This is a genomic window from Pseudarthrobacter sp. NPDC058329, assembly GCF_042879835.1.
GTDB lineage: Bacteria > Actinomycetota > Actinomycetes > Actinomycetales > Micrococcaceae > Arthrobacter.
The window spans coordinates 1-45420 of record NZ_JBHVZR010000025.1; the positions used below are offsets into that span (position 1 = coordinate 1).

Below are 45420 nucleotides of genomic sequence, written 5' to 3' on the forward strand. Positions count from 1 at the left end.
CAAAACGCTCGGCTGGAAAACCCCAGCCGAGCGTTTACGTGATTTACTACTAACCACCTAACCAGCAGGTGTTGCAACGACCCCTAGAAACCGCCTGGGGTGCCGGACCGTCGTCGTACGTCTTGCGGAAGTGCGGGCGGTTAGCCGCGAAGGCCCGCAAACACATTCTTGGGCCGCTGCATCTCCCCGTGCTTGGCGCCCAGGACCACGACGAGTCCGGCGAACGCGGGGATGGCCCACTGCAGCATCTTGAGCTGCTGCTGGGCGGCCTTCAGTTCATCGGAGGCTTCCGGGCGAGGCTCGGTAGCGCCCTCGGCACCCTCAGCCGCAAGTTTTTCCACCTTCTTGCCGAGGATGCCGGAGTACAGCGTCACGGCTGCGCCGACCACCGTCACCGCCGTCTTGATCACCGTATCCCTGGCCACGCCGTCCTGCTTCGCGATGCGCTCCTTGTTCTCCCACGCGATGGCAAGGTCCGCCACCAGGTGGGAGGCAAATGCCGCCGTCTGGAACGGTGCCCACTTCATCCAGCCGGCGCTGGAGAGGCGGGTGCGCTCGGAGGGGTCCTTGGCCTCCGCTGTTGCCCCGTTCAGGCCGATGGCACCCATCAGGGATCCACCGAACCATGCTGCTGCCGTCAGGTCGTGGACTGACCGGGCAATGAGGTTTCCTGCCATGATGTGCATTCCTAACGTTGATCTGGTCGAGATGCCGCGCCTGCGGACTTCATTTATTGCGTCCCATCAAGGTCATGGTCCGCCTATGGTAAGCACACTTACTAATGTTACGAAAGCCCGTCTTACCCGGGCAGACCGCGTAATATCTTCGGCATGGGAACTACAGGAAGTTTGTTCGGCTGGGCCTTCGGAGACCCCGCGCGTGGAGATGACGACAGCTACGTGGACGGGCTTCAGCGCGAAGCATTCGGGAACGCGCGGGACACCGCAAAAGCCAAGGGTGTGGCAGTGGTGGCAGGCTCCGAGGTCTTTACGGTGTTGAGCGCGGACGATTCCCTGGTGGAGCTGGACAACGCCCCCGGAAAGCTCGTGGTCCGGTGCACCGTTCACGTCGAGGGACCCGGCGCGGAAAAGATACGTGCCGAAGGGCCCATGAACGGCTGACCCGTGTCGGACAGCGAATCCACCATCAGCCAGGCCGCGGACGCCGTCGAGGAAGCCTCCAACCATCCCGCCCTGGACGTCCTCGCCCGGACAGGGTTTGCCGTGATGGCGCTGCTGCATGTCATCATCGGGGCCATTGCCGTCGCAGTGGCTTTCGGGCAGCCCGGAGAGGCGGAACCCACCGGTGCCATTGAACAGCTGGCCGCCAACGCGTGGGGCCCGGCGGTGATGTGGGCTTGTGTCGTGTCCTGCTTCGGCCTGGGATTATGGCAGGCAAGCGAAGCCACCCTGCGAGCCCGCCGCCTGCCCCGCAAGGAACGGGTGTCCAAGCTGATCTCGTCAGGCTTCCTTGCGATCGCCTATAGCAGCGTCGGCTTCAGCTTCGCCGGTTTCGCCGTCGGACTGCGGGGTGATTCCAGCGAGAGCACACGGGACTTCAGCGCCTCGCTCATGGCCACACCCCTGGGTCTGTGGACATTGGTGGCGCTGGGCCTGACCATCATCGGGATCGGCATCTACTTTGTGTTCAAGGGCGTCCGGCGGGGGTTCAAGGAGGAGCTCTTCCACTTTGACGGCACCCGGCGCGGCCGGCTTATCGATACCCTCGGAGTCACAGGCCACGTCTCCAAGGGTGCAGCACTGAACCTCACAGGCCTGCTCTTCGTCATTGCCGCCGCCAAGCACAGCCCGGAGGAATCCACCGGCCTCGACGGCGGGCTCAAAGCGCTCCGAGACCACCCCTTCGGCCCGTATCTGCTGGTGGCCATCGGGGCAGGCTTCATCGCCTACGGAATTTTCGCCCTGGTCCGGTCGAGGTTCGGGCGCATGTAGTTCCACCTTTTGTGGGTAGGAAGGAAGCATGACGCATTTCGTGAGGGAGCAACCAGCCAGCGGCGGAAAGGCGCGGGACGTGATCCCGGGTGTCACGGAGCCAGCGGGCCGGGCCTTTTCTGCCCTGTTCCGGCTCCTCAAGGTAGTCCGCCCCGACCGGCCGATCCACCCCAAAGGCATTGGCCTGGCCGGCGTATTGACCCGGACCGGGAGCTCCGCGGAGCCAAGCGGCCTGGATTGGCTCGACTCCGCAGGCATCGACACGGTCGCAGCACGGTTTTCGCGTTCCGTCGGGTTGCCTGGAGGGCTCCCGGACATCCTGGGGCTGGCACTGCGGGTTACGCCGTCCCGTGGAGTTCCTCCGGGACGGGCGGACGACGCCGGCCCGGCGGATGTGCTGTTTGCCTCCACCGGCTGGCAGGTCCCCGGGAGGTTCCTGCTCCAGCCCCGGCTGGACGTCACCTCAGCCACCTTTACAACGCTGATGCCCTACCGCGGCCGGAAGGGCCCCGTCTTGGTGGGGCTTCGGACCAAGAGCCTGCCGGCGGGGTCCGTCACATCAGGCGATTGGATACTCGGGCTGTACTGGGCCAGGCCTGCCGGGCAGTGGCGGCAGTGCGGGGAGCTGCGGCTGCAGGCTGCACCGGAACCGGCTGACACTCCCCTGCGCTTCAATCCCCTCGAGAACCAGCCGCCGGGCGCAGGGACCTACGCCTGGACCCGCCGCCTGCGGGAGCGCTCCTACCGGGCGGCGCAGCAGCCCGCACCGGCCGACGTCGCGCATTCTGCCGCCGCTCTGTCCCGTGCTGACAACCGCACCAGCCCAGCCACCCCAGGAAGGAACACCATGTCCACCGTGTCCCAGCTGTTCAACACCCCTGCCGCCGACGTCTGGCGGGTCATTGCCGATGGCTGGCTGTACTCCGGCTGGGTGGTGGGAGCCTCCCGGATCCGCGCCGTGGACGACGCATGGCCGCAGGTGGGAACCCGCCTTCATCATTCTGTGGGCGCCTGGCCGCTGGTCATCAACGACAGCACCCGGGTGACCGCCGCCGAACCCGGAAAGTCCCTGGAGCTGGTGGCGCGCGGCTGGCCGATGGGTGAGGCCAAGGTGGTGATCACGCTTCAGGACCAGGGCGGCCAATGCCTTGTAACCATCGCTGAGGACGCCATCCGCGGTCCCGGCAGGAAGGTGCCCAAGATGATGCGCGACCCGATGATCACGGTGCGGAACCGCGAGACGCTCAAGCGCCTGGAGCTGATGGCTGTGGGCGGGGCCGGGAAGTAGCCCCGTCGGGTTAACCAGGACCGCGCTTAAACCAAAGCGGTCCCTGCGCGCCACACCCTTCCGGATGGGCGCACAGGGACCGCGTTTGCAGCAGTGCCTTAGACCTGCGCGGCTACTCCGTCGCGGGAGATTGCCACCATGTCCTCGCGCGGCACCACCTTGACGCGCTCACGCTTGACCTCGACGCCGTTTGAACCGCCGGCCTCCGTGGCAGCTGCCCCGAGGGCGAGCTCGTGGGCGTCCAGCGCCAGCCAGCCTTCCCAGCTGGTGAACTCCACTCCGCGGGCATCGAGGAGGTCCACCACGGCCTCCGCCTCGGGAACGGCTGCGACCGGCAGGTTCTCGCGGTCTTCCAGCAGGTAGGTGACGGTCTCGAGGGCGTCGCCCTTGGTGTGGCCGATCAGGCCCACGGGTCCGCGCTTGATCCAGCCTGTGGCGTAGATGCCCGGCACATGCTGGCCGTCGGCGTCCAGCACGCGGCCGCCGTCGTTCGTCACCACGCCCTTCTTGTGGTCGAACTCAACGTCCGGCAGGGCCGAACCGAAGTAGCCGATGGCGCGGTACACGGCCTGGACCGGGTAGTCCACGAACTCGCCGGTGCCGCGGGCGTTGCCCGTGCCGTCCAGCTCGGTGCGCTCGAACTTGATGCCGGCAACCTTGCCCGGAGCCTCGGCGTCGTCGTAGATCTCCACGGGGCTGTGCAGGAAGTGCAGGTGCAGGCGGCGGGAGGCCTTCAGCTCGGAGACGTCCTCGGGCTGCTCGGCGATCCAGTTGGTGAGGGTGCCCACCATGGTTTTGGTCTGGTTGTTCGTCTGGATCTGGCGGTCGGATTCCTCGTCGAACTCGAAGTCCTCCGGGTACAGGATGATGTCCACGTCCTTGGAGTGGGACAGCTCTCGCAGCTCCAGCGGGGTGAACTTGACCTGGGCCGGGCCGCGGCGGCCGAAGACGTGCACGTCCGTCACCGGCGAAGCCTTCAAGCCTGCGTACACGTTGTCCGGAATCTCGGAGACCAGCAAGTCATCGGCGTGCTTGGACAGGACACGGGCCACGTCCAGGGCCACGTTGCCGTTGCCGAGCACGGCGATTTCCGTGGCTTCCAGGGGCCACTCGCGCGGCACGTCCGGGTGGCCGTCGTACCAGGAGACGAAGTCCGCACCGCCGTAGGAGCCGTCCAGCTCGATGCCGGGGATGTTCAGGTCCGCGTCCTTGATGGCACCGGTGGCAAAGATGACGGCGTCGTAGTGGGTGCGGAGATCCTCGATGGTGAGGTCGGTTCCGTAGTCCACATTGCCGAAGAAGCGGATGTCGCCCCGGTCCAGGACCTTGTGCAGGGCGTTGACGATGCCCTTGATGCGGGGGTGGTCCGGGGCCACGCCGTAGCGGATCAGGCCGTAGGGTGCCGGGTAGCGGTCAAAGAGGTCGATGCTCACGGTCAGCTCGCCGCTTTTGACGGCTTCGCTCTTGGTGAGGATGTCCGCGGCGTAGACGCCTGCCGGGCCGGAGCCCACGACGGCGACGCGCAGCGGACGTTCGGCAGAACCTACGGTGGTGCTTGATGACACGGCTGTGTTCCTTTTCTTCGATCCGTCCCAACCAGGTAGCAGCAGTTGTCGTTTTGAAGGCTCATAACGACAACTATTGCGAGCTAGTTGGGTGGGGGCTAGGTGGTGAGGACGCGGGGCTTGTCCGGGGTGGGGGCTAGGTGGTGAGGACGGTCTTGCGGGGGCTGTTCGGGGTGATGGTGCTGTAGTCAGCGGTTTTGAAGTGCGCCGGCGCGAACGGGCTGACGCGCACCACGTCACCAATGACAATCACTGCGGGATTTGCGACGCCGGCGGCTTCCGCCTGGTCCGCGATGGAACCGAGGGTGCCAATGGTGACGCGCTGGTTCGGCAAATAGCCGTTTTCCACAATACCAACCGGGGTGTCCCCGGGCAGACCGGCTTTGCCCAGGGCGGACGCCGATTCACGCAGCTGGCCGACGCCCATCAGCAGTACAACGGTGTGGTCCGGGCGGGCAGGAACTTCGGACAGTTCCTCGTGCCCGGTCACCACGCTGAAACCTTTGGCGAGGCCGCGGTGCGTGACGGGAATACCGGCTGCGGCGGGAACGGAGATCGCGGATGTGACGCCGGAGACCACTTCAACCTCGACGCCGTGCTGCCGGCAGTACTCGGCTTCCTCGCCGCCGCGGCCCAGGACGTAGGGGTCGCCGCCCTTGAGCCGGACTACGCGGTGGCCGTTGAGGGCCTCCTCGACGAGGATGCGGTTGATCTCTGACTGCGGGACGGGGTGGTGGCCAGGGGTCTTTCCGACCTCGATCACTCGGACGTCGGGGGCCAGTTCGTGAAGGAGTTCGCGGGGGCCAAGCCGGTCTGCGACCACGACGTCGGCCTGGCCCAGGAGCCGGCGGCCGCGGACGGTAATGAGGCCGGTGTCGCCGGGCCCGCCACCCACGAGGGCAACAGTGCCGCGGTGGGCGCGGCGCCGGCGCAATGGCAGGTCGCCTGTTTCGAGTGCGGTGGCAACGGCGTCGCGGACGGCCATGGCGCGGCGCGGGTCTCCCCCGGCGTTCACGGCGATCTTGATGTCGTCCACCTCGGCGACAGCGGGGGTCCAGGCGGCGGAGGCTTCGTGGTCGGAGGCGTTGACGCACCAGATGCGCTGCGCCTCGGCGTCGGCGGAGACCTGGGCGTCCACGGCGGAATGGCCGGTGGCCGTCTGCACGAACCAGACGCCGTCGACGTCGGACGAAGAGTAGGTGCGCGGCTCCCAGGTGAGGAGGCCGGCGTCGGCCAGTTCCTTGAGCGCGTCAGAGGCAGCCGGAGCCACAACGGTGACCTGCGCGCCGGCGTCGAGCAGTCCCCTGGCGCGGCGTGCAGCCACAGGGCCGCCGCCCACCACCAGCACGGGGCGGCCCAATAACCGCAGTGCTGTGGGGTAAATATCCTGAATTGCCATGAATCAACGGTAGGGCCGCGTCACAATGGCCCCCAAAGGCCGAGCAACACCAGTTCACGTAAGGTAACGCTGCGTCACACAAAACCGTTCACTGCAGGCCTGCCGGGACCGGGTCTGCCGTCTTGCCGGCGCCGAACCCCTGACCGGAAGGGGCCCTGCCGGAATGCGTGGCTTTTGAGCCTGGCGGTGGACCTCACCCGCGGAATTCCGGGGCCCCAGCAGAGCCGGCCGCCCATAAGTTACGCATAATGCTCGCCGGGCACAGCAAAGCCCGACGGCGGGAGTCGCCGTCGGGCTGTACTGGGGGTTGTGTGCGGGGCCGGCTTAGGACGTGGCCGGCTTAGCGGGTGCTGCCGGAAAGGAGGCCGCGGCTGCGCAGGAGGCGCTTCTCAATTGGCGCGAACACCAGCAGTTCGATCAGGATGCCAACGGCGAGGATCAGCAGGATCGCCGCCATCACCACCGACATGTCGGACAGCTGCCTGCCCTGGTCCAGCAACGAGCCCAGGCCGAAGCCGATGGTGCCGCCCACGGCGATGATTTCCGCGGCCATCAGGGAGCGCCAGGAGAAGGCCCAGCCCTGCTTGAGACCGCTGAGGTAGCCGGGAAGTGCTGCGGGAAGGATGATCTGCAGCGCCATCTGGAGCCGGTTGGCACCCAGGACCGTGCCCACCCGCCGGTACTGCGGGGGGATCTGGTCCACGCCGGAGATGAGCCCGTTGATGATGGACGGGATGGCGCCCATAAAGATCACGAAGTACACGGTGGCGTCGGTAAGTCCGAACCAGATGATGGCAGCCGGTACCCAGGCCACGGACGGCAGGACCTGCAGGCCGGAGATCAGTGGACCGAATGCCCGGCGGAGCGGAGCCACCTGGGCCAGCAGCAGGCCTACCGGCGTGGCGATGGCCACGCTGATGACGAACCCGACCAGCCCCCGCTGCATGGAGGTCCAGACGGATTCCTGAAGCTTTCCCTCGTTCCAGAGCACACCCATCTGGGCCGCAACGTCCAGGGGGCCGGGCACCAGGTCGCGGCGCTTGACCCCGAGGGAGACGTAGAACTGCCAGATCAGGACCAAAACCACCAGGGCAGCGATGGGCAGGAGCACCCGGCTCCAGTCGACCCGGTGTTTACGGTCGGCGTCGGATTGAAGCGAGTCCAGGCCGGATTCGAGTTCGCGCAGGTCCTCGCGCCCGGTGGACGACCTCGTCAACGCCGCATGGACGTGCTGGGTTTCGACAGGCTCAACCGCCGGATCGGACAGGGACTTACTTGGCATGGCGGCGAATCTCCTCACGCAGCCGGGCGGTAATGACCCCGGTCAGCTGGCCGGCAAGGCCGGCGTCGGTTCGGTGTTCCTCGGTGACTGCCCATTCCTGGACAACTCGGCCGGGACGGGAGGACAGCAGGAGGACACGCTGGCCGAGACGCACTGCCTCGCGGACGTTGTGGGTCACGAAGACAATGGTGCGCCCGGTTTCCTTCCAGATGCGTTCCAGCTCGTCGTGCAGCAGGTCGCGGGTGATGGCGTCCAGGGCGGCAAACGGCTCGTCCATGAGGAGCAGCTGCCGGTCCTGCGCCAGCGACCGGGCCAGCGAGACGCGCTGGCGCATGCCGCCGGACAACTCGTGCGGGCGCTTGTCCCCCGCGGTACCCAGGTGCACCAGCTCGAGGAGCTCCTGCGCCTTTGCCTTGCGCTCAGTTTTGCCCACGCCCCGCAGTTTGAGCGCCAGCTCGATGTTTTCCCGGGCCGTGAGCCAGGGGAACAGGGCGGCGTCCTGGAACATAAAGGCGGCGCCATCGCTGGGCACTTCGAGCGCGCCCGACGTCGGCGCCTCGAGTCCCGCCATGATGTTCAGCAGGGTGGATTTGCCGCAGCCGGAGGCACCGAGGAGGGCAACGAACTCGCCCTGACCGATGTTGGCGTTGACGTCGTCCAGTACCGGGGCGCCGTCGCCGAAGCGCTTGCCCAGGTTTTCCAGTACGACTGGCATGGTGCCGTCCTTACGTAGGTGGGTGGAGGGGATCAGTTTTCGCCGAGGCCGGCGGCTGGGATTGGCTCCGTGCCGCCGCCGTTCTCTGCGAGGACGCTGTTCAGCGCGCGGAGGTCGAAGAGGCCGTTGAGTTCGGCCTGCTTGGTGGTGCCGGCCTCCACTCCGTCCTGCAGCAGCCGGGGGTAGCTTCCGGCGAGCGGGTCAAGGGTGAAAGTGATGTTGGCCAGGGACCGCGCGAGGACGTCATCCGCCAGGGCTGCTCCTGCTGATTCCTGCAGCGCCGAGTTGATGACGGAGGCTTTCTGCCCGGCGGGAGCTTCGTTCAACCAGGCCACCGACTTGGCGTGGCCCGCCAGGAGCGCCTTCACGGTGTCCGGGTGCTCTGCCGCGAACTTCTGGTTCACGATCAGGACGGTGGTGGGGAACTCACCCGGTTTGCCGGTGCCGGTTCCGTCCCACAAGTCCTTTTCATCCACCAGCACCTTCGCCCCGGCCTGGAGTACCAGCCTGGAAGCCCACGGCTCGGGCAGCCACGCGCCGTCGAGCTTGCCGTCCTGGAACAGCTTCAGGGTCTGGGCGTTCTCGGTGGGGTTGATGGCGACGTCGCCGCTGCCGTCAACGTTGGTTTTGTACCCCTGGTCCGAAAGCCAGGAGCGGAGGGCAACGTCCTGCGTGCCGCCGAGCTGCGGCGAGGCGAGGGTGTTGCCCTTGAGGTCGGCTGCGGAGTTGATTTCCGGCTTGACCACCAGCTGGGCGCCGCCGGCAGCAGCCCCGGCCACGATTTTAACGGACTCGCCCTGGCTTTTCACAAAGGAGTTAATGGCCGGGTTGGGGCCGATGTAGGCAGCATCAATAGCGCCGGCGTTCAAAGCCTCGATGGCGGCAGGTCCGGCGTTGAAGGTTTCGGTGCTGAGAGCGGTGCTGCCCAACGCTTCAGCCAGGAAGCCTTCCTTGATGCCCACCAGTGCGGGAGCATGCGTGACGTTGCCGAAATAGCCCAGCTTCAGGTCCGCAGCGGGGGTGGGCTCCACAGCCTGGGCTTCAGTGTTGCGCGAAACAGTGGATGCCACCACGGCGCCCACCACGATCAACAGGACCAGCCCCACGGCCAGGGCAGCCTCGATGGCACGCTTGCGCTTGGGGACCGCGCTTTCGCCTGCCACGATGCGGGTCATCCCGGGCTTGGAACTAGTCATTGTTTCACCATAGGGAGTGGCCCATAGCCGTTCAATGAAGCGGAAACGGGGGGTCACGCGGGTTCATTTGGCGTCATATTCCGACGCTGGCGTCCCACCACTTGGTAGCCGCGGATTCCCTGCCCCGGAGATTCGAGTACTGACTACTCGTGCCTCAGCAACGGCCGGCCCGTAGCGTCCATTAGTAGTCCTGCTGGGAGGGTGACAGGTGTTTTGACCTTCAGGGGCACGTCATGGGTGTGGGGTTTTGCGGGCGGTGGTCACGCCGCTGGCCTGCGCCCCGGCCAGGGGCTTGCCCTGGAGGGGAACGGTGACCCTGGGCGACGGCTACGCGCCCCTCCTGGATCCCGCCGTGCTGGTGAGGTTGCGCGAGGAACTCGACGACGACGAGGGAGTCTGGAAAGTATTCGTGCAGAACTTCATCACGCAGCTGCCCGAACGGAACGAGCGGCTGCGGCAGACCCTGACCACCGGGGACCTCAAAGGAGCGATTGATGCGGTCCTCAGCCTCAAAACCTCCTGCCAGATGGTGGGGGCGGAGCGGCTGGCGTGGCTGGCCATAGGCCTGGAGCAAGCCATTCGCAACGTCGCCGATGACGCTGGCGCGGCTGTCGCACTGCCTCAACTGGCGGCGGCCCACCTTCGGCGGATCAAGCAGTGCAGCCGGCAGACCACTTACCTCCTGCAGGCAGCACTGAGGCAGAAACCTTAGCTCGGCTAACGCGCGCTTGACGCTGGTGCCTGGGTGGCGATGCAGCCCGTCAGTTGCCCTTGACGTTGATCAACTGCCGCAGCTTGTGCCGTACCGCAACGAGGTCCGCGGCGTCCTGCATCACCTGGTCAATCGACTTGTAGGCAGCCGGGATCTCGTCGATAAAAGCCTCTGACGCCCGGAACTCGATGCCCCGCATGGCCTTCTTCAGCTCCTCGAGGGAGAACGTTTTGCGGGCCGCGTTGCGGGAGTACTCCCGGCCTGCCCCGTGCGGCGAAGAGTTCAGGGATGCGGGGTTGCCGCGTCCCACCACCACGTACGACGCCGTCCCCATGGAACCGGGAATGAGTCCGGGATCGCCCGGCGCGGCTTTGATGGCACCCTTGCGCGAAACCCAGAGGGACTTGCCGTAGTGCGTCTCCTGCTGCGTGAAGTTGTGGTGGCAGTTGATCCGCTCCCGTTCGTGCACGGGCCCGCCCACCCAATGGCCGAACTGCGCGCTGACCCGGTCCATCATTTCCTCCCGGTTCAGCAGCGCAAAGTGCTGGGCCCAGCGCAGCTCCGCGATGTACCGGTCGAACTGGGGGGTGCCCTCGTCGAGATAGGCAAGGTCCGGGTGCGGCAGCCGGACCTGGTTCTTCCGTGACACGTGCTGGGCGACGCCGATATGGTGCTGGGCAATCTTGTTACCGACCCCGCGCGAGCCCGAGTGCAGGAACAGCCAGACATCGTCGTTTTCGTCGGCGCAGACCTCGATGAAGTGGTTGCCCGAGCCTAAGGAACCCAGCTGCAGCTCCCATTTCGCCACGTACTGGGCCGGGTTCAAACCTGCCTTTGCCGCCAGTTGCTTCAGCTCTGCGATCCGTGGCTCAGCCGTGGGCAGCACTTTTTTATTGTTGTGCCCGGCGGACAGCGGAACCACGCGTTCGATGTCTTCGCGGAGCCGCTTCCGGTCCTTTGGCAGGTCCTTGAGCGCGTACTGGGTGCGGACGGCAATCATGCCGCAGCCGATGTCCACGCCCACCGCCGCCGGGATGATTGCGTGCAGTGTGGGGATGACGGAGCCAACGGTGGCGCCCTTGCCGAGGTGGGCGTCGGGCATCAGCGCCAGATGCGGGTAGATAAACGGCAACCCGGCAGTCATCACGGCCTGTTCCCGCGTCTGGGGATCCAGGATCGAAGCCCAGTTGAGCAGCTTGCTGTTGATGGTTTCCATGTGCCGCCTCCTGCATGCGGATGAGGAACTTGGCTCCAAGGCTAACCCGCCCCATTGCCAAGAGACGCAACGATGGTAAAGGTTCAGACCGAGATCCTCATCAACACTGGCGCTTAAACAGCCGATTCGACGGTTCCCTGCAAGGGCGACGTTGGGAAACGTCGAACCCGCAGGGAACCGTCGAATCGGGCAGAACGAGGTTCGGGCGGACCTAGATCGAGTAGCGCTCATCCTCGTGGTCGCCCGGGTGGTCCTTGACCAGGCCCGCGGCCAGCGTGTTGCCGTCCAGCGGGTCGATCACCAGGAATGCGCCGGTCCGGCGGTGATGCAGGTAGTTCTCAAGCGGCAGCGGCGCCGCTAGCCGGAGCTGCGCGTGGCCGATGTCATTCAGTTCCAGCGTTGACGCCGGTTCCAGCTTGAACGTGGCCAGGTCCAGCTTGCCGCCGACGTTGCGCACCAGCGCCTGGACGGTACGAGTGCCGTGCTTGACCAGTACCTTGGCGCCCTCGCGCAGCGGCTTCGGGGACAGCCAGCAGAGCGACGCATACAGGTCCGCCGAGGCTTCGCGGACGGTCCCGGCGGCGGCGATGGTGTCACCGCGCGCAACGTCGAATTCCTCGGCCAGGCGGATAGCCACGGACTGCGGCGCGGCGGCTTCCTCCAGCGAGGCGCCGGCAAAGTCGATGCCCACCACAGTGGTGGTGCGGGGGTCCTGGCCGGGGGTCAGGACAGAAACCTTGTCCCCCACCTTGACCGAGCCTTCGGTGATCTGGCCGGCATACGCGCGGTAGTCACGGTAGGCCTCCATGTCCAGGCCGGCGGCGACGGCGTCGGGTGCCAGGGCGCCCTGCGGCCGGATGACCAGCTGCACCGGGAACCGGAAGCTCTCCAGGTGGCTTTCCAGTTCGTCGGCGGCCGGCAGGGTCTCGAGGACCTCCAGCAGCGCGGGGCCGGTGTACCAGGGGGTGCGCTCCGAGCGCTCCACCACGTTGTCGCCGTCGAGCGCAGATACGGGAACGACGAGCAGGTCAGTGATGCCGTCCGAACCCAAGCCCAGCTCGCGGCCCACCTGCTGCACGTCGGCTTCGATTTCACGGAACACGGACTCGCTGAAGTCCACCAGGTCAATCTTGTTGACGGCCACAATCACGTGCGCCACGCGCAGCAGCTGCAGCACGGACAGGTGCCGGCGGGTCTGCTCCAGCACCCCCTTGCGGGCGTCAATGAGTACGACGACGGCATCCGCGGTGGACGCGCCGGTCACCGTGTTCTTGGTGTACTGAACGTGCCCGGGGCAGTCGGCCAGGATGAAGCTGCGGCGGTCGGTGGCGAAGTAGCGGTAGGCAACATCGATGGTGATGCCTTGTTCGCGCTCGGCGCGCAGCCCGTCGGTCAGCAGGGCGAGGTCGATGCCGCCCTTGTCCCCGCCGAAGCCGCGGTCCGCGGAGGTGCGGGCAACGGCGTCGAGCGTGTCAGCCAGGATGGCCTTGGAATCGTGAAGGAGGCGGCCCACCAAAGTGGACTTGCCGTCGTCGACCGATCCTGCGGTGGCGAAGCGGAACAGCGTCCCCACCGGCTCCCTAACCTCGCTTCGCTCGGCCAGGGAACCCTGCCGGCGTGGGCCCGCAGTGGATGCCGTGATTGAAGTGGTCATTAGAAATACCCGTCCTTCTTGCGGTCTTCCATGGCTGCCTCGGAGATGCGGTCATCTGCACGGGTGGCGCCACGTTCGGTCAGGGTGGAGGCAGCGACTTCAACCACGACGTCGGACACGGTGTACGCGTCGGACTCGACGGCGCCGGTGCAGGACATGTCCCCCACGGTGCGGTAGCGGACGGTCTTCGTGATGACGTCTTCATGGGGCAGCGGCTGGGAAACTTCGCCCACCGCGCGCCACATGCCGTCGCGGGCGAAGACTTCGCGTTCGTGGGCGTAGTACAGGCCCGGCAGTTCGATGTTCTCGCGTTCGATGTAGCGCCAGATGTCCAGCTCGGTCCAGTTGCTGATGGGGAACGCACGGACGTGCTGGCCCACGGTGTGGCGGCCGTTGTACAGGTTCCACAGCTCGGGGCGCTGGTTGCGCGGATCCCACTGGCCGAACTCGTCGCGCAGGCTCAGGATGCGCTCCTTGGCGCGGGCCTTGTCCTCGTCGCGGCGGCCGCCGCCGAAGACGGCGTCGAACTTGTTCTGCTGGATGGCGTCCAGCAGCGGGACGGTCTGCAGCGGGTTGCGGGTGCCGTCCGCGCGCTCGGCGAGCTCACCGCGGTCGATGAATTCCTGCACGGAGCCGACCACGAGCTTCAGCCCGAGCCGCTCGACAGTCCGGTCGCGGAAGTCGATGACCTCCGGGAAATTGTGTCCGGTATCCACGTGCAGCACCGGGAACGGAACCTTGCCCGGCCAGAACGCCTTGGTGGCCAGGTGCAGCATCACCACGGAGTCCTTGCCGCCTGAGAACAGCAGCGCGGGCTTCTCGAACTCGGCCACAACTTCGCGGATGATGTGGATCGCCTCGGACTCGAGGGTGTCCAGGCTGGAGAGGCGCGTGGATACGGCAGCTTCGGTCACCTGGCTGGTCTCCTCAGTTAGGAAAGTGCTCATACGTGTAGTCCGCATTCTGTCTTGTCGGAGCCTGCCCAGCGGCCGGCGCGGGGGTCGTCGCCCGGTGCCACCTTCCGGGTGCAGGGCTGGCAGCCAATGGAGGGGTAACCCTGGGAAAGCAGCGGGTTGACGGGCAGGAGGTTGTCGTCGGAGTACTGGACCAGCTGGTCGAACGTCCACGCAGCCACCGGGTTTACCTTGACCAGGCCATTGGCCTCGTCCCAGGTGACCAGCGGGGTGTTGGTGCGGGTGGGGGCCTCATCGCGGCGCACGCCGGTGAACCACACTTCGTAGCCGGAGAGGGTGCGGCGCAGCGGGGCCACCTTGCGGAGGGCGCAGCACTGGGCGGCGTCGCGGGCAAAAAGGTCCTTGCCCAGGAGCCGGTCCTGCTGTTCCACGGTGTTCTCCGGCAGCACGTCCACCACCTTGACGCGGAGGTTCGAGGCCACCTCGTCGCGCGTGGCGTAGGTTTCCGGGAAGTGGTAGCCGGTCTCCAGGAACAGGACGTCGACGCCGGGCAACTGGTCAGCGACCAGGGCCGGCAGGACGGCGTCGGCCATGGAACAGGCGACGGCGACCGCGGGCAGCTCGAAGTTGCGCTCCACCCAGGCGATCACGTCGCGGGCCGGTGCGTCCCAGCCGAGCTCGGCGGCGCCGGATTCGGCGAGGGCCTTGAGTTCGTCGTGCGAGCGGAGAACCGGGCCAGCGGCAGGCGATGCCGCCGCGACCGTCGCGTCCACCGTGGCTGAGGCGACGTCCGGCTCAACCACCGGGTTGATGCCGGCCGCGTGCTTGGGCCCACGGCCGCTGGGGTCCCCGGCCGAGCTTGCGAGGTTGGGGTGCGGCTGGGGACTCACTGGAGGGCCTCCTCGTCTGCTGCGTGGGCCCACTCGGCGAAGGTCTGGCCTTCGGCGCGCTGTGCCACGAAGGTGCGGACGACGCGCTCCACGTAGTCGGGCAGGTCATCGACGTAGACCTTGAGGCCGCGGACGGTGCGTCCCAGGCCTGCTTCCTCGCGTTCGTTGGACGCCAGCCCGCCGCCCAGGTGGACCTGGAAACCCGGGGAGGGGTCGCCGTCGGGCGTTGGCAGCATCATGCCCTTGAGGCCGATGTCCGCGGTCTGGATGCGGGCGCAGGAGTTGGGGCATCCGTTGATGTGCAGGGACAGTGCGTGCGGCAGTTCGCCGGAGGCGGCGAGGTCGCCCAGGCGGCGTTCCAGCTCGGCGACGGCGGTGGCGGCAGTGTGCTTCGTCTCCACAATGGCGAGCTTGCAGTACTCGATGCCGGTGCAGGCGATGGTGCCGCGGCGGAAGACGGACGGGCGTGCGGACAGGCCCAGTGCGTCCAGTTCGGCTACCAGCGGCTCCACTTGGTCCTTTTCGACATCCAGGACTACGAGCTTCTGGTGCGGGGTGGTGCGCAGGCGGTAGGAGCCGCGGGCCTCGAGGGTGTCCGCGAGCTTGACCAGCGCGGCGCCGGACAGGCGGCCGGCCAGCGGGGTGGCGCCGATGAAGAACTTGCCGTCCTTCTGCTCGTGCACGCCGATGTGGTCGCCGGGGGTGGTGGGTTTGGGCGCGGCCGGGCCGTCGGCCAGCTTGTAGCCCAGGTACTCGTCCTCGAGGATCTGGCGGAACTTCTCCGGACCCCAGTCGGCCATCAGGAATTTGAGGCGTGCCTTGGTGCGCATGCGGCGGTAGCCGTAGTCGCGGAAGATGCTGGTGACGCCGAGCCACACGTCCGCAGCTTCCTCGGGCTTCACAAAGGCGCCCAGCCGCTTGCCGAGCATCGGGTTGGTGGACAGCGCGCCGCCTGCCCAGAGGTCGTAGCCGATCCCCAGCTCGGGGTGGCGTACACCCACCAGGGCGAAGTCGTTGATCTCGTGGACCACGTCCTGGCTGGGGTGGCCGGTGATGGCGGTCTTGTACTTGCGCGGCAGGTTGGACAGCAGCGGGTTGCCGATGAACCGCTCCCCCAGCTCGGCGATGAGCGGGGTGGGGTCGATGATCTCGTCCTTGGCGATACCGGCCACTGGCGAGCCCAGGATGACGCGGGGGACGTCGCCGCAGGCCTCGGTGGTGGACAGGCCAACACCTTCCAGGCGGGTCCAGATCTCGGGGATGTCCTCCACCCGGATCCAGTGCAGCTGGATGTTCTGCCGGTCCGTGAGGTCGGCGGAGTCCCGTGCGAAGTCAACGGAGATCTGGCCGATAACGCGCAGCTGCTCGGTGGTGAGCGCGCCGCCGTCGATCCTCACCCGGAGCATAAAGTACTTGTCCTCGAGCTCGTGCGGCTCAAGCGTTGCGGTCTTGCCGCCGTCGATCCCGGGCTTGCGCTGGGTGTACAGGCCCCACCAGCGGAACCGCCCGTGCAGGTCCTGGCCGGGGATGGCGTCGAAGCCCTCTTTGGAGTAAATGGTTTCGATACGCTCGCGCACGTTCAGGCCGTCGTCTTCCTGTTTCCAGGTTTCGTTGGCGTTCAGGGGCGTTTTGCCGTCCACTTTCCACTGCCCGTGCGGCTTCGCGGCGGGTCGGTTGGCGGGGCGTGCGGGGCGCTTTGAAGCAGCGGTGTCCGCGGACGCTCCGGCTAGAGCTGTATCAGTCATGCATCGACTGTAGGTCCCGCCCGAATTGCGTCACAAAGGCCCGGAAACGTTGAGTCACCTAGGGAAATATTTCGTCACGAAACGCCGGACGGCCTTGAAGAAGCCACCCTCCTGTGCATCCGGAACCTGTTCCTCCGGGGCTCCGGCAGGCGCGTGGATGGGCGCTTCTGCGGGAGCTTCTGCTGCTGTCCCGGCTCCAGCTTCGGAGGCCTTCGCGACGGCGGCGTCGTACCGTTCCAGCGCAATCCCTGCCAGCACCGGCGACGGCAGCAGCGGTTGCGTCACGAGGTCGGCACCAGCTTTGGCAAGCTGGTCATGGAAGTAGCCCGGCGCCAGGAGGTAGGAGGCAATCACCACGCGCCCGCCGGAGTCGACAGCCCCGGCGGACTCCCCCGCCCCGGCACCTCCCTCGAGTTCCTCACGAAGCATCGTGACGGCGTCGGGCACGGACGGCTTGGCGGAGGCACCATAGGCGGCCACCATCCGGTTGGGCCGCAACGCCTGGAGCTGCCGCAGCAGTTCCTCGACGCTGACGGCGGCCTTGGGGTTGGACGAGCCGGCGGCCGCCAGGACGATCACGTCGTTGTCCGTTACGCCCGACTCACTGAGCCTCTGGTCCAGCAGCGCGGCGAGCCGCGGATCCGGCCCCAAGGGGGCGGCGGCTGAACTGCCCGGCCGGCTCTTCACCGCCCGGGCGATGTCCACCTTCACGTGGTAGCCCACGCTGAGCAGCAAAGGGACCACGACGGCGGACTCCCCCGCCGGCAGCCCCGCCACCACATCCACCAGGTCTGGCTGCTGGACGTCCACGTAGGCCTCGCGGACGTCGAGGCCGGGGCGGAGGGCAGCGATGGCGTCACGCAGCGCGTTGACCTCCGCGGCGCCCTGTGTGCTGGACGTCCCATGGGCGCAGGCGATCATGATGGGGCTGTTCATAGGGGCTAGCGTAACGTTGGAGCAGCCCTGTCCGCCCTCTTTGAAACTGCCGGGACGCTCCATGACATTCGCCTTTGACAACTCCCCCGTGTGGCTGGATCTGCTGGGCGTATTCTTCTTTGCCGTCTCGGGTTCGTTGCTCGCCGCGCGAAAGCAGATCGACATTGTAGGGTCCCTGCTCCTGGCTTCCCTGGTTGGCCTGGGGGGAGGCGTGATCCGCGACATCATCATTGCCGTCGTCCCCGCGGCCTTTACCAACCCTGCCTACCTGGTGCCGCCGTTGCTGGCCACGGTCCTGGTGTACTTCCTGTATTCCAGCGTGCAGCGCTACACGTCACTGCTGACCCTGTTCGACGCCGGAGGACTTGCCCTCTTCTGTATGACCGGCACCCTCAAGGCGCTGGCCACCGGCCTGAACCCGGTTGCGTCGGTGCTCCTGGGAGTGACCACGGCGGTGGGAGGCGGCCTGCTGCGGGACATCACTGCCAACGAGGTTCCACAGCTCTTCAATGCCAAGGACATCTACGCCCTGCCAGCCTTCCTGGGAGCGGCAATGACCGCTGTTTTCTGGGTCCTGGGCGTGTTCAACGTTTTCACGGCGGCAGTCATCGCGGCCGTGGTGTTCACCTTCCGGGTTCTGGCGTGGCGCCGCTCGTGGCAGGCCCCGCTCGCCGTTCGCGGGTGGCACCGGCGGGACATCGGGCCGGGGCTTTAAAGGCCGGTCCCGCGGCCCGTGCAGTGTCATTTTGAGGGGGCCGCGATTAGCTAGGATATGAACCATGACTGACATGTTCCTCGAGAAATTCCGCGCGCTTGTTCCAAAGTATCTCGAGGACGAATGGCAGGAAGAGGACGGGCTTGCCGCTGAGGAGCTGGACAAGGCCCTGGCCGACCACCAGTTCGAGATTCCCCTGGTGCTCCGCGAGTTCTACCTGGCCATCGGCGGCTGCGAAGACCTGATGGAGGCCTACCACTACTTCTGGGATCCCGATGAGCTCGAAGTCGATGACGAAGGCTTCCTGATGTTCCTCGAGGATGAAGAAGAGGAATACACCTGGGGCTTCCGTGTGGGAGACCTCGGCGTCCCGGACCCCATCGTGTACCGCCGCAACAACGCCCGCGCCCAGTGGAAGTCCGAAGAGGGCACGTTCTCCGAGTTCGTGTTCGACATGTTCGAGTGGGCCTTCGAGGACGACGAAGACTAGTTTCTTGCCGCCGGGGGTCCTGGCGGAGGCTCAAATGCGTAACTTACGGGACTGACTTAGCCTTAAGGCCCTGAGTCTGCGGGGCTTGACTGCTTAGCCGATGCCAAAGGTTACGCAAACAGATCAGCGACTCCGGCAGGACCACCAGGAATGCGCCTGCTTCGCCACACTTTCAGCACGGCCTGGACCTCTGCCACCATGGCCTCAGGCCTGTGCACAACGTCGTCGTAGTAGTAGCGCAATACCAGATAGCCACCGATGATGCTCCGGTTGTTCCGCCGCTGATCCTTCTTGACGGAGCGGGGCTCAAAATGGGTGGATCCGTCCGTTTCCACCACAAGGCATTCCTCCACAAGGAAGTCCACCTCGCCAACGCCAGGGATGTTTACGTGCCTCCGGACTCGCAGGCCGGCCCTCGCAAAGTGGACGTTGGCCAAAACCTCAAGCACGGAGTCGGCCCTGGGAATCACCAGATCCAAGACCGAGCGAACTTTGCCGTTCCGGCGCCCTTGGCATTTCGCGAAGAGGAACTCCAACGAAATGTTGCCGCTCCCGACCGCGGACTGCACCATAACAAGTGCTTCCAGTTCGGGCAGGCAGTGGAGGGCATGGAGCAGGACGTCTGCCAGGCCAACTACAGGCAGCCAAGCATGCCGAGGATGTTCCGGGCGGCCATGGTCCTTCAAACCAGCGGTCCTGGTGGGGTGGCTGCGGCAAACGTGGACGGATGTACCTCTCGTGAGAGTCCAAAGCCCGTACACCGGCGCCGCCGAGAGACACGTCAGCCTTCCGCCTGCAGCCACGGCGCTGACGAGGACACTCGCCTCTCCTGGCAGCCCGTACACGCCCCGCCGCACTTTGATCAGCATTCCGAGCGAAACTGCCTGCATGACAGTTGTCCGGGTGAAGCCCGCCCTTTTCAATTGGACTGCACGAACAACTCCGCCATGCCGCCTCAGGTAGTCAGTTATCTCTACCAGTTCAGGCTGTCGCTGGGCTCATTCTGTTCCTAGCTTCAGAAACAGCTATGTGGACAAATACATGGGCGGCCCATTCGTTGCACCTTGGGTGGGCCGGATTGCGCGACTTTTGGCCTCCTCCGACGACCACGGCCCCGTGGTTTCCCGGAACATACTGCCTGAGCGGCCGATAAGTCACGCATTTCAACTCAAGCCCATCGGGAAGGAATCTTTGACACCGGCAATAACAAAGGACTTGCATCATGTGACAAAGCTGTCATAGACTATTCACGGATCCGCTAAACGCCTCCGGCGGGTCTGATGCGAACGGAGAGACAGCCTCGGTTCACAGCAACGGATGCCCCGTCATCCAGCGCTGCGGACCGGGGTTGTCCCGTTTAACACCCCACCGATTGCTCCGAAACCGCCCTTATGATGCGCGAAATGGAGCAATCGATTAAGGAAAAAGCCCGGCGCCGCCAGGGAGCCGGGCTTCCACCAGAAGAACTAGCTGGCGCGGTCCACCACGGCCATCGCGAAGTTGGACAGCGACTCCTTGACCACGCCTTCGGGCAGCGGGGCAAGGGCGACGATGGCTTCATTCGCCCATTCGCGCGCCACAACCCAGGATTCAGCGGTCACCGGGTGCTGACGCAGGCCGGCAACAGCCTTGGCCAGTGCTTCGTCAGAGGTGAGGTCACCGTCGATGAGCTCGAGAAGGTCGACGGCGGACTGGTCACCGTCTGCGGCCGCCCTGCGCAGGAGCAGCACCGGCAGGGTGGGCACACCTTCGCGCAGGTCCGTACCCGGCGACTTGCCGGACTTAACCTTGATGCCCGTGACATCAATGACGTCGTCGGCGAGCTGGAAGGCCACGCCCACCTTCTCGCCGTACTCCACGAGGACGTCTTCGTAGGCCTCGTCGGCACCGGAGAAGATCGCCCCGAACTGGCCGGAGGCGGCCACCAGCGAGCCGGTCTTGTCGGCGATAACGGACAGATAGTGCTCCAGCGGATCCTCGTCCGGCCGCGGCCCCACGGTTTCGTGCAGCTGGCCCAGGCACAGCCGCTCGAAGGTCCGGGCCTGTATTCCGAGCGCGCGGCCGCCCAGCTCGGACACCAGAATGGAGGCCCGCGCAAAAATCAGGTCGCCGGTGAGGACAGCCACAGAATTGCCCCACACCTCGTGGGCGGTAGGCGCACCGCGGCGGAACGGCGCAGAGTCCATCACGTCGTCGTGATACAGGGTGGCCAAGTGCGTCAACTCAACCACGACGGCGGCCTGCACCACAGCGGGCAGCGAAGCGTCACCGAGGTGGGCACACAGGAGTGTCAACAGGGGCCGAATGCGCTTGCCGCCGGCTTCCACAAGATGGCGCGACGTTGCGTCAGCCAGCGGGTCCGAGTTGGCGATGGCTTCGCGGAGCTGCTTCTCGACCCTGGCCAGGTTGTTGGTGATGGCCGGTCCCAGCTCGGCATCCCCGGCGATGGCGGCAAAGCCCGCAGGCAACTGCAAGCCAGTGGCGATGGCGGTGGTGTTGAGGCTGGGCTCGGACTCCGGCAGGCCGTGTCCGGCGTGCGTCCAGCTGTGGTTCGCGGGGTTGGTCACGGGTTAACCCTAACTTTTTGTTGCGGATACCGCTGATTGGAGTCTGCCGGGGTGGGCGATGCATTTGTTGTGGCCGGAACCAGCGACTCCAAAACCCGGATCACCCGGTCCTCGAAGCCCTTTGCCGCGGGGTCGGTGAGGTTGGCCAGGAGCCGGACCACGAACCGCATCAGCACCGGGATGGGCATCCCGGTCCGGAGCGCCAGCTTCATCACCGCGGGCTTGCCGATCAGCGCTGCGAACGCCCGCCCCAGCGTAAAGTGCGATCCCCACTGGTTCCGCACATAGTCCGCATACCGCGAGAGGTGGGCGTCGGCGTCGTACGTTCCACCTGAGGAGGCAGAGCGGGAGGAGGCGTCGATAATGAACTCGGCGGCGAACCGCGCGGACTCCATGGCGTAGGAGATGCCCTCGCCGTTGAACGGGGAAACCATGCCGCCGGCATCGCCCAGGAGGAGCAGGCCGGGAGTGTAGTGCGGGGTGCGGTTGAAGCCCATGGGCAGAGCGGCGCCGCGGATTTCGCCCACCTGGTTTTCGGGTGCGAAGCCCCACTCTGCGGGCATGCCGGCTGTCCACTCGCGCAGGACCTGCTTGTAGTCGAGCTTGCCGAATTCCTTGGACGAGTTCAAGATGCCCAGGCCCACGTTGGACGTGCCGTCGCCCACGCCGAACACCCAGCCGTAGCCGGGGAGCAGTTTGCCGTTGCGGCCGGGGAGCTCCAGCCACCCTTCCATCCAGTCGTCATCAGTGCGAGGCGAGGTGAAGTACGTTCGCACGGCCACGCCGAGGGGCCGGTCGTCGCGCTTCTGGATGCCGAGGGACACGGCGGTGCGGGTGGAGTTTCCGTCAGCAGCGAGGACGACGTCGGCACTGAACTCGAGCGTCTCCCCCGTCTTGCGTCCGGACTCGTCAAGGACGGCGGCGCGGACGCCGATGACCCGGCCGGCGCCGTTCCTCAGGGCTTCGGCGACACTGTGCCGCTCAAGGACGGTGGCACCGGCGGCCCGGGCATGAAGGGCCAGTTCCTCGTCAAAGCCCAGTCGGGTGCGGATCAGTCCGTACTGCGGGAAGTCGGAGACGTCGGGCCACGGCAGCTCGATGGTGCGGCCGCCCGCGATCAGGCGCAGGCCCTTGTTCCGGCGCCAGCCCTCGCCTTCCGGGTGGGGCAGGCCGAGCTTCTGGATTTCGCGGACGGCGCGGGGGGTGAGGCCGTCGCCGCAGACCTTCTCGCGCGGAAAGCTCGTCTTCTCCAGGACGGTGACATCAATGCCCGCCTTGGCAAGGTAGTACGCGGCGGTGGACCCGGCCGGCCCCGCGCCGACTATCAGTACCTTCACAGGTCAGCGGGTGTTGCGGCGCAGCTTGGCCACAGGGCCTTTGTGCGCAGCGATAGCGGCAGCGGTTCCACCGGGAGTGCCAGCCGTTGATCCGGGGGCCTTGAAGGCCCGGTGGACTGCCACGATGCCGCCGGTGAGGTTCCGGTAGGTGACTTTTTCCCACCCGGACTCCTCCAGCCAGGCGGCGAGGTGGTCCTGGTCGGGCCAGGCGCGGATGGACTCAGCGAGGTAGACATAGGCGTCCGGGTTGGAGGCCACCTTCACTGCGATGGCAGGCAGCGCACGCATGAGGTACTCGGTGTACATGGTGCGCCAGAGCGGAACCACGGGCTGCGAGAACTCAGCAATGACCAGGCGGCCGCCGGGCTTGGTGACGCGAAGCATCTCCTGCAGCGCTTTTTTGGGCTCGTTGACGTTGCGCAGGCCGAAGGAAATGGTGGTGGCGTCGAACGTGTTGTCCGCGAACGGCAGGTTGGTGGCATCACCGGCGATGAAGTCGATGTCCGGGCGGCGGCGCTTGCCCACCTTGAGCATCCCAAGGGAGAAGTCGCACGCCACCACATCTATGCCTGCATCGGCATACGGCTCACTGGACGTGCCGGTTCCGGCGGCCAGGTCCAGGACGCGCTGGCCCTTGACGGCTTCCATGGCTTCCACCACAACCTTGCGCCAGCGGCGGGTCTGCCCCAACGACAGGACATCGTTGACGACGTCGTATTTGGGGGCGACGTCGTCAAACATCGTGGCTACTTCGTCCGGACGCTTATCCAAGGATGCTCGGTTCACCATGACATTGTCTCAAATGTTCAGGAGGGTCCGGACCAAGGCGCGAGGCCCCTCCCCGGCCTGGCCTGCGGCGCTGTTGCCGGTCAAAGTGCCGCACGCCACTGGGCCTTACGGTGAGGGGTAGTGTTGATCCATCATGACCAGCACGTTCCGCACCTTGACAGTCCCCCTTGACGGCCAAAAATTCGCCGGGGGGCTGCCGTCGTTTCTGGTCCGGGACGATGTCCTCTGCTGGACCCGCCGCGAGGCCGGACTCGTGGGCTTCGGCGAGATCACCCGCTTTACCGCTACTGGCCCCGAACGCTTCCTAGAGGCAGACATCTGGTGGCGCCACCTGGTACTGGAAGCTGAGATCCTGGACTCCGTGGAACTTCCGGGTACAGGTCCTGTGGCGTTCGGCTCCTTTGCTTTCTCCAAGGTTTCTGCCCACGAATCCCGGCTGATCGTGCCGGAGATTGTGGTGGGCGTCCGGGACGGCCGGGTCTGGCTCACGCAGCTGACGTTCGACGCCGGCCCCCTCACCGAGGAGGGCGCCCTCGCCGCACTGGACCGTTGGCTGGTCGTCAGCTCCACGGGGGAAGGCACGACGGCGGCAGCGGACTCCGCCCGGGACGTCACCTCAGGCGCGGTTCCCGGCCGTGCGGGCGGCGCCGTCGTACTTCCCCATCCCCTTGCCGCCGGCGCAACCCTGCACACTGGCTCGCTGAGCGAAGCGGACTGGATGGCCGCCGTGGAAGCAGGGGTGGCCGAAATCCGGACCGGCGCACTGGAGAAGCTGGTACTGGCGCGCGACGTCGTGGCCACCGTTCCCTCCGGCGTGAACGCTGCGCAGGTACTGCGGGAGCTCGCCGGGCGGTACCGCGAATGCTGGACGTACGGGGTGGATGGCCTGGTGGGCGCCACGCCCGAGATGCTGATCCAGGTGGAGGGGCGCACCGCCCAGGCACGCGTACTGGCCGGCACGCTGGACCGCCGCGACGCCCATGGCGAGGACGGCCTCCCCATGGATTACGCCACGCGGGTCCTGGCGGGGTCGGAGAAGCAACGCCACGAACATGAGATCGCCATCCAGTCGCTGACCTCCCAGCTGGCGCCGTTCTCCGAAGCGATGAACGCCCACGACGAACCGTTCATTCTCGAGTTGCCCAACGTATGGCACCTTGCCTCGGACGTGAAGGCGGAACTCACTGAGGTGGAAGGCCATGTCCCCACCTGCCTGGCCTTGATTAACGCGCTGCACCCCACTGCCGCGGTGTGCGGCACTCCCACCCAGGTGGCCGGAGCGCTGATCCGCAGGCTGGAACACCTGGACCGCGGGCCGTACGCGGGTCCGGTGGGCTGGCTCGACGCCGCCGGTAACGGGGAGTGGGGCATTGCCCTGCGCGGCGCGGTCATCGAGTCCCGCGACACTGTGCGTTTATATGCAGGCTGCGGAATAGTCGACGGATCGCAGCCCGAGGCCGAGCTCGCGGAGACCTGGGCGAAGTTCCGGCCGATGCTGGAGTCGCTTGGAATCAGCAGCTGACCAGAGAGACCGGGATACGGGACAGCTGTCCGTCGCCTAGGCTTGAAACACCGGGAACTTGGTTATCCAATAGTGAATCTAAGTTTCCTGTGATGCACATCTCCTAATCGGCGCTACACTATGAACCGATTTAGTACCGCATACCCCTGCAACAAAAGGTAAGAAACATGCAGCTCAAGTCCCTGGCCACGGCCAAAATCACCGCCAAGGCAGCAGCACTGTTCGCCGTCGGCGCCCTCACCCTCACGGCCTGCGGCGGCGGAAGCTCCACCCCGGCAGCGTCCGAAGGCGGCATCCAGCTCATCAACGCCGGCAAGCTCACGGTGTGCTCGGACATCCCCTACGAGCCGTTCGAGTTCGAGAAGGACGGCCAGACGGTCGGCTTCGACGTTGACATCGCCAAGGAGCTCGCCAAGGACTTCGGCGCCGAACTGAGCATCGTGGACAGCTCCTTCGAGGCCATCGAAACCGGCACCGCGCTGACCCAGTGCGATCTCGGGATCTCCTCCATCTCCATCACGGACACCCGCAAGTCGGTCATGGACTTTTCCACCCCGTACCTGGATGACGACCTCGCCCTGGTAGCCAGCGAGGATTCCGGCATCACCAACCTGGACGGAGCCAAGGGCAAGAAGGTGGGTGTCCAGCAGGCCACCACCGGCGCGGACTACGCCACGGAGAATGGCCTCGACGCCCAGCAGTTCGAGGACACGGGCCTCCTGGTGCAGGCACTTCAGGCCGGCACAATCGACGCCGCCCTCGGCAACCAGTCCGTCCTGGGTTACGCCATCAAGGATCAGCCCAAGTTCAAGAGTGTCGAGGAGTTCGCCACCGGCGAGCAGCTGGGCATCTCCATCAAGAAGGGCAACACCGCCATGGCGGAGAAGGTCAACGGCACGCTCAAGCGCCTGACTGACGACGGCTCCCTCGAGAAGTTCAAGACCACCTGGTTCGGCGAAACCGCCAAGTAGCCAAAGACCGCCAAGTAGTCGCCGTGCAGGCCTGGGGCTCCCCCGCCCTGGATCTTTCACGGCCCTGAGAACTACGCAGCCGGGGCCCCGGACGAGCTGTACCCCAGTCCGTCCGGGGCCTCTGCCACGCACTACGAATGTGAGCAATTCATGGCAATGACCGCACGTCAGCGAGCAAGAGTAAGCCTGTATGTCCAGGCCGGAATCTTTGTTGTGGCCATCGCCGCGCTGATCCTGGCCACCGACTGGGAGACCATCGGCAACAGCGTCTTCAACTTCGCCAAGATCGGGCCGATGTTCCCCGGCATCTTTACCACCGGCTTGGTGAACACCCTGATTTACACGTTCCTCGGCTTCGTCGTTGGCCTCTCCGGCGGCCTGCTGCTGGCCCTGATGAAGCTCTCCAGCTTCCCGCTCTACCGCTGGATTGCCACCGGGTACATCGAGTTCTTCCGCGGCATCCCTGCCCTGCTGGTGTTCATCGCCTTCGGTTACGGCGTGCCGCTGGCCTTCGGTGTCTCGTGGAACATCACCCTGGTGGTTATGCTTTCGCTCGGCATCGTGGCGTCCGCCTACATCGCGGAGACCCTCCGTGCCGGCCTGCAGGCAGTGCCCAAGGGCCAGCTCGAAGCCGCCCGCTCGCTGGGCATGCCGCAGTGGCGGGCCATGGTGACCATCGTGATCCCGCAGGCCTTTCGAATCGTCCTGCCGCCGCTGACCAACGAGGTCATCCTGCTGACCAAGGACTCCTCGCTGATCTACGTCCTGGGCCTCACAGCTTCGCAGTACGAGCTCACCAAGTTCGGCCGGGACGGCATCTCGAGCCTGGGCGCGGGCCTGACCCCGCTGCTGGTGGCCGGCGCCTTCTACCTGGTGATCACCATCCCGCTGAGCCTCCTGGCCCGGAAGTTCGAAAGCCGCTCCGCGCGGTCCAAGCGATAGGCAGGGAAGACAATGAACGACGTCGTAAACAACTCCCGCGGTGGCACGGCAACTGTCCACGCCGCCGGTGTGGCGATCAAGGACCTGCGTAAGTCCTACGGGTCCAACGAGGTCCTGAAGGGCATCAGCCTGGACGTGGCGCCGGGCGAAGTGGTGTGCCTGATCGGGCCTTCCGGTTCCGGCAAGTCCACCCTGCTGCGGTGCGTGAACCTGCTCGAGCAGCCCAACCAGGGCAGCATCCATGTGGGTGGCTTCGAGGCCACCGATCCCGACGTGGACATCGACAAGATGCGCCGCAAGGTGGGCATGGTGTTCCAGCAGTTCAACCTGTTCCCGCACCTGGATGCCAAGCGCAACTGCTCCATCGCCCAAACAAAGGTCCTCAAGCGCTCCCAGGCAGAGGCTGACAAGGTGTCCATGCACAACCTGGAGCGCGTGGGACTGGGACACCTTGCGGACCGTTTCCCGGACCAGCTCTCCGGTGGCCAGCAGCAGCGTGTGGCCATTGCCCGCGCGCTGAGCATGGACCCGGAACTGATGCTGTTCGACGAGCCCACCTCGGCGCTGGACCCCGAGACGGTGGGCGATGTCCTCTCCGTCATGCGGAACCTCGCCAAGGAGGGCATGACCATGCTGGTGGTGACCCACGAGATGGGCTTCGCCCGTGAAGTGGCGGACCGCGTGGTGTTTATGGACGGCGGCGTTGTGGTGGAGGAAGGCGTGGCCGAGCGTGTCATTTCCGCCCCCACCCAGGCGCGAACCAAGGAATTCCTGCGCCGCGTGCTTGATCCGACGCACATTGAAATCGAGGAATAGGGACCGGTCCCCATTTCGACACGCACATCCCCTGGCGCCGCGGTAAATCCGTAGCGCCAGGGAATGTGTGCGTCACGGGCCTTTTTGGGCGTCGGGGACAGCAGAACGCGTACGACGGCGGCAGGGCCTGGGCGTTCCACGGAGCCTTTACACCGGCGCAAGAAGGGGCCGACAATGGGTCCCACAACAGCCCTGGCTCAGCAGCGCGCTGCCCGTCCGACGGCCGTCCCAATCCGGCCGGTTGGCTCAGTGAGGAGCGCCAACATGAACGAACCGGCATTCCAGGCAACGTCCGCAGTGTCAGCCCGTGCGGCGCGGCTGGCGTCCATTCCCTCCTTCCAACGCGTCAATACCCACATCAGGAAGTCGATCTCCCGCCGTCCGGGGCAGGCAGATGCCTGTGATTTCACGTTCGGCAACCCGCACCAGATGCCGCCCGACCGCTATGTCAATACGTTGCGCGATGCCCTCACTCCGCAGCACGACCTGTGGTTCGCCTACATGACCAACGGCGAGGCCGCCCGCGAGGCCGCCGCGGAATCCCTTCAGCGGTTGCTGGACGTGCCGTTCCGGCCTGAGGACATCTTCCTCACCACCGGTGGCTTCACCGCCATCGCGCTGGCGCTGAAGGCCGTGGCCGATCCGGGCGACGAAGTGATTTACAGCCTGCCGCCCTGGTTCCTGTACGAGCCGCTGATCCTTGAAGCCGGGCTGGTCCCGGTGAAGGTTACGGTCAACACCACCACGTTCGACCTGGACCTTGAAGCGATCGAGGCCGCCATCACGGAGCGCACCCGGGTAGTGATCGTAAATTCGCCCAACAATCCCACTGGACGGATCTATCCTCCCGAACTGTTGCTTCAGCTGGCGGAGCTGCTGGAGGCAGCCTCGGCGCGGATCGGCCGACGGATCTACCTGGTTTCCGATGAAGCCTACAACCGGATTGTGTTCGACCGCCTCCGCTTCCACAGCCCGGTGGAGTTCTATGCGCACACCCTGCTGGCCTACTCCTACGGCAAGACACACCTCTCACCGGGCCAGCGGATTGGCTACCTGGCGCTGCCGCCCACCATGCCGGACCGGGAGGGGATGCGCCCGGCCATCACCGGCCTGCAGGTGGCCATGGGCTGGGTGTACCCGAACGCCCTACTCCAGCATGCGCTTCCCGGACTGGAGAAGTTCTCCATCGATGTGAGCCAGTTGCAGCGGCGGCGTGACCGGCTCATGGATGTGCTCGGCGGCATGGGCTACCGCGTGCACCGGCCGGAGGGCGCGTTCTACCTGTATGTCACATCCCCCATCCCGGACGACGAAGCGTTCACCGAGTCACTCGCCCGGCGGGACGTGTTTGTTTTCCCGGGCGTGCTGTTCGAGACACCAGGGTTCTTCCGGATCTCCCTGACCGCCAACGAGGACATGATCGAGCGCAGCCTTCCGGCATTCGAGGCAGCGATGAAGGAAAGCATGAACAGGAGCGAAAGATGAACCACCGGACCTACCCGCAGGGTGTCCCGTCCTGGATCGACACAGAGCAGCCTGACGTTGAGGCGGCCACGAAGTTCTACGGCGGGCTCTTTGGCTGGACCTTCGAGGATGTTATGCCGCCGGGAGCGCCAGGCCGCTACCTCATTGCGAAACTGGACGGCCAGGACGTTGCCGGCTTGGGCAGCGGAGGCGCGGGGGCGGCCTGGAACACCTACGTAGCCGTTGACGACGCCGATGCTGCAGCGCGGCGGCTTGTCACCGCCGGCGCCCGACTGGTGTCGGCCCCGGAAGATGCGGGAGAGGGCGGCCGCAGCGCCGAACTGGCCGATCCGGAAGGTATCAGGTTCCGCCTCTGGCAGGCAAAGAGGCGGCCCGGGGCGCAGGTGGTCAACCAGCCGGGCGCCTGGAATTTCAGCGACCTGCACACCCCCGACCCCGGCGCTGGCATGGCGTTTTACGAAAAGGCGTTTGGCTGGCAGGTGGACGATGTTGGTTACGGACTGATGATCCGCAGGCCCGGCTACGGGGACCACCTCGAAGCGACCATTTACCCGGACATCAGGAAGCGCCAGTCAGAATTTTCCGCCCCACCCGGCTTCGAGGATGCGATTGCCTGGGCGGTGGCCACTGCCGCCGACGAACCGCCGCACTGGCACGTCGCGTTTGCCGTGGCCGACAGGGACCAGACGGTAGCTGACGCCACCCGGCTCGGCGCGGACATCCTGAAGCAGGACGACACCGGGTGGACGCGCGAGGCACTGATCCGCGACCCCCAAGGAGCGGTGTTCAGCGCCAGCCAGTTCACGCCCCCGACGTAACTTTCAACGCACCGGCCGGTCAGGGTGAGGTGGGAACTACCCCGCCAGCACTCCCCCGGCCGCTGTGGAAACGGCATCCCGGATCCGTCCGTGCAGGGCTCGCAGGCCGCGGCGGTCCAGCCGGACTTCCACGATACTGCGCCCCTCGATCGGCTGGCTGAGCGCTTCGGCGAGTGCCGCCGTCGTACTCACTGAGCAGTGCCCGACGCCGTACGCTGCGGCAAGTGCCGCGATGTCCACTGTGTGCGGGGTGCCGAAGAGTCGCTCGACGGCGTCACCGTACATCCCCGCTTCACGCACGGCGCCGTGTTCCAGCAGGTCGAAGATGGCCCCGCCGGCGTCGTTGAGCACCACGATGCGCAGGTCCGGCTGTTCCTCCCCGGAGCCCAGGAGCAGGCCGCCGGCGTCATGCAGGAACGTGACATCGCCCAGCAGGACGGTGGTTTCCTGCCGGCTGCCGAGCGCGACCCCGGTGGCGGTGGATATGGTGCCGTCGATCCCGGCCAGGCCGCGGTTCGCGTACACGGTGGCGGCAGGTTCAGGCGCGGGCAGGCCGGCCAGGTCCACGTCGCGGATGCCGTTGGAGGAGCCCAGGAGCAGCTGGCCCCGGGCATGCTTCCACACCAGCGACCCGACGGCGGGACCGGTGGCCGGCGCTGTCTCGGCCAGGACCAGATCCAGCGCGTGCTGGGCTGCCGAACTGGCGAGCAGCCACGTGTCCAGCCAGGCGGACGGGCCGCGGCCGGCGAAATCAGCAAGGTCCGCGAGGCTTTCCAGCGGCAATTCCGTGCGCCGGCCGGGTTCGTACCAGGCCACCGGCACCGGCTGGTACAGGGCGGACGGTACGTCTGCGCGGGCCAGCAGTGCCGCCACCGGCCGGGACAGCGTGGGGCGGCCGAACAGGACCACCCGCTCAATCGGCGATGCGGCCCCGGGTCCGAAGTGCTCCAGCAGCAGCCGGTACGGTCCCACGGCGTTGGGTCCGAAGCGGGCATTGGAGGAAGGCTCTGCCAGCAGCGGCAGGCCGTGGGCGCGGGCGAAGGCCTCGGCCACCGGTCCGGCGTCGTGCCCTGCGAGGACCACGGTGCGCCGTTCGGGCAGGTCAGGCGCTGCGGGCGGCAGGTTCATCACCAGCGGCTCCGTGGCCACCCGGTATCGGGCCCGCTCCGCCGGCGTGGGCAGCTCCTCCCCGGGTTCTGGAATCAACGGATCACGGAAGGCAAGGTTGAGCTGCACGGGGCCCGGCGGGAACTCCGGAAACGCGCCGGTGGCAGCGGACAGGCCCGTATGGACAGCCCGCTTCGGGTTGGAGCCCGCGGGGACGTCGACGGCGAAGCGCACCTGGTCGCCGAAGATGTCCGGCTGGTTGGTGGTCTGGTTGGCCCCGGTTCCGCGAAGCTCGTCAGGCCGGTCAGCGGACAGGACGATCAACGGAACGGCAGCGTGGTTGGCCTCCATGACCGCCGGCAGCAGGTTCCCGACGGCGGTCCCGGATGTCGTCAGCACGGCAGCCGGAGATCCTGTGGAGAGGGCCAGGCCCAGGGCCGTGAACCCGGCAGACCGCTCGTCGATCCGGACCAGCAGCTCTATTTGTCCCCGCGCCGCAGCCTCGGCCAGGGCGTAGGCCATGGGGGCGGACCGGGAGCCGGGCGAGACCACCACGTGCTGCACCCCGCCGTCCGCCAGCACCCCGACGGCGATCCGCGCCGCCGCAAGGGCACTCAGCGAACCTGCCGCACCGGAATAGTCTGCGGGGGAAGTGCCTGCGGCGGAAACATCGGGGGCGGAATCGTTGGGCGAAGTCACCAAACCAGTCTGCCACCCCTGTGCATCCGGCGTTGCCCTATCACTTGTGGTTCCCAAAACCCCCTGATGGGGACCAAAAGTGATAGGGCAACGGGTGGCGGCGGGAAAAGACTAGCCGCGGAACACCTGGATCACGGACGGACGGGGCGCGCGCACCTGGCCGCGGGCCGGCGTCGCACCGGCGTGGACGTAGTCCGGGAAGTAGGAATGCTGCTCCTCGAAGGAGCCGTCTTCGCCCGGGTGCTGCACGGCCACGAAGACAGTGCGCTCCTCGTCGTGGATGATGGGTCCGCAGGTTTCGCCCTCGTTGGGCACCGCCAGGAACTGTTCCACCTTGCCGCGCTCTGCGCCTTCCAGGGTGACCTTGAACAGACCGTCCGCCTTGCCGATGCCGGAAGGGGCGCCGTCGGTGGAGATCCAGAGGTTGCCCACGGAGTCGAACGCGAGGTTGTCCGGGCAGGAGATGGGCGAGACCTTGTCTACCGGGAAGCCGGAGAAGTAGGTGACGTCGCCCTGGGCCGGATCGCCGCAGACCATCAGCAGGTTCCACGTGAAGGTGGTGGAGGTCTGGTCACCGGTTTCGGTGATTTCCACAATGTGTCCGTCGCGGTTCTCGTTGCGCGGGTTGACCTCGGTGGCCTTTTCGTAGGAACCAGTGCCCCGGCTGGAGTTGTTGGTGCAGGCCACGTAGACCTTGCCGGTGTGCAGGCTGGGCTCCACGTCTTCGCAGCGGTCCATCTTGGTGGGGCCAACCTTGTCCGCGGCGATTCGGGTGTAGACCAGGACCTCTTCCACGGTCATGCCGGGAACGGCGGATGCCCCGTCCACTACCAGAGGCAGCCACTCGCCGATGCCGTCGAATGCACCGTCTGTGGGGACAGCTCCGGTGCCGGTGATCTCGGCCACCGGCGAGTTGCCCGTGAACCTGGCCACGTACAGGTTGCCCGCGGACAGGAGGGTCATGTTGTGCTTGCGGTCCCCCTCTTTGTAGTAGTCCCTGGAAACGAACTTGTAGAGGTAGTCGAAGCGCTCGTCGTCGCCGGAGTAGGCCACCACCTTGCCGGACTCGGCGATGATGACGTTGGCACCCTCATGCTTGAAGCGGCCCAGGGACGAGTGCTTCTGGGGGGTGGATTTGGGATCGAACGGATCCACCTCCACGATCCAGCCGAAGCGGTTGGCCTCGTTCCCGTAGCCGGCGTTGCGGGTGTCCCAGCGCTTGTCGTCGTTTTCCCAGCCACGGGCGGTGGCCTTGTCGGTGAGGCCATAGCGCTTGTCGTAAGCGGAGGTACCCGGGGTACGGAAGTAGCCGTTAAAGTTTTCCTCACCCGAGAGGATGGTGCCCCACGGGGTGGTGCCGCCGGCGCAGTTGCCCAGCGTGCCCTTGATGTAGCGTCCGGCGGGGTCCTCGTCGGTCTTCACCAGCGAAGAGCCGGCGGCCGGGCCTGTCAGTTCGTAGACGGTGCTGTTCAGGTAGCGGCGGTTGAGCTCCGCACCCTTGACGTAGGTCCACGGCTTGTTCTTGTTCTGGCGCTCCAACTCCACCACGGACAGGCCGTGTGCTGCTGCCCCCACTGCGCGCTTCTGCGCCTCCGGCATGGCAGCCGGGAACATAATGTTTTCGTTGGTGTACTCGTGGTTGGCGAAGAGGACCGCGCGGCGGCCCTTGCTGCCCGGAACTTCCAGGATGTCTGTGTAGTCGTTGTTGTAGCCGAACTGCTTTTCCTGCGCGGCGGCCGTCTGGTTGTCCAGGTCGAACTCCGGCGCGTCCTTGAAGATGGGGTCACCCCAGCGGATGACAGGCTTCCAGGTGAAGCCGTCCGGAACCGTGACGGCGTCGACGGCGGCGTCCACCGGCGGGATGGCGGTGAACTTGAGCTTCGACTTGGCGAAGCCTTCCTTGGCGGCCGGTGAAAGCCCGGCGGCGCTTGCGGACTCAGGCGATGTGACGGCGCTGCCGAGGACGACGGCGAGCGCACCGGCGGCGCCGAAGCCCAGGGCGGCGCGGCGGGACATGGTTGCGGAGGCGATGTCGCGGAAGTAGCTGTTGGAGCTCGTGTTGCAGACGTCGCCCGAGCAGGCGTTGTCGCACTTCAGCGCGCAGGTGACGGCGCTGCGCTTGCCCTTGGTGTGGCCGAGCATCGGCAGCAGGGTGAACTTGCGGGCAGTCGTTTCAGACATGGGGGCCTTCCAAGAAAAATCGATGCGGTTCCCCCACCCTGTCAACCGTTTCTACGCGCAGTAGTCAGTGAGGTGAAGTTCCGGTTAACCGCTCGTGACCTGCAGGAATGTGCTGGAGCGTCGGCGAAAAAGACGCGGAAGGTGATAGAGCGTTGCAGGAATTCGTGCGCTAACTGATAGAGCGTTGCAGGAATTCGTGCGCTAACTGATAGAACGTTGCAGGAATTCGTGCGCTAACTGATAGAACGTTGCAGGAATTCGTGCGCTAACTGATAGAGCGTTGCAGGAATTCGTGCGCTAACTGATCGAGCGTTGCAGGAATTCGTGCGCTAACTGATAGAGCGTCAGGCGGAGAGGTGTGCGTGGACGCGGCGGAGCCGGGCAAGCCACCAGTCCCGGCGCGCAGGTGTTGCCGCGTACTGCTCCAGCAGCCCGGCGTCGGCGGCGGCGTCGCGGAGGCGGATGGCGCCGTCGTCGGCTACCAGCGGATCCGTGGTGACGTCCGATTCGAACAGGGATACGGTCCCGAGCCCGCATGCGTACGGCAGTTCCGGCAGGGCGGCCGCCAGAGCCAGGCCCGCGCGGATTCCCACCGAGGTATCCAGTGCGGAGCTGACGACGGCGGGCAGACCGGCCTGGGCCACGACGTCAAGCGCGCGCCGCACTCCCCCAAGCGGCGCAACCTTGACCACGATCAGGTCTGCGGCGCCGGCGCGTGCCACGCGCAGGGGGTCGGATTCCTTCCGGACGCTTTCGTCTGCGGCGATCAGCACCGGTGTACCTGCCGCCCGTAAAACGCGCCGCACCTCGGCCAGCCCGTCAATGGTGGCCACCGGCTGTTCGGCGTACTCGAGCCCGACGTCCGCCAGCCGGGTGAGGGCCCGGACGGCGGCAGGAACGTCCCAGCACCCGTTTGCATCCACACGGATGGCGGCATCCGGCAGGGCGGAGCGGACCGCGGCGAGCCGGGCGGCGTCGTCGTCGAACGTCTGGCCCTGCTCGGCAACCTTGACCTTGACGGCGTCCACCCGGCCAAAGCGTGCCAGCACCTCGGGCACCCGTTCGGCGGCAACGGCCGGGACAGTGGCGTTGACCGGAATGACCTGCCGCAGTGGAGCGGGAAAGCCCTGCCAGGCGGCCTCAACGGCAGAAGCCAGCCAGCGGGAGGCCTCAGCATCGCCGTATTCGGGGAACGGGCAGAACTCGCCCCAGCCGGCCGGTCCCTGCAGGAGCAAAGACTCGCGCTCCATGATGCCGCGGAACTTCACCCGCATGGGCAGGCTGACCACGTGCGCGCCGGCAAGCAGGCTCTCAAGGGCAGGCAGAGGCGCGGTTGGCATGGACCCACTGTACAAGCGGCGACCGACAGACCCCTTCCAATGCATATCAATATGGATATATAATTGGGATCATGGCACGGGCAGCAACAACGGCAGACACGTTCAACGCGGTGGCCGAGCCCCGCCGCCGGGAAATCCTGGACGCGCTGGCCGGCGGCGAGCGCCCGGTCAACGAGCTCGTGGACTTGCTGGGCATGGCCCAGCCCCATGTGTCCCGGCACCTGCGGGTGCTGCGGGAGGTGGGGGCCGTCGTCGTCCGCGACGAAGGCCGGCAGCGCGTCTACCGGCTGAACCCGCAGGCCCTCAAGCCCATCCACGATTGGGTGGCGGGCTACCGGCACCTCTGGGAGGAGCGCTTCGATCTCCTGGAGGACGTAGCGAAGGACCTCAAAGAGCAGGAAAAGCAGGCAAAGGAGCAGCGCAATGGCACAGACAAGCACCATGAACGTCACCTTCCCCAGCGATGAGGAAATCCTGATTACCCGCACCGTCAACGCACCCCGGCACCTTGTGTTCCGGGCCTGGACAACGCCGGAGCTGGTGAGGAAATGGTGGCCCGGCAGGCGCGGCGAAATGACCGTGGCGGACATGGATCTCCGGGTGGGCGGGGCCTGGCGGTACGTGATGGTGGCCCACGGTGAGTTCGAGGTGGCCTTTCACGGGAGGTACGGGGAGATCGTGCCGGACCAGCGGATCGTCCACACAGAGATCATGGAGACACCGGACGCCGGTCCGGACAGCGAGGACGGCGCCGTGGTCAACACCATCACTTTTGAAGATGCCGACGGCGGCGCCACCCTGGTGAGCATCCGCACCGACGCAGGCAGCAAGGAAGTCCGGGACATGATTGCCCAGTCCGGCATGGAGGGCGGCGTGCGCGAGCAGTTCGAGATCATCGAGGAGCTGGCGGCGGCCCTCCGCTAGATGCCGCGCCCGGGAGCGGCGCCGGCGGGGCGCCTCGCGGCCAGGCAACATGCGGCGGGATCCCAGCTTTCTGTGACAACCTTGAAGCGATGACTTCTCAACGGCAAGCCCACACCAGGACCCCGGCACGCCCCGCTCCGGGGTCTGGCTTCCTGTTTGTGCTAGCCACCCTGGCGTGCGTCGCCGGGCTGATCGCCACGTACTACTACTTCGTCCAGACCACCACGGGCCAGTTCATTGACGAGTCCGCGCTGGTGGAAGCCGTGGATATCCACGGGCCCGCCGGCAAGGCGACCACCAGGTTCCTGGACCTGCTGCCCACCATCTCGCTGGTGATGGCCGCCGTCGTGGTGCTGTTTGTCACGGTGATCCGGAAGCGGTGGACGGAAGCCGGGATTGCCGTGGCCGCCTGCATCGGGGCGAACATCGCCACGCAGGTCCTCAAGGATGTGCTGCCGGCGCGGCCCGACAAGGGCGTGGTGACGCTGGAGCTGAACTCGCTGCCGTCCGGTCACACCACCCTGGCGGCGTCGGCGGCGGCTGCCGTCTTCCTGATGGCGTCACCGCGGTGGCGCCCGATGGCCGGATTCGTAGGCGGCACGTTCGCCATTGCCTCCGGCGTGTCCACGCTGATCAACCAATGGCACCGACCCGCTGACGTGGTGGCCGCGTTCCTGCTGGTGGGCGCGTTTATGGTTCCTGCGGGCTGGCTTATCATCCGCCGTGGGGCATGGAACGCGTGGGATGGCTTCGGAGCACACGTGGGTTCGGCCAGGATCTGGCTCACGATGCCGGTGGCGATTGGGCTGGCCTCGGCTGCGGTGGCTGTGTATTCGCTGGCCCGGATCGCGCCGAGCCCCTGGCAGGAAGTGAGCACCACCAACTATTTCTGGGCCGGGATCTCGCTGATCGTGATCGCGGGATATCTGGCGACGGTGGCCACTACGGCGCTGTTCGCCTTCGCCGCACGACGGCGGAACCCACCCAGGCGCTGACGTCACCTCGAGTGGGGCCAAGCCGCTGATGCATCTCAGTTTGAATTAGGCACCACCCGGAAGCGGCGGTTCCGGAGGGATGGGACGCGGGTCCTGACGGCTGCTATCCGTTCGGGTTCAAGCTCGGCAAAGACGACGCCCGGCGCCTCTCCGGCGTTGGCGATCACCACCCCGAACGGATCCACCACGATTGAATACGCGGTAGCGAGCGGACCGCACTGGTTGGCCGTCACCACGTACGAGGTGTTCTCGATGGCACGGGCACGGACCAAGGTGGTGAAGTGGTCCTCTTTCCCCGGGCCGACGATCCACATGGCGGGCAGCAACAGAACATTGGCCCCGGCGTCCACCAGGTAGCGGGCGCTCTCCGGGAACCTCAGGTCGTAGCAGGTGAGCATGCCGAGCCGCAGTTGGCCGTGGGAGAGCAGGTATGGCTCGCCGATGGCGCCCTTGCTGGTTCCGTCGCTTTCGCGATAGCCAAAAGCATCGTAGAGGTGGACCTTGCGGTACGCACCCTGGACTGCACCGTCGGCGTCGATCGCCACCAGGGTGTTGTAGGGAAGGCCGCTGGGGTTGGCCTCTGCCGTACCCACCACTACGGGCAGGCGGAGGCCCTTTGCGAGCGCCGCAACACCGCCGATGAAGGGGCCGTCCAAGGGCTCGGCCACTTCCGCGAGGACGCCCGCGGGTTCGGTGCTGGCGTAAAGGCTGGACTCGGGAAGCACCAGCAGGTCTGCGTTGCCCAGGGCGGCGGTTTCCATCAGCCGCTGGATGTGCTGCAGGTTCCGCTGGGGTTCCCTGCCGGCGCTGAACTGCCCGGAGGCGATTCTCATTTCAGCCCTCCTGCCACGGCGAAACGGCCCCTCAACAAAGGTTCGCACACGAGGGTCTGCGCGAACAGACCTGCCTGCCCCTTTCCCCCGGGGCACCCTGTCCCCGCCTGGGCTGACCTGCGCAAACGGTAGGGAACTTTTGACCCAACCTTGCGGTAATACCCCGTCGTATGTTGAGCGAGGCCATGAATAGTTGCTGTTACAAGGGCCGGGGAATCAACGTCGCTTCCCCGGCCTAGCCATCGGTCTCCTGGCACGTCTTGAAGTGGGCGTTCCAGGTACTCAATCCCGCCAGCCCCAAGGGGACGCTCCCTACGGGCATCGGGATTTGCAACCGGCATCCCCTGCGGTGGCCACTAAACGTCCCGGCGCCCCATTCCCCCCAGTGGCGGCGTCGGGACTTTACTGGAGACGCGCTGGCCGGTCCGGCGGGTGCAGGTCGATGATCGGAAGGTGCCCGTCGGTGCGGATCGCGTCGCCGCCGCCGTTGCGGTGGTGGTAGCCGCTGGAGTAGTGGAGGATCACGTGCACGGATTCAACGGCGTTGGCCGAACGGAGCGTCTCGATAATGAAGTCGCGTTCCTCATCCGTGCGGTCGGCGATCTTGTGCGTGATCTGGAACGTAAACAGCGACAGCCCCACACTGCGGTCGTAGGTGCCGGCCCCCACCCAGTCCACGGCCAGTCCGCCGGGCAGCATCCAGCCGGCCGGGCACTTCCAGAACCGCACGTGGTGCCGCTTGCGCGGGTTGCCGTCGATTTCCCGCTGGAACGCCAGGTCCTGCCGGTTGCCGAAAACGTAGAGTGAGCTCACCGGCGCCTGGGGGTAGCTGTGCCCCAGGACAGTGGAGGTCAGCGTGCGCCAGGCCGTGGCCGGGGTGATGGGATCGGCTTCCACCCACCCTGCCGTCTGCATCGCGTGGCGCAGCTCCTCCTCAGGTCCCACCACGGCGAGGTTCACGGGATCGCCCAGCACGCCGTCGCCCGTCCTGGTGCGCCCGATGAAGTAGTCCGGGATGTACAGGCTGCTCAGGATCTTGTGGATGCGCGGCAACAGCGCGTAGGCCAAAATCAGCCACACCGGCAGGAAAACCCATGCCTGTTCCGGCCCACGCGAAAGCCTGGCCAGCAGGAAATAGTAGACGGCCCAGCCGACGGCAATCGTCACGATCAGATACAGCAGCCGCTGCAGGACCGCCAGGACAGTGGCCCACCTGCTCTGCCGGCGCACCACCGCGCTGCTGGAACGCGAGTGGTCCGGCTCCTGCGGAACGGCCCGCTTCCCGCCAGTGGACGTCACAGTGCTTCTCCTTTCGGTCGCCAATCCATCACCAGCCTAAAGGTGCGGCCGGAAGCCGGCAGCCCGCCGTCGGCAGCCCACCCCAGCTCACGCGGGAAGGTTCAGCTGCTCCACAATGATCCGCGCTGTCTCGGAATCCCCCAGGATCCGGAAGTGCCCGGCCGTGGGCAGTTCGATGTTGGTGGCACCCGGAAGGACGCTGCCTTCGGGAATGTGCGGATCGAACGGCCCGTAGATGGACGTGATCCGGCTGTTGATGGTCTCCTCGCGGGCCAGCTGGAGGGTCAGTGCGTTGCGGGGCGAAAAGATCCGCAGGCTGGGCAGCAGCATGTACCGGGCGTAGCGCGACCCTGAGAACGGCGTGCACACGGCGATCATTCGATCGATCCTGCGCTCCGGATCCAGGTTCAGCATGGCGTACTTCCCGATGAGGCCGCCCTTGCTGTGCGCCACGATGGCCGCGTCCCGCAGGCCCGCCTCCTCCAGGTGCTGGGCCACGAGCCGGGCAGCAGCTGGGACGTCCAGGCTGTTCCGCTGCAGCACCGTCACCACATGAACGGGGTGGCCGGCGTCGTGGATGCACTGGATGAGCGGCAGCATGAACTGCCAGTTTTCGTAGACGCCGGGGATGATCACCACGGGTGCGCGGTGGCCTTGATGGAACGAGCCGGGCTGGACACGCGAGAGTATGCCGCGGACCTGCCAGGCCCCGGCGTAGAGATAGTCCTGCAGCCACCACACGCCTTTTTGCAGCGCATTGATGCGAGTGGGCGTGCCCGTTTGACTCATCTGTTGAGGATAGCCGTAATCAGTAGTTCCGCCGGTGCCTGAGCCGGGGAATAACGACGGCGAACACGGCCGCCGCCGCGAACCCCAGCACGCCCGTGGCTGAGATTCCCGCCCCCAGCGAGGCCAGGGCCGTTACCCCCGAGAGGAGGACAGGCCCGCCCGTGGACCCGGCGTCGGCCATGAAACGCCACAGCCCCAGGAACTGCCCGCGGCCGCGGTTGGGTGAGAAGTCCGCGCCCAGGGTCATCACCAGCCCGGAACTGATGCCGTTGCCGAACCCGATCAGCAGCGACGCCAAGAGCAGCCCCACAAAGGATCCGGTGAGCGGTATCAGCAGCAGCGCCGTGCCCATGATCAGCGTGGACGGGACGGCCACGAACTGGCGGCCCTTCCGGTCCATGAGCTTGCCGGCGGGATAAAAGACCAGCATGTCGATGGCTCCGGAGAGCCCGTAGATCAGGGAGGCCGAGGTGGCGTCCATGCCCAGGTGGTCTGCCCAGAGCGGGATGACCACCTGCCTCGAGGAGCGGAGCGCGCTCAGCAGCAGGATCCCGACGCCCACGCTCAGGAAGACGCCGGCGTGGGACACCGCCACACTGCGGAGGGTCGGCTCCGGACCTTTGTGTCCGCCGTCGTGCGTTTCCTCCAGCACCAGGTCCGGGATGGTGAGGGACAGCAGTGCGGCGGCAGCCATGGCCACGACGCCCACCCAGTACGCCCCGCCGATCCCGGAGAACTGCATCACCGCCGCGCCCAGGAACGGCCCGATGAACACGCCGATCCGGTTCACGCCGCCCAGCGTGGACAGCGCCCGCGCCCGGAATGCCACGGGAACCGCCTCGGTGAGGTACTTCTGCCGGGCGAGGCCGAACACAGCGCCGGACATGCCGACGACGGCCATTGCCACCGCGAGCAGCCACAGTCCGTTGGGGATCAGCGAGGACAGCCCGGCCGCCGCGAGCGCCAGCCCGGCAGCAACGGCGGCACCCACAATGGCCCAGCGTTCGCCGAATTTGAGGGTGACCAGGGATGCAGGCAGGTTGAAGAACCAGGAGCCGAGCCCGATCAGCGTCACGATCAGCGCGGCAACGGCAACAGATGCGCCAAGGTCGCGGGCGGTCAGCGCCACCACCGGAAGAATCGCCCCCTGGCCGATCCCGAAGAGCAATGTAGGACCGAAGGCGGCCACCGCGATGCTGCGAAGGCTGAAGGGCTGGGGGTCATCCGCGGAAGTCATCAGATTTATCCTAGGGTGGCCGGCACAGGGAGAGAGAAAGCCAAGATTTGGGGGTCACAAAACCCTTGCAAGGGACTAGCGTTTGCCTTATGGGTGCTGATTCGCGCCCACGGCCAAAGGGGAGGTTCATTTCATGGGTGAAGTGTGGATCCGTACGCTCGGCAACGGGCTGGTCCGGGCAGACAAAGTCACCGAGATTACATCAACCCGGGGATCCCTCCACGAGGACCAGGGGTATTCGCTGAAGGTCATCGTGGACGGCAAAAGCCACGCACTGATCGACAACAGCAACCTTCAGGGCACATTGGCCGAGCGGCTCGAATATGCGCGGCACCTGGAGGATGCCCTGCTGCTGGCCATCGATGAGGCGCGGGATAACGAAGCCTCCGTCGTCATTTCCTACGAGCCCGAGCGCGAGCGCTGGTCAGTGGCTCCGGTGACGGTATTAACCGGAAGGCTTCCCGAAGCGGTGGGTTGAGCCCAGCCTGGACTGGAGACTATGCGGCTGGAAAGCACGGCCCCCAGACCGGCCCGCCCTTTGGCGTGCCCGCATGCCTGCCCGTGAGGTGTCACAGGATTAGCATCCTATTCGGTGTAATAAATACGTAACTGTTGCGTGGGTCACATTCACCCCTTACTCTGGATAAGGCTTAAGAAACAGGCCATTGCAAGAAGCTGCAGCGTCGCAGCCAACTGCCGGGGAAGGCTTTACAACTTGAACTCCAAGCTCAACATTGTTGTCCGTGTAGATCTCGACCATGCCAAGGCTTTGGTGATTGCAAAGGGGCATATCACCGTCCACAGCGTGAACGCACTTTATGTAGTAGTTAAGCGGGCCAATTCCTTGCGGAAAGGCCTGGACCTGAAGCTGGACATCTCCCACGCACGGGTTGATGAGGAAGCCCTGGAAATGCTTCATACCGCTTCCGAAACCCATCACCTGCCGGCCAGGATCGATCCGCAGCAGGCACCTTGTACCATCAGCGTCCTGGCACCGCGCCGGGAACACATGCCTGCAAGGCGTGCACTGATCGCCGCCTAAAGGGCTTGGCAGGCAAGGCACCCGCAGCGCCCAGTTTCCGGGCCAGAGTGCCAGCCACAGACTTTCCACGATTTTTCCTCGAACTTAGAGTGCAGCTGTATCCGAATAGACGGGTAGCTGCACTCTTAGTTTAAGGGAAGCCCAAGCACGGCAGGTCCTCCGCCGGCGGTGGCGTCCAGCCATTCCCTGAGGAGCGGGGCGGGCAGCGGGCGAGCAAAGTGGTATCCCTGGGCGAGGTCACAGCCCATGACTTTGAGGGTCTGGACTTGGACTGAGGTTTCCACGCCTTCGGCAACAGCCCTGATACCCACAGCATGTGCCAGATCGATGCAGCTGCCCACGATGGCTGAATCTCCGGAGTCCGAACCGAGCCCGTTGATAAAGGACCTGTCGATTTTCAGTTCGTCCACCGGGAACTTCTTGAGGTAGGTCAGGCTGGAGTACCCCGTCCCGAAGTCGTCGACAGCGAGGCCGACGCCCAGGTTCTTGAGGGCCGTCAGCGATTGGAGGGCGGCAGCGGGGTCGGCCATCAGGGCCGTCTCGGTGATTTCCAGCAGCAGGCGCGCGGGGTCGATGCAGCGGAGCCGGAGGGCAGCTTCAACCATCGGCACCAGCTCGGGATCATTGAGCTGGCGGGCCGACAAATTGACAGCAAACTCGAGGCCGGCGCCGCCGAGGCCCTCCCGCCGCCAGTTGTCAGCCTGCTTCAGGGTTTCACCCAGCACCCATGCCCCCAGTGGCCGCACCAGGCCGGAGTCCTCGGCCATGGTGATGAATTCCGACGGCGGGAGCAAACCTCTGGTGGGGTGCTGCCACCTGACCAGCGCCTCCACACCGCTCGTGCGTCCGATGCGCAGGTCTATCCGGGGCTGGTAGTGCACGCGGAGGGCACCTTCCCTGATTCCGCGGCGGAGCTCCCCCAGCGCGCGGAGCCGGTCCACCGTGGGATCGGACTCTGCAGGTTGATGCAGTTCCCAGCGGCTGCGGCCGAGTTCCTTGGCCCGGTACATGGCGATATCGGCGCGGCGGATGAGGTTGTCCAGGGTTTCAACGGCATCCTCCGCCACAGCCACTCCGATGCTGGCAGACGTGACGATTTCCAGGCCTTCGATCTGCATCGGTGCCTTGAGGACCTCCAGAAGCCCCGCAGCGAGTGCGGTGGCTTCCGACGGAGCCGCAAAGGCGTCCACCACTACGAACTCGTCGCCGGCAAGCCGGGCCACAGTACTTGTTCCTGCCGCTGCCGAGGCCAGCCGGTGCGCCACGGAGATGAGCAGTTCATCCCCGGCGGCGTGCCCCAGGCTGTCATTGACGGCTTTGAAATGGTCCAGGTCGATAAAGAGGACCGCCAGCATGCCCGCGCCGCCAGTCCTCCCGGCGAGGTGTTGGTCCAGCTCTGATTTCAGGCCCGCCCTGTTGGGCAGGCCGGTGAGGGCATCGTGCAGGGCGAGCCGCTGCAGTTCCTTCTCCGCTACGGCACGCCGCGCCTCGGATTCCTCAGCTGCCCGGAGGGCCGCTACCAGTTCCTTCTCGTACATCCGGCGTTCGTGGGCGCTGAAAATGATGACCCTGACGGCCGGGTGTTCCCCCGGTGGCGCCGGGGACCGCGACGCCGAGAGCAGCGCAGCGCGGCGCTGACCGTCGGTGCCGATAATCTCGACCGCGATTTCAGATACGGCGCCGGCGATGCCCAGCTGCGGGATGCAGTGGGTTGAATACAGGATCTGGTCGCCAACAGGCATCAGGGACTGCAGCTTGCACCCGAGCAGGTGCGATCGGCTGTAACCTGTCCAGCTCATAAAGGTGTCGTTGACCGCGGTGATGCGGCCGGCGTCGTCCGTTATCAGGTAGCCGCACGGTGCCTGGTTGAACAGTGCCTCGAAGCGGGCCGGGTCCGGACCGGGCGTGCCTGTCACGGGCTGGACGCCAGAAATTGCAGAATGGCCTCGGCCGTGGCCGCCGGTGCGCTGACATGCGGGCAGTGGCCCGTGGCCTGCAGGTGCACCAGGGAACTGTGTTCCAGATGCTGGTGCACGTAGGTGCCCACTTCCGGCGGCGCGAGCAGGTCGTCGGAGCACTGCAGGATCAGGCTGCTGGTGGGCACTTTTCCGAGTACTTGCCGGGTGTCCGAGAGGAACGTGACGCGGGCAAAGTGCCGCGCGATGGACGGATTGGTCCGGCAGAAGCTGCTGCGGAGTTCCTCCGAGAGCTCGGGAGAGTCAGGGTTGCCCATCGCCATCGGCGCCAGCGCTTCGGCCCAGGCAAAGTAGTTGCTGTCCAGGGAGGCCAGAAGGCCCTCGATGTCCTCGTGGGAAAAGCCTCCCACGTACCCGTCGGCCGAGTCGTTCGTATAGCGCGGAGACGGGGCAACCAGGATAAGCCTGGAGAAGCGCTGCGGCTCCTGGACTGCGGCGATCACCGCGATCATCGCGCTGACGCTGTGTCCCACCAGAATGACGTCGCTCAAGACAAGGGACTCGCAGATCTCCAGCAGGTCCGCGGCGTAGCCGTGCAGGGACCCGTATTTTTCCCGGTCGTAGGCATCCACGTCTGAGTGGCCTGCGCCGACGTGGTCAAAAAGCACCAATCGGTACTCGTCTGCAAAGTACGGCAGCAGCCGCCGCCACATGTCCTGGTCGCAGCCGTAGCCGTGGGCAAACATCATCACCGGCCCGTCAGCCCGCCCTGACACCGTGACATTGTTTCGCCGGATCACCGTGGAAACTGCTGCTGTTGCTGCTTCGATCATTGTTGCTGCCCCCCAGGTACGGTGACCTTGTCCTGCTCAGATAATAATGGCGGAACGATGCGGAATCCTAGGATTCCCACTCCCCGGAACCCACGCCGCGAAGCTCCGTCCTTTACGACTCCAACGAGTAGCCCGGCTGGCAGATTTCGAATGGGAAATGACACGCCGGGGGCCCGGCGGCGAAACCGTGTTGGTGTTTCGCTGCCGGACCGCAGGCCACAAGGACATGTGTGCTGATGACATGTTTGCGGTGTTTTGTGTGTTGGGTTTGTGTTGTGTTGGGGTCCTCCTTCCACTTAGCCTGCCGGG

Annotated in this window: 42 protein-coding genes and 1 pseudogene; 17 read left to right on the forward strand and 26 right to left on the reverse strand. The window is 66.0% G+C overall.

Annotated features, from left to right (window positions below; translation table 11 throughout):
• Nucleotides 1–140: 140 nt before the first annotated feature.
• The gene (locus ACFVYC_RS21070; RefSeq protein ID WP_387553956.1) at nucleotides 141–677 is read right to left on the reverse strand and encodes a hypothetical protein; all 537 of its coding nucleotides are present in this window, start codon (nucleotides 675–677) and stop codon (nucleotides 141–143) included.
• A 153-nt stretch (nucleotides 678–830) separates the two neighbouring features.
• Here ACFVYC_RS21070 and ACFVYC_RS21075 point away from each other — a divergent pair, with 153 nt between their 5' ends.
• Genes ACFVYC_RS21075 through ACFVYC_RS21085 form a run of 3 tightly spaced genes read left to right on the forward strand, consistent with a single transcriptional unit; the run spans nucleotide 831 to nucleotide 3240 of the window.
• Nucleotides 831–1121 (forward strand): hypothetical protein, encoded by a 291-nt coding sequence (locus ACFVYC_RS21075; protein WP_387553958.1) that lies wholly within the window; start codon nucleotides 831–833, stop codon nucleotides 1119–1121.
• 3 nt (nucleotides 1122–1124) lie between these two features.
• A complete protein-coding gene (locus ACFVYC_RS21080; protein ID WP_387553960.1) occupies nucleotides 1125–1952 on the forward strand; it encodes a DUF1206 domain-containing protein in 828 nt (275 codons plus the stop codon).
• A gap of 28 nt (nucleotides 1953–1980) precedes the next feature.
• Entirely contained in the window at nucleotides 1981–3240 is a 1260-nt protein-coding gene (locus tag ACFVYC_RS21085) for an SRPBCC family protein (RefSeq protein WP_387553962.1), read from the forward strand.
• 98 nt (nucleotides 3241–3338) lie between these two features.
• Here the strand turns inward: ACFVYC_RS21085 and ACFVYC_RS21090 are convergent, their stop codons facing one another.
• The 5 genes from ACFVYC_RS21090 to ACFVYC_RS21110 form a co-directional block, all read right to left on the reverse strand.
• On the reverse strand, nucleotides 3339–4805 hold the full coding sequence (locus ACFVYC_RS21090; RefSeq protein ID WP_387553964.1) for an FAD-dependent oxidoreductase: 1467 nt from the start codon (nucleotides 4803–4805) through the stop codon (nucleotides 3339–3341).
• A gap of 136 nt (nucleotides 4806–4941) precedes the next feature.
• Nucleotides 4942–6204 (reverse strand): uroporphyrinogen-III C-methyltransferase, encoded by a 1263-nt coding sequence (gene cobA, locus ACFVYC_RS21095; RefSeq protein ID WP_387553966.1) that lies wholly within the window; start codon nucleotides 6202–6204, stop codon nucleotides 4942–4944.
• Nucleotides 6205–6544: 340 nt separating this feature from the next.
• Complete coding sequence (locus tag ACFVYC_RS21100; RefSeq protein ID WP_387553968.1) at nucleotides 6545–7486, reverse strand: ABC transporter permease; 942 nt, start codon at nucleotides 7484–7486, stop codon at nucleotides 6545–6547.
• Complete coding sequence (locus ACFVYC_RS21105) at nucleotides 7476–8201, reverse strand: ABC transporter ATP-binding protein (protein ID WP_387553970.1); 726 nt, start codon at nucleotides 8199–8201, stop codon at nucleotides 7476–7478. Before ACFVYC_RS21105 ends, ACFVYC_RS21100 begins: the two co-directional genes overlap by 11 nt.
• Before the next feature lie 32 nt (nucleotides 8202–8233).
• The gene (locus ACFVYC_RS21110; protein ID WP_387554031.1) at nucleotides 8234–9376 is read right to left on the reverse strand and encodes an ABC transporter substrate-binding protein; all 1143 of its coding nucleotides are present in this window, start codon (nucleotides 9374–9376) and stop codon (nucleotides 8234–8236) included.
• Between the two features lie 331 nt (nucleotides 9377–9707).
• Between ACFVYC_RS21110 and ACFVYC_RS21115 the strand changes: the two genes are divergently transcribed.
• Nucleotides 9708–10109, forward strand: a complete 402-nt coding sequence (locus ACFVYC_RS21115; RefSeq protein ID WP_387553972.1) for an Hpt domain-containing protein — start codon at nucleotides 9708–9710, stop codon at nucleotides 10107–10109.
• A gap of 49 nt (nucleotides 10110–10158) precedes the next feature.
• Here ACFVYC_RS21115 and ACFVYC_RS21120 read toward each other — a convergent pair whose 3' ends face one another.
• The 6 genes from ACFVYC_RS21120 to ACFVYC_RS21145 form a co-directional block, all read right to left on the reverse strand.
• Nucleotides 10159–11325: an RtcB family protein gene (locus ACFVYC_RS21120; protein ID WP_387553974.1), complete on the reverse strand. Its 1167-nt coding sequence runs from the start codon at nucleotides 11323–11325 to the stop codon at nucleotides 10159–10161.
• Between the two features lie 211 nt (nucleotides 11326–11536).
• Nucleotides 11537–12979 (reverse strand): sulfate adenylyltransferase subunit 1, encoded by a 1443-nt coding sequence (locus ACFVYC_RS21125; RefSeq protein ID WP_387553976.1) that lies wholly within the window; start codon nucleotides 12977–12979, stop codon nucleotides 11537–11539.
• A complete protein-coding gene (gene cysD / locus ACFVYC_RS21130) occupies nucleotides 12979–13926 on the reverse strand; it encodes a sulfate adenylyltransferase subunit CysD (protein ID WP_387553978.1) in 948 nt (315 codons plus the stop codon). The genes ACFVYC_RS21125 and cysD overlap by 1 nt, the downstream gene beginning before the upstream one ends.
• A complete protein-coding gene (locus ACFVYC_RS21135) occupies nucleotides 13923–14666 on the reverse strand; it encodes a phosphoadenylyl-sulfate reductase (RefSeq protein WP_387554033.1) in 744 nt (247 codons plus the stop codon). Before ACFVYC_RS21135 ends, cysD begins: the two co-directional genes overlap by 4 nt.
• Before the next feature lie 113 nt (nucleotides 14667–14779).
• Nucleotides 14780–16528: a nitrite/sulfite reductase gene (locus ACFVYC_RS21140; protein WP_387553980.1), complete on the reverse strand. Its 1749-nt coding sequence runs from the start codon at nucleotides 16526–16528 to the stop codon at nucleotides 14780–14782.
• 54 nt (nucleotides 16529–16582) lie between these two features.
• Nucleotides 16583–17464, reverse strand: coding sequence for a sirohydrochlorin chelatase (locus ACFVYC_RS21145; RefSeq protein ID WP_387553982.1), 882 nt, complete (start codon nucleotides 17462–17464; stop codon nucleotides 16583–16585).
• Between the two features lie 61 nt (nucleotides 17465–17525).
• Between ACFVYC_RS21145 and ACFVYC_RS21150 the strand changes: the two genes are divergently transcribed.
• The gene (locus ACFVYC_RS21150) at nucleotides 17526–18179 is read left to right on the forward strand and encodes a trimeric intracellular cation channel family protein (protein WP_387553984.1); all 654 of its coding nucleotides are present in this window, start codon (nucleotides 17526–17528) and stop codon (nucleotides 18177–18179) included.
• A gap of 64 nt (nucleotides 18180–18243) precedes the next feature.
• Nucleotides 18244–18669, forward strand: a complete 426-nt coding sequence (locus tag ACFVYC_RS21155; RefSeq protein WP_387553986.1) for a hypothetical protein — start codon at nucleotides 18244–18246, stop codon at nucleotides 18667–18669.
• Nucleotides 18670–18779: 110 nt separating this feature from the next.
• Here ACFVYC_RS21155 and ACFVYC_RS21160 read toward each other — a convergent pair whose 3' ends face one another.
• From ACFVYC_RS21160 to ACFVYC_RS21180, 5 genes and pseudogenes are all read right to left on the reverse strand, one after another.
• Nucleotides 18780–19355 (reverse strand): endonuclease domain-containing protein, encoded by a 576-nt coding sequence (locus tag ACFVYC_RS21160; protein ID WP_387553988.1) that lies wholly within the window; start codon nucleotides 19353–19355, stop codon nucleotides 18780–18782.
• 156 nt (nucleotides 19356–19511) lie between these two features.
• A pseudogene (locus tag ACFVYC_RS21165) lies at nucleotides 19512–19649 on the reverse strand (type IV toxin-antitoxin system AbiEi family antitoxin domain-containing protein); the annotation flags it as partial.
• A 486-nt stretch (nucleotides 19650–20135) separates the two neighbouring features.
• Nucleotides 20136–21236: a polyprenyl synthetase family protein gene (locus ACFVYC_RS21170; RefSeq protein ID WP_387553989.1), complete on the reverse strand. Its 1101-nt coding sequence runs from the start codon at nucleotides 21234–21236 to the stop codon at nucleotides 20136–20138.
• Complete coding sequence (locus tag ACFVYC_RS21175) at nucleotides 21233–22573, reverse strand: geranylgeranyl reductase family protein (RefSeq protein WP_387553990.1); 1341 nt, start codon at nucleotides 22571–22573, stop codon at nucleotides 21233–21235. The genes ACFVYC_RS21170 and ACFVYC_RS21175 overlap by 4 nt, the downstream gene beginning before the upstream one ends.
• A gap of 3 nt (nucleotides 22574–22576) precedes the next feature.
• Nucleotides 22577–23362 (reverse strand): demethylmenaquinone methyltransferase, encoded by a 786-nt coding sequence (locus tag ACFVYC_RS21180; RefSeq protein WP_387553991.1) that lies wholly within the window; start codon nucleotides 23360–23362, stop codon nucleotides 22577–22579.
• Between the two features lie 133 nt (nucleotides 23363–23495).
• Here ACFVYC_RS21180 and ACFVYC_RS21185 point away from each other — a divergent pair, with 133 nt between their 5' ends.
• The 6 genes from ACFVYC_RS21185 (at nucleotide 23496) to ACFVYC_RS21210 (ending at nucleotide 29916) form a co-directional block, all read left to right on the forward strand.
• Complete coding sequence (locus ACFVYC_RS21185; protein ID WP_387553993.1) at nucleotides 23496–24884, forward strand: isochorismate synthase MenF; 1389 nt, start codon at nucleotides 23496–23498, stop codon at nucleotides 24882–24884.
• 167 nt (nucleotides 24885–25051) lie between these two features.
• Nucleotides 25052–25855, forward strand: a complete 804-nt coding sequence (locus tag ACFVYC_RS21190; protein ID WP_387553995.1) for an ABC transporter substrate-binding protein — start codon at nucleotides 25052–25054, stop codon at nucleotides 25853–25855.
• 150 nt (nucleotides 25856–26005) lie between these two features.
• Entirely contained in the window at nucleotides 26006–26797 is a 792-nt protein-coding gene (locus ACFVYC_RS21195; protein WP_387553997.1) for an amino acid ABC transporter permease, read from the forward strand.
• Between the two features lie 12 nt (nucleotides 26798–26809).
• Nucleotides 26810–27613 carry an amino acid ABC transporter ATP-binding protein gene (locus ACFVYC_RS21200; protein ID WP_387553999.1) on the forward strand — a complete coding sequence of 268 codons (804 nt, stop codon included), beginning with the start codon at nucleotides 26810–26812 and terminating at the stop codon, nucleotides 27611–27613.
• A 264-nt stretch (nucleotides 27614–27877) separates the two neighbouring features.
• Nucleotides 27878–29098: an aminotransferase class I/II-fold pyridoxal phosphate-dependent enzyme gene (locus ACFVYC_RS21205; RefSeq protein WP_387554001.1), complete on the forward strand. Its 1221-nt coding sequence runs from the start codon at nucleotides 27878–27880 to the stop codon at nucleotides 29096–29098.
• Nucleotides 29095–29916, forward strand: coding sequence for a VOC family protein (locus ACFVYC_RS21210; RefSeq protein WP_387554003.1), 822 nt, complete (start codon nucleotides 29095–29097; stop codon nucleotides 29914–29916). The genes ACFVYC_RS21205 and ACFVYC_RS21210 overlap by 4 nt, the downstream gene beginning before the upstream one ends.
• Before the next feature lie 36 nt (nucleotides 29917–29952).
• Here ACFVYC_RS21210 and menD read toward each other — a convergent pair whose 3' ends face one another.
• From menD to ACFVYC_RS21225, 3 genes are all read right to left on the reverse strand, one after another.
• Nucleotides 29953–31722, reverse strand: a complete 1770-nt coding sequence (menD, locus tag ACFVYC_RS21215; RefSeq protein WP_387554005.1) for a 2-succinyl-5-enolpyruvyl-6-hydroxy-3-cyclohexene-1-carboxylic-acid synthase — start codon at nucleotides 31720–31722, stop codon at nucleotides 29953–29955.
• 111 nt (nucleotides 31723–31833) lie between these two features.
• On the reverse strand, nucleotides 31834–33903 hold the full coding sequence (locus ACFVYC_RS21220; RefSeq protein ID WP_387554007.1) for a PhoX family protein: 2070 nt from the start codon (nucleotides 33901–33903) through the stop codon (nucleotides 31834–31836).
• A gap of 344 nt (nucleotides 33904–34247) precedes the next feature.
• On the reverse strand, nucleotides 34248–35243 hold the full coding sequence (locus tag ACFVYC_RS21225) for an o-succinylbenzoate synthase (RefSeq protein ID WP_387554009.1): 996 nt from the start codon (nucleotides 35241–35243) through the stop codon (nucleotides 34248–34250).
• A 71-nt stretch (nucleotides 35244–35314) separates the two neighbouring features.
• Between ACFVYC_RS21225 and ACFVYC_RS21230 the strand changes: the two genes are divergently transcribed.
• The 3 genes from ACFVYC_RS21230 to ACFVYC_RS21240 all read left to right on the forward strand — a co-directional run bounded on the left by ACFVYC_RS21230 (nucleotide 35315) and on the right by ACFVYC_RS21240 (nucleotide 37162).
• Nucleotides 35315–35710 carry an ArsR/SmtB family transcription factor gene (locus tag ACFVYC_RS21230; RefSeq protein ID WP_387554010.1) on the forward strand — a complete coding sequence of 132 codons (396 nt, stop codon included), beginning with the start codon at nucleotides 35315–35317 and terminating at the stop codon, nucleotides 35708–35710.
• Nucleotides 35667–36167 (forward strand): SRPBCC family protein, encoded by a 501-nt coding sequence (locus tag ACFVYC_RS21235; RefSeq protein WP_387554012.1) that lies wholly within the window; start codon nucleotides 35667–35669, stop codon nucleotides 36165–36167. Before ACFVYC_RS21230 ends, ACFVYC_RS21235 begins: the two co-directional genes overlap by 44 nt.
• 89 nt (nucleotides 36168–36256) lie before the next feature.
• Nucleotides 36257–37162: a phosphatase PAP2 family protein gene (locus tag ACFVYC_RS21240; protein WP_387554014.1), complete on the forward strand. Its 906-nt coding sequence runs from the start codon at nucleotides 36257–36259 to the stop codon at nucleotides 37160–37162.
• 35 nt (nucleotides 37163–37197) lie between these two features.
• On the opposite strand, the gene ACFVYC_RS21245 is transcribed toward ACFVYC_RS21240, so the two are convergent.
• The 4 genes from ACFVYC_RS21245 to ACFVYC_RS21260 all read right to left on the reverse strand — a co-directional run bounded on the left by ACFVYC_RS21245 (nucleotide 37198) and on the right by ACFVYC_RS21260 (nucleotide 41320).
• Nucleotides 37198–37995: a carbon-nitrogen hydrolase family protein gene (locus ACFVYC_RS21245; protein WP_387554016.1), complete on the reverse strand. Its 798-nt coding sequence runs from the start codon at nucleotides 37993–37995 to the stop codon at nucleotides 37198–37200.
• Between the two features lie 402 nt (nucleotides 37996–38397).
• Complete coding sequence (locus tag ACFVYC_RS21250) at nucleotides 38398–39294, reverse strand: LssY C-terminal domain-containing protein (protein ID WP_387554018.1); 897 nt, start codon at nucleotides 39292–39294, stop codon at nucleotides 38398–38400.
• Between the two features lie 87 nt (nucleotides 39295–39381).
• Nucleotides 39382–40083, reverse strand: a complete 702-nt coding sequence (locus ACFVYC_RS21255; protein ID WP_387554020.1) for an esterase/lipase family protein — start codon at nucleotides 40081–40083, stop codon at nucleotides 39382–39384.
• Nucleotides 40084–40102: 19 nt separating this feature from the next.
• Nucleotides 40103–41320, reverse strand: a complete 1218-nt coding sequence (locus tag ACFVYC_RS21260; protein ID WP_387554022.1) for an MFS transporter — start codon at nucleotides 41318–41320, stop codon at nucleotides 40103–40105.
• A gap of 133 nt (nucleotides 41321–41453) precedes the next feature.
• Here ACFVYC_RS21260 and ACFVYC_RS21265 point away from each other — a divergent pair, with 133 nt between their 5' ends.
• Together ACFVYC_RS21265 and ACFVYC_RS21270 are read left to right on the forward strand one after the other, a co-directional pair.
• On the forward strand, nucleotides 41454–41798 hold the full coding sequence (locus ACFVYC_RS21265; RefSeq protein WP_387554023.1) for a hypothetical protein: 345 nt from the start codon (nucleotides 41454–41456) through the stop codon (nucleotides 41796–41798).
• 237 nt (nucleotides 41799–42035) lie between these two features.
• Nucleotides 42036–42362, forward strand: a complete 327-nt coding sequence (locus tag ACFVYC_RS21270; protein ID WP_387554025.1) for a hypothetical protein — start codon at nucleotides 42036–42038, stop codon at nucleotides 42360–42362.
• A 125-nt stretch (nucleotides 42363–42487) separates the two neighbouring features.
• Here ACFVYC_RS21270 and ACFVYC_RS21275 read toward each other — a convergent pair whose 3' ends face one another.
• Nucleotides 42488–44278, reverse strand: coding sequence for an EAL domain-containing protein (locus ACFVYC_RS21275; RefSeq protein WP_387554027.1), 1791 nt, complete (start codon nucleotides 44276–44278; stop codon nucleotides 42488–42490).
• The gene (locus ACFVYC_RS21280; protein WP_387554029.1) at nucleotides 44275–45111 is read right to left on the reverse strand and encodes an alpha/beta fold hydrolase; all 837 of its coding nucleotides are present in this window, start codon (nucleotides 45109–45111) and stop codon (nucleotides 44275–44277) included. The genes ACFVYC_RS21275 and ACFVYC_RS21280 overlap by 4 nt, the downstream gene beginning before the upstream one ends.
• Nucleotides 45112–45420 lie beyond the last annotated feature (309 nt).

Bases quoted from the DNA above. Each gene is read 5' to 3' on its own strand.
- ACFVYC_RS21120 (WP_387553974.1), bottom strand. From the start codon at position 11,325: ATGGAAACCATCAACAGCAAGCTGCTCAACTGGGCTTCGATCCTGGAT.
- ACFVYC_RS21200 (WP_387553999.1), top strand. From the start codon at position 26,810: ATGAACGACGTCGTAAACAACTCCCGCGGTGGCACGGCAACTGTCCAC.
- ACFVYC_RS21150 (WP_387553984.1), top strand. From the start codon at position 17,526: ATGACATTCGCCTTTGACAACTCCCCCGTGTGGCTGGATCTGCTGGGC.
- ACFVYC_RS21100 (WP_387553968.1), bottom strand. From the start codon at position 7,486: ATGCCAAGTAAGTCCCTGTCCGATCCGGCGGTTGAGCCTGTCGAAACC.
- ACFVYC_RS21220 (WP_387554007.1), bottom strand. From the start codon at position 33,903: ATGTCTGAAACGACTGCCCGCAAGTTCACCCTGCTGCCGATGCTCGGC.
- ACFVYC_RS21265 (WP_387554023.1), top strand. From the start codon at position 41,454: ATGGGTGAAGTGTGGATCCGTACGCTCGGCAACGGGCTGGTCCGGGCA.
- ACFVYC_RS21195 (WP_387553997.1), top strand. From the start codon at position 26,006: ATGGCAATGACCGCACGTCAGCGAGCAAGAGTAAGCCTGTATGTCCAG.
- ACFVYC_RS21210 (WP_387554003.1), top strand. From the start codon at position 29,095: ATGAACCACCGGACCTACCCGCAGGGTGTCCCGTCCTGGATCGACACA.
- ACFVYC_RS21255 (WP_387554020.1), bottom strand. From the start codon at position 40,083: ATGAGTCAAACGGGCACGCCCACTCGCATCAATGCGCTGCAAAAAGGC.
- ACFVYC_RS21110 (WP_387554031.1), bottom strand. From the start codon at position 9,376: ATGACCCGCATCGTGGCAGGCGAAAGCGCGGTCCCCAAGCGCAAGCGT.
- ACFVYC_RS21070 (WP_387553956.1), bottom strand. From the start codon at position 677: ATGGCAGGAAACCTCATTGCCCGGTCAGTCCACGACCTGACGGCAGCA.
- ACFVYC_RS21260 (WP_387554022.1), bottom strand. From the start codon at position 41,320: ATGACTTCCGCGGATGACCCCCAGCCCTTCAGCCTTCGCAGCATCGCG.
- ACFVYC_RS21280 (WP_387554029.1), bottom strand. From the start codon at position 45,111: ATGATCGAAGCAGCAACAGCAGCAGTTTCCACGGTGATCCGGCGAAAC.
- ACFVYC_RS21190 (WP_387553995.1), top strand. From the start codon at position 25,052: ATGCAGCTCAAGTCCCTGGCCACGGCCAAAATCACCGCCAAGGCAGCA.
- ACFVYC_RS21085 (WP_387553962.1), top strand. From the start codon at position 1,981: ATGACGCATTTCGTGAGGGAGCAACCAGCCAGCGGCGGAAAGGCGCGG.
- ACFVYC_RS21245 (WP_387554016.1), bottom strand. From the start codon at position 37,995: ATGAGAATCGCCTCCGGGCAGTTCAGCGCCGGCAGGGAACCCCAGCGG.
- ACFVYC_RS21145 (WP_387553982.1), bottom strand. From the start codon at position 17,464: ATGAACAGCCCCATCATGATCGCCTGCGCCCATGGGACGTCCAGCACA.
- ACFVYC_RS21105 (WP_387553970.1), bottom strand. From the start codon at position 8,201: ATGCCAGTCGTACTGGAAAACCTGGGCAAGCGCTTCGGCGACGGCGCC.
- ACFVYC_RS21125 (WP_387553976.1), bottom strand. From the start codon at position 12,979: ATGACCACTTCAATCACGGCATCCACTGCGGGCCCACGCCGGCAGGGT.
- ACFVYC_RS21185 (WP_387553993.1), top strand. From the start codon at position 23,496: ATGACCAGCACGTTCCGCACCTTGACAGTCCCCCTTGACGGCCAAAAA.
- ACFVYC_RS21180 (WP_387553991.1), bottom strand. From the start codon at position 23,362: ATGGTGAACCGAGCATCCTTGGATAAGCGTCCGGACGAAGTAGCCACG.
- ACFVYC_RS21240 (WP_387554014.1), top strand. From the start codon at position 36,257: ATGACTTCTCAACGGCAAGCCCACACCAGGACCCCGGCACGCCCCGCT.
- cobA (WP_387553966.1), bottom strand. From the start codon at position 6,204: ATGGCAATTCAGGATATTTACCCCACAGCACTGCGGTTATTGGGCCGC.
- ACFVYC_RS21140 (WP_387553980.1), bottom strand. From the start codon at position 16,528: ATGACTGATACAGCTCTAGCCGGAGCGTCCGCGGACACCGCTGCTTCA.
- ACFVYC_RS21225 (WP_387554009.1), bottom strand. From the start codon at position 35,243: ATGCCAACCGCGCCTCTGCCTGCCCTTGAGAGCCTGCTTGCCGGCGCG.
- cysD (WP_387553978.1), bottom strand. From the start codon at position 13,926: ATGAGCACTTTCCTAACTGAGGAGACCAGCCAGGTGACCGAAGCTGCC.
- ACFVYC_RS21075 (WP_387553958.1), top strand. From the start codon at position 831: ATGGGAACTACAGGAAGTTTGTTCGGCTGGGCCTTCGGAGACCCCGCG.
- ACFVYC_RS21230 (WP_387554010.1), top strand. From the start codon at position 35,315: ATGGCACGGGCAGCAACAACGGCAGACACGTTCAACGCGGTGGCCGAG.
- ACFVYC_RS21155 (WP_387553986.1), top strand. From the start codon at position 18,244: ATGACTGACATGTTCCTCGAGAAATTCCGCGCGCTTGTTCCAAAGTAT.
- ACFVYC_RS21235 (WP_387554012.1), top strand. From the start codon at position 35,667: ATGGCACAGACAAGCACCATGAACGTCACCTTCCCCAGCGATGAGGAA.
- ACFVYC_RS21205 (WP_387554001.1), top strand. From the start codon at position 27,878: ATGAACGAACCGGCATTCCAGGCAACGTCCGCAGTGTCAGCCCGTGCG.